This window comes from Methylobacterium longum (assembly GCF_022179385.1).
GTDB lineage: Bacteria > Pseudomonadota > Alphaproteobacteria > Rhizobiales > Beijerinckiaceae > Methylobacterium > Methylobacterium longum.
Genome location: NZ_BPQS01000005.1, coordinates 109,597 through 164,992, shown reverse-complemented (window position 1 = coordinate 164,992; position 55,396 = coordinate 109,597). Strand labels below are relative to the sequence as shown.

General features: G+C 72.1%; 52 protein-coding genes (1 of these 52 cut by a window edge). 31 read left to right on the top strand and 21 right to left on the bottom strand.

Annotated features, from left to right (window positions below; all coding sequences use genetic code 11):
- Positions 1-63: 63 nt before the first annotated feature.
- The 5 genes from MFF58_RS06755 to MFF58_RS06735 all read left to right on the top strand — a co-directional run bounded on the left by MFF58_RS06755 (position 64) and on the right by MFF58_RS06735 (position 4,682).
- Positions 64-249, top strand: a complete 186-nt coding sequence (locus tag MFF58_RS06755; RefSeq protein ID WP_238286192.1) for a hypothetical protein — start codon at positions 64-66, stop codon at positions 247-249.
- A gap of 602 nt (positions 250-851) precedes the next feature.
- Entirely contained in the window at positions 852-1,889 is a 1,038-nt protein-coding gene (locus MFF58_RS06750; protein WP_238286191.1) for a sulfate ABC transporter substrate-binding protein, read from the top strand.
- Between the two features lie 10 nt (positions 1,890-1,899).
- On the top strand, positions 1,900-2,754 hold the full coding sequence (gene cysT / locus MFF58_RS06745; RefSeq protein WP_238286190.1) for a sulfate ABC transporter permease subunit CysT: 855 nt from the start codon (positions 1,900-1,902) through the stop codon (positions 2,752-2,754).
- Positions 2,747-3,628 carry a sulfate ABC transporter permease subunit CysW gene (cysW, locus tag MFF58_RS06740; RefSeq protein ID WP_238286189.1) on the top strand — a complete coding sequence of 294 codons (882 nt, stop codon included), beginning with the start codon at positions 2,747-2,749 and terminating at the stop codon, positions 3,626-3,628. Before cysT ends, cysW begins: the two co-directional genes overlap by 8 nt.
- 7 nt (positions 3,629-3,635) lie before the next feature.
- A complete protein-coding gene (locus MFF58_RS06735; RefSeq protein WP_279603312.1) occupies positions 3,636-4,682 on the top strand; it encodes a sulfate/molybdate ABC transporter ATP-binding protein in 1,047 nt (348 codons plus the stop codon).
- A gap of 212 nt (positions 4,683-4,894) precedes the next feature.
- Here the strand turns inward: MFF58_RS06735 and MFF58_RS06730 are convergent, their stop codons facing one another.
- The 3 genes from MFF58_RS06730 to MFF58_RS06720 form a co-directional block, all read right to left on the bottom strand.
- Entirely contained in the window at positions 4,895-5,773 is an 879-nt protein-coding gene (locus MFF58_RS06730) for an amidohydrolase family protein (RefSeq protein ID WP_238286188.1), read from the bottom strand.
- A 2-nt stretch (positions 5,774-5,775) separates the two neighbouring features.
- On the bottom strand, positions 5,776-7,080 hold the full coding sequence (locus MFF58_RS06725; protein ID WP_238286186.1) for an MFS transporter: 1,305 nt from the start codon (positions 7,078-7,080) through the stop codon (positions 5,776-5,778).
- Positions 7,081-7,209: 129 nt separating this feature from the next.
- Entirely contained in the window at positions 7,210-7,710 is a 501-nt protein-coding gene (locus tag MFF58_RS06720; RefSeq protein ID WP_238286292.1) for a hypothetical protein, read from the bottom strand.
- A 200-nt stretch (positions 7,711-7,910) separates the two neighbouring features.
- Between MFF58_RS06720 and MFF58_RS06715 the strand changes: the two genes are divergently transcribed.
- Positions 7,911-8,681, top strand: a complete 771-nt coding sequence (locus MFF58_RS06715; protein WP_238286185.1) for a phosphodiester glycosidase family protein — start codon at positions 7,911-7,913, stop codon at positions 8,679-8,681.
- A gap of 155 nt (positions 8,682-8,836) precedes the next feature.
- Here the strand turns inward: MFF58_RS06715 and MFF58_RS06710 are convergent, their stop codons facing one another.
- The gene (locus MFF58_RS06710; RefSeq protein ID WP_238286184.1) at positions 8,837-9,967 is read right to left on the bottom strand and encodes an NADH:flavin oxidoreductase/NADH oxidase; all 1,131 of its coding nucleotides are present in this window, start codon (positions 9,965-9,967) and stop codon (positions 8,837-8,839) included.
- A gap of 189 nt (positions 9,968-10,156) precedes the next feature.
- Here MFF58_RS06710 and MFF58_RS06705 point away from each other — a divergent pair, with 189 nt between their 5' ends.
- Complete coding sequence (locus MFF58_RS06705; RefSeq protein ID WP_238286183.1) at positions 10,157-10,624, top strand: phospholipase A2 family protein; 468 nt, start codon at positions 10,157-10,159, stop codon at positions 10,622-10,624.
- Between the two features lie 47 nt (positions 10,625-10,671).
- Here MFF58_RS06705 and MFF58_RS06700 read toward each other — a convergent pair whose 3' ends face one another.
- The 4 genes from MFF58_RS06700 to MFF58_RS06685 all read right to left on the bottom strand — a co-directional run bounded on the left by MFF58_RS06700 (position 10,672) and on the right by MFF58_RS06685 (position 15,403).
- Positions 10,672-11,940: an extracellular catalytic domain type 1 short-chain-length polyhydroxyalkanoate depolymerase gene (locus MFF58_RS06700; RefSeq protein ID WP_238286182.1), complete on the bottom strand. Its 1,269-nt coding sequence runs from the start codon at positions 11,938-11,940 to the stop codon at positions 10,672-10,674.
- A gap of 49 nt (positions 11,941-11,989) precedes the next feature.
- Positions 11,990-12,409 carry a ribbon-helix-helix domain-containing protein gene (locus MFF58_RS06695; protein ID WP_238286181.1) on the bottom strand — a complete coding sequence of 140 codons (420 nt, stop codon included), beginning with the start codon at positions 12,407-12,409 and terminating at the stop codon, positions 11,990-11,992.
- Positions 12,410-12,924: 515 nt separating this feature from the next.
- Complete coding sequence (locus MFF58_RS06690; RefSeq protein ID WP_238286180.1) at positions 12,925-14,850, bottom strand: propionyl-CoA synthetase; 1,926 nt, start codon at positions 14,848-14,850, stop codon at positions 12,925-12,927.
- 370 nt (positions 14,851-15,220) lie between these two features.
- Positions 15,221-15,403: a YdcH family protein gene (locus MFF58_RS06685; protein WP_238286178.1), complete on the bottom strand. Its 183-nt coding sequence runs from the start codon at positions 15,401-15,403 to the stop codon at positions 15,221-15,223.
- 131 nt (positions 15,404-15,534) lie between these two features.
- Here MFF58_RS06685 and MFF58_RS06680 point away from each other — a divergent pair, with 131 nt between their 5' ends.
- The 4 genes from MFF58_RS06680 (at position 15,535) to MFF58_RS06665 (ending at position 18,699) form a co-directional block, all read left to right on the top strand.
- On the top strand, positions 15,535-15,795 hold the full coding sequence (locus MFF58_RS06680) for a YdcH family protein (RefSeq protein ID WP_238286177.1): 261 nt from the start codon (positions 15,535-15,537) through the stop codon (positions 15,793-15,795).
- Positions 15,796-15,873: 78 nt separating this feature from the next.
- Positions 15,874-16,371 carry a 5-(carboxyamino)imidazole ribonucleotide mutase gene (gene purE / locus MFF58_RS06675; protein WP_238286176.1) on the top strand — a complete coding sequence of 166 codons (498 nt, stop codon included), beginning with the start codon at positions 15,874-15,876 and terminating at the stop codon, positions 16,369-16,371.
- Between the two features lie 16 nt (positions 16,372-16,387).
- A complete protein-coding gene (locus MFF58_RS06670) occupies positions 16,388-17,485 on the top strand; it encodes a 5-(carboxyamino)imidazole ribonucleotide synthase (RefSeq protein WP_238286175.1) in 1,098 nt (365 codons plus the stop codon).
- A 341-nt stretch (positions 17,486-17,826) separates the two neighbouring features.
- The gene (locus tag MFF58_RS06665) at positions 17,827-18,699 is read left to right on the top strand and encodes a tetratricopeptide repeat protein (protein ID WP_238286174.1); all 873 of its coding nucleotides are present in this window, start codon (positions 17,827-17,829) and stop codon (positions 18,697-18,699) included.
- Positions 18,700-18,891: 192 nt separating this feature from the next.
- On the opposite strand, the gene MFF58_RS06660 is transcribed toward MFF58_RS06665, so the two are convergent.
- From MFF58_RS06660 to MFF58_RS06645, 4 genes are all read right to left on the bottom strand, one after another.
- Positions 18,892-20,046 (bottom strand): acyl-CoA dehydrogenase family protein, encoded by a 1,155-nt coding sequence (locus MFF58_RS06660; protein WP_238286173.1) that lies wholly within the window; start codon positions 20,044-20,046, stop codon positions 18,892-18,894.
- 190 nt (positions 20,047-20,236) lie between these two features.
- Positions 20,237-21,433 carry an acyl-CoA dehydrogenase family protein gene (locus tag MFF58_RS06655; protein WP_238286172.1) on the bottom strand — a complete coding sequence of 399 codons (1,197 nt, stop codon included), beginning with the start codon at positions 21,431-21,433 and terminating at the stop codon, positions 20,237-20,239.
- Positions 21,434-21,437: 4 nt separating this feature from the next.
- Positions 21,438-22,625 (bottom strand): acetyl-CoA C-acyltransferase, encoded by a 1,188-nt coding sequence (locus MFF58_RS06650; RefSeq protein ID WP_238286171.1) that lies wholly within the window; start codon positions 22,623-22,625, stop codon positions 21,438-21,440.
- Positions 22,626-22,640: 15 nt separating this feature from the next.
- Complete coding sequence (locus MFF58_RS06645) at positions 22,641-24,710, bottom strand: 3-hydroxyacyl-CoA dehydrogenase NAD-binding domain-containing protein (protein WP_238286170.1); 2,070 nt, start codon at positions 24,708-24,710, stop codon at positions 22,641-22,643.
- Positions 24,711-25,045: 335 nt separating this feature from the next.
- Here MFF58_RS06645 and MFF58_RS06640 point away from each other — a divergent pair, with 335 nt between their 5' ends.
- The 4 genes from MFF58_RS06640 (at position 25,046) to MFF58_RS06625 (ending at position 28,928) form a co-directional block, all read left to right on the top strand.
- Positions 25,046-26,074: an NAD(P)H-dependent flavin oxidoreductase gene (locus MFF58_RS06640; RefSeq protein WP_238286169.1), complete on the top strand. Its 1,029-nt coding sequence runs from the start codon at positions 25,046-25,048 to the stop codon at positions 26,072-26,074.
- On the top strand, positions 26,071-26,808 hold the full coding sequence (locus MFF58_RS06635; RefSeq protein WP_238286168.1) for an enoyl-CoA hydratase-related protein: 738 nt from the start codon (positions 26,071-26,073) through the stop codon (positions 26,806-26,808). Before MFF58_RS06640 ends, MFF58_RS06635 begins: the two co-directional genes overlap by 4 nt.
- Positions 26,805-27,623 (top strand): IclR family transcriptional regulator, encoded by an 819-nt coding sequence (locus MFF58_RS06630; protein WP_238286166.1) that lies wholly within the window; start codon positions 26,805-26,807, stop codon positions 27,621-27,623. Before MFF58_RS06635 ends, MFF58_RS06630 begins: the two co-directional genes overlap by 4 nt.
- 105 nt (positions 27,624-27,728) lie before the next feature.
- Positions 27,729-28,928 (top strand): CaiB/BaiF CoA transferase family protein, encoded by a 1,200-nt coding sequence (locus tag MFF58_RS06625; RefSeq protein WP_238286165.1) that lies wholly within the window; start codon positions 27,729-27,731, stop codon positions 28,926-28,928.
- 271 nt (positions 28,929-29,199) lie between these two features.
- On the opposite strand, the gene MFF58_RS06620 is transcribed toward MFF58_RS06625, so the two are convergent.
- Together MFF58_RS06620 and MFF58_RS06615 are read right to left on the bottom strand one after the other, a co-directional pair.
- Positions 29,200-30,165 (bottom strand): GDP-mannose 4,6-dehydratase, encoded by a 966-nt coding sequence (locus MFF58_RS06620; protein ID WP_238286164.1) that lies wholly within the window; start codon positions 30,163-30,165, stop codon positions 29,200-29,202.
- Positions 30,166-30,230: 65 nt separating this feature from the next.
- Positions 30,231-31,451, bottom strand: coding sequence for a complex I NDUFA9 subunit family protein (locus MFF58_RS06615; RefSeq protein WP_238286163.1), 1,221 nt, complete (start codon positions 31,449-31,451; stop codon positions 30,231-30,233).
- A 183-nt stretch (positions 31,452-31,634) separates the two neighbouring features.
- On the opposite strand from MFF58_RS06615, the gene MFF58_RS06610 reads away from it, so the two are divergent.
- Positions 31,635-31,841, top strand: a complete 207-nt coding sequence (locus MFF58_RS06610; RefSeq protein ID WP_238286162.1) for a hypothetical protein — start codon at positions 31,635-31,637, stop codon at positions 31,839-31,841.
- 24 nt (positions 31,842-31,865) lie between these two features.
- Here the strand turns inward: MFF58_RS06610 and MFF58_RS06605 are convergent, their stop codons facing one another.
- The 3 genes from MFF58_RS06605 to MFF58_RS06595 all read right to left on the bottom strand — a co-directional run bounded on the left by MFF58_RS06605 (position 31,866) and on the right by MFF58_RS06595 (position 37,048).
- Positions 31,866-32,807, bottom strand: a complete 942-nt coding sequence (locus MFF58_RS06605) for an MBL fold metallo-hydrolase (protein WP_238286161.1) — start codon at positions 32,805-32,807, stop codon at positions 31,866-31,868.
- 205 nt (positions 32,808-33,012) lie between these two features.
- Positions 33,013-34,236, bottom strand: coding sequence for a L,D-transpeptidase family protein (locus MFF58_RS06600; protein WP_238286160.1), 1,224 nt, complete (start codon positions 34,234-34,236; stop codon positions 33,013-33,015).
- Positions 34,237-34,462: 226 nt separating this feature from the next.
- Positions 34,463-37,048: an ABC transporter ATP-binding protein gene (locus tag MFF58_RS06595; RefSeq protein ID WP_238286158.1), complete on the bottom strand. Its 2,586-nt coding sequence runs from the start codon at positions 37,046-37,048 to the stop codon at positions 34,463-34,465.
- 379 nt (positions 37,049-37,427) lie between these two features.
- On the opposite strand from MFF58_RS06595, the gene MFF58_RS06590 reads away from it, so the two are divergent.
- The 14 genes from MFF58_RS06590 (at position 37,428) to MFF58_RS06520 (ending at position 51,605) form a co-directional block, all read left to right on the top strand.
- On the top strand, positions 37,428-38,087 hold the full coding sequence (locus MFF58_RS06590) for a cytochrome c3 family protein (RefSeq protein ID WP_238286157.1): 660 nt from the start codon (positions 37,428-37,430) through the stop codon (positions 38,085-38,087).
- Positions 38,084-41,047, top strand: a complete 2,964-nt coding sequence (locus MFF58_RS06585; protein WP_238286156.1) for a TAT-variant-translocated molybdopterin oxidoreductase — start codon at positions 38,084-38,086, stop codon at positions 41,045-41,047. The genes MFF58_RS06590 and MFF58_RS06585 overlap by 4 nt, the downstream gene beginning before the upstream one ends.
- A gap of 2 nt (positions 41,048-41,049) precedes the next feature.
- Positions 41,050-43,047 carry a quinol:electron acceptor oxidoreductase subunit ActD gene (locus MFF58_RS32225; protein WP_279603313.1) on the top strand — a complete coding sequence of 666 codons (1,998 nt, stop codon included), beginning with the start codon at positions 41,050-41,052 and terminating at the stop codon, positions 43,045-43,047.
- Entirely contained in the window at positions 43,044-43,589 is a 546-nt protein-coding gene (locus MFF58_RS06570; protein ID WP_238286155.1) for a c-type cytochrome, read from the top strand. Before MFF58_RS32225 ends, MFF58_RS06570 begins: the two co-directional genes overlap by 4 nt.
- Entirely contained in the window at positions 43,586-44,647 is a 1,062-nt protein-coding gene (locus tag MFF58_RS06565; RefSeq protein WP_238286154.1) for a hypothetical protein, read from the top strand. Before MFF58_RS06570 ends, MFF58_RS06565 begins: the two co-directional genes overlap by 4 nt.
- Positions 44,644-45,132, top strand: a complete 489-nt coding sequence (locus tag MFF58_RS06560) for a hypothetical protein (protein WP_238286153.1) — start codon at positions 44,644-44,646, stop codon at positions 45,130-45,132. The genes MFF58_RS06565 and MFF58_RS06560 overlap by 4 nt, the downstream gene beginning before the upstream one ends.
- Positions 45,129-46,094: a cytochrome c oxidase subunit II gene (gene coxB / locus MFF58_RS06555; protein WP_238286152.1), complete on the top strand. Its 966-nt coding sequence runs from the start codon at positions 45,129-45,131 to the stop codon at positions 46,092-46,094. The genes MFF58_RS06560 and coxB overlap by 4 nt, the downstream gene beginning before the upstream one ends.
- Positions 46,095-46,239: 145 nt before the next feature.
- On the top strand, positions 46,240-47,916 hold the full coding sequence (locus tag MFF58_RS06550) for a cytochrome c oxidase subunit I (protein ID WP_238286151.1): 1,677 nt from the start codon (positions 46,240-46,242) through the stop codon (positions 47,914-47,916).
- On the top strand, positions 47,913-48,572 hold the full coding sequence (locus tag MFF58_RS06545) for a cytochrome c oxidase subunit 3 (RefSeq protein WP_238286150.1): 660 nt from the start codon (positions 47,913-47,915) through the stop codon (positions 48,570-48,572). The genes MFF58_RS06550 and MFF58_RS06545 overlap by 4 nt, the downstream gene beginning before the upstream one ends.
- Position 48,573: 1 nt before the next feature.
- Positions 48,574-48,885: a cytochrome C oxidase subunit IV family protein gene (locus MFF58_RS06540; protein ID WP_238286148.1), complete on the top strand. Its 312-nt coding sequence runs from the start codon at positions 48,574-48,576 to the stop codon at positions 48,883-48,885.
- A 79-nt stretch (positions 48,886-48,964) separates the two neighbouring features.
- Entirely contained in the window at positions 48,965-49,750 is a 786-nt protein-coding gene (locus MFF58_RS06535; RefSeq protein WP_238286146.1) for a class II glutamine amidotransferase, read from the top strand.
- 163 nt (positions 49,751-49,913) lie between these two features.
- Complete coding sequence (locus tag MFF58_RS06530) at positions 49,914-50,654, top strand: NepR family anti-sigma factor (protein WP_238286144.1); 741 nt, start codon at positions 49,914-49,916, stop codon at positions 50,652-50,654.
- A 125-nt stretch (positions 50,655-50,779) separates the two neighbouring features.
- Positions 50,780-51,193, top strand: a complete 414-nt coding sequence (locus MFF58_RS06525; RefSeq protein WP_238286142.1) for a DUF1236 domain-containing protein — start codon at positions 50,780-50,782, stop codon at positions 51,191-51,193.
- Positions 51,194-51,329: 136 nt separating this feature from the next.
- Positions 51,330-51,605 carry a hypothetical protein gene (locus MFF58_RS06520; protein ID WP_238286140.1) on the top strand — a complete coding sequence of 92 codons (276 nt, stop codon included), beginning with the start codon at positions 51,330-51,332 and terminating at the stop codon, positions 51,603-51,605.
- A 3-nt stretch (positions 51,606-51,608) separates the two neighbouring features.
- On the opposite strand, the gene mscL is transcribed toward MFF58_RS06520, so the two are convergent.
- The 3 genes from mscL to MFF58_RS06505 all read right to left on the bottom strand — a co-directional run bounded on the left by mscL (position 51,609) and on the right by MFF58_RS06505 (position 53,866).
- Positions 51,609-52,028 (bottom strand): large conductance mechanosensitive channel protein MscL, encoded by a 420-nt coding sequence (mscL, locus tag MFF58_RS06515; protein WP_238286138.1) that lies wholly within the window; start codon positions 52,026-52,028, stop codon positions 51,609-51,611.
- Between the two features lie 274 nt (positions 52,029-52,302).
- Positions 52,303-53,148, bottom strand: a complete 846-nt coding sequence (locus MFF58_RS06510) for a CDP-alcohol phosphatidyltransferase family protein (protein ID WP_238286136.1) — start codon at positions 53,146-53,148, stop codon at positions 52,303-52,305.
- Positions 53,149-53,155: 7 nt separating this feature from the next.
- The gene (locus MFF58_RS06505) at positions 53,156-53,866 is read right to left on the bottom strand and encodes a phosphatidylserine decarboxylase (RefSeq protein ID WP_238286134.1); all 711 of its coding nucleotides are present in this window, start codon (positions 53,864-53,866) and stop codon (positions 53,156-53,158) included.
- A 272-nt stretch (positions 53,867-54,138) separates the two neighbouring features.
- Here MFF58_RS06505 and MFF58_RS06500 point away from each other — a divergent pair, with 272 nt between their 5' ends.
- The gene (locus tag MFF58_RS06500; RefSeq protein ID WP_238286132.1) at positions 54,139-55,053 is read left to right on the top strand and encodes an NAD(P)-dependent oxidoreductase; all 915 of its coding nucleotides are present in this window, start codon (positions 54,139-54,141) and stop codon (positions 55,051-55,053) included.
- A 29-nt stretch (positions 55,054-55,082) separates the two neighbouring features.
- Here the strand turns inward: MFF58_RS06500 and MFF58_RS06495 are convergent, their stop codons facing one another.
- Positions 55,083-55,396 carry the 3' end of an ABCB family ABC transporter ATP-binding protein/permease gene (locus MFF58_RS06495; protein WP_238286130.1) on the bottom strand. The gene runs 1,669 nt beyond the window's last position, so 314 of the gene's 1,983 nt are visible here — the last part of the coding sequence; the start codon falls outside the window, past its right edge — the gene reads right to left on this strand; its stop codon occupies positions 55,083-55,085.

The window sequence follows — 55,396 nt, the reverse complement described above, 5'->3', positions numbered from 1 at the left end:
GGTCACGGGTCCTTAACCAAGCTTGAGCATTCTGACGGGCAGCAGGCGCGGAGAACCCGGACGATGTCGAAGCCGAATCCGGAGCGACCCGCCGATATCCGAGCGGACACGAACGCCGCGCCCCTGACGCCCGGGGTCCGCCGTCATCTCGGCCAGAACCTGCGCGTCCTCTTCGCGGATACGCTGGAGGCACCGCCGACCCAGCGCCTCGAGGCGCTGCTCGCGCAGCTCGCCAAGGCGAAGCGCTGAGCCCGGGGCGGGTCTGGGACCGCCGGACGTCCACGTCCATCGCGCAATCGATCACGACATCCAGCGCGCCGGCCTCCAACGGGTTCGGGGCGGTCCCTCCGGGGTGCTGAAGACGTACCCGGATCGCAAGATCGCCGCCGGTGCCGGGACCCGCACGTTCAGGCGGGACGGCACCGTCCTGCCGGACGAGCGCGTCTCCCCGCCCCACAGCCCTCCGGTGGCGTGGTCGCGGCGCCCGGCCCGCGCCATCCCGCATCGCCCGGGTCGGCTGCCGCCGACCCCCGGCGCCAAGCCTTCGCGATGCCGCGTGGCGTGTCAGACCGCGTGCGCCGGCGCACATGAGACCGTTCGTTCTATAAAACCCGATGCGAGGCTGAATTTCTTCCATGGCGCAACGGCCTGGGAGAAGATCCATGTCTTCTCGCGAGCTAGCGCCCTGGAATGGCTTGCATTCTGATCGGGACGGACAATCTTGGTCGCGGCGCACGATCCGGCGTCCGCGAGTTCATGCCTTGACTTTGTTCGTTAAAAAGAACGATCTTCACGGTCATGGGGGCGGTCTGCCCCTGCGTGGCGGCCGCCAGGGACGGGGATCGGACGTGATGAAGAACGCTGTGAGCCGGGCCCTAGTGGCCCGGGCAATCGGTCTGTCCCTGCTGGCCGGTACCGGCCTGTGGACCGGCACGCTGCCGGCGGCGGCGCAGACCGCCCTCCTCAACGTCTCGTACGATCCGACCCGGGAACTCTACCGCGACATCAACGCCGCCTTCGCGGAGGCGTGGAAGACCGAGACTGGCGAGGCGATCACGGTGCGGGCGTCGCATGGCGGTTCGGGCGCGCAGGCGCGCACGGTGATCGACGGCGTCGATGCCGACGTGGTCACCCTCGGCATCCCCTCGGACATCGACGCCATCGCCAGGCTGACCCGCAAGATCCCGGAGGACTGGCGCAGCAAGCTGCCCAACACCGCGACGCCCTACACGTCGACGGTGGTGTTCCTCGTCCGCAAAGGCAACCCGAAGGGCGTCAAGGACTGGGCCGACTTGGTCAAGCCCGACGTCAAGGTGATCACCCCGAATCCGAAGACCTCGGCCGGCGGGCGCTGGAACTTCCTCGCCGCTTGGGGCTACGCCTACAACCAGGACAAGAACGCCGAGAAGGCGGACGCCTTCGTGGGCCAGATCTACAAGAACGTGCCGGTGCTCGACACCGGCGCCCGCGGCTCGACGGTGACCTTCGCGCAGCGCGGCCTCGGCGACGTGCTGCCCACCTGGGAGAACGAGGCCTACCTCGTGCTCCAGGAATTCGGCGCCGACAAGTTCGACATCGTCTCGCCGCCCACCTCGATCTACGCCGAGCCGCCGGTGGCCCTCGTGGCGGTCAATGCCGAGCGCAAGGGGACGACGAAGGCCGCGCAGGCCTATCTCGACTTCCTCTACACCGATCGCGCGCAGGCGATCTTCGCCAAGCACCATTACCGGCCGATCCGCCGGGAGGCGGCCGCCCAGGCCGACCTCGCGCAGCTCCCCGAGATCAAGCTGTTCAAGATCGAGGACCTGCAGGGCTCCTGGGACGAGATCCAGAAGCGGAACTTCGACGCCGGCGGGCTGTTCGATCGTCTGAGCCGGGCCGGCCGCTGAGGCGGACATCATGGTCGAGACGCCGCGCCCCAGACGAACCTTCCGCCGTCCGAGCGTGATCCCGGGCTTCGGGATCAGCTTCGGCTACACGCTGACCTGCCTCGGCCTGATCGTCCTGCTGCCGCTGGCCGGGCTGGTGGTGAAGGCCTCGGGACTCGGCCTCTCCGGGATCTGGGAGGTCGCCACCGATCCGCGGGTGGCGAGCGCCCTGCGGATCAGCTTCGGCGTCTCGGCGGTCGCCGCCCTCGTCGCCTCCGTGTTCGGCTTCCTCGTGGCCTGGGTGCTGACGCGCTACCGCTTCCCGGGCCGCAAGCTCGTCGACGCCGCCGTCGACCTGCCCTTCGCGTTGCCCACCGCGGTCGCCGGCATCGCGCTGGCCTCGCTCTACGCCCCGGACGGGCTGCTGGGTGCGCCGCTCGCGCGCCTCGGGATCCAGGCGGCCTACACGCCGGTGGGCATCTTCATCGCCATGGTGTTCATCGGTCTGCCCTTCGCGGTGCGGACCGTGCAGCCGCTGATCGCCGAGATCGACAGGGAGATCGAGGAGGCCTCCGCCACCCTCGGGGCGACGCGCCGCGTCACGCTCACCAGGGTGGTGCTGCCGCCGCTGATCCCCGCCGTGCTCACGGGCTTCGCCCTCGCCTTCGCCCGGGGCGTCGGCGAGTACGGCTCGATCATCTTCATCGCCGGCAACCTGCCCTACGTGTCGGAGATCGCGCCGCTTCTGATCGTGATCAAGCTCTCCGAGTTCGACTACGGCGGCGCGGCCGCCATCGCCACGATCATGCTCGGGATCTCGTTCCTGACGCTGCTCGCCATCAACCTCATCCAGGCCTGGTCACGGCGGCGGTTCGGCTATGTCTGAGATCTTCTCCCCCGCCTTCGTGCCGTCCGCCAAGCCAGCCCCGGTCGCCTCAGAAGGCGCCGGCACCCGCGCGGTGCTGATCGGGATCGCGGTGACGTTCCTGGCGCTGTTCCTGGTGCTGCCGCTGATCGCGGTGTTCACCCAGGCTTTCTCGAAGGGGATCGCCGCGTTCCTGGACGCCTTCCGGGAGCCCGACGCCTGGAGCGCGATCCGCCTGACGCTGACGGTGGCGGCGATCGCGGTGCCGTTCAACGTGGTGTTCGGCCTCGCGGCCTCCTGGGCGATCGCCAAGTTCGAGTTCCCCGGCAAGTCGCTGCTGATCACCCTGATCGACCTGCCCTTCTCGGTCTCGCCCGTGGTTTCCGGGATGATCTACGTGCTGCTGTTCGGGTCCCAGGGCCTGTTCGGCAGCTGGCTCATCGATCACGGCGTCCAGATCCTGTTCGCCCTGCCGGGCATCGTGCTGGCGACGGTGTTCGTGACCTTCCCGTTCGTGGCCCGCGAACTGATCCCGCTGATGCAGGAGCAGGGCACCGCCGAGGAGGAGGCGGCGCTGACGCTCGGCGCCTCGGGCCTGCACGCGTTCCGGACGGTGACGCTGCCCAACATCCGCTGGGGCCTGCTCTACAGCGTGCTCCTCTGCAATGCCCGGGCGATGGGCGAGTTCGGCGCGGTGTCGGTGGTGTCGGGCCACATCCGCGGCCTGACCAACACCATCCCACTCCACGTGGAGATCCTCTACAATGAGTACAACTTCGTCGCCGCATTCGCCGTCGCTTCGCTCCTCGCTGCCCTTGCCCTCATCACCCTCGTCCTCAAGTCCGTCCTCGAATGGCGCTTCGCCGGCGAGCTCGCGGGCGGGCGGGCGCACTGACGGGCCCTTGGACCGCCCCTCCACGGCGATCCGGATCGAGGCCGTCTCGAAGACCTTCGACACGGCGGCGGTGCTGCACGATCTCTCCCTCGACGTGCGGGCGGGCGAGCTGATCGGACTGCTCGGCCCCTCGGGCTCGGGCAAGACGACGCTGCTCCGGATCATCGCCGGGCTCGACGCGCCGGACCGGGGCCGCATCCTGTTCGGCGGCGACGACGCCACCGGCCTGCCCGTCCAGGAGCGGGCGGTGGGCTTCGTGTTCCAGCACTACGCCCTGTTCAAGCACATGAGCGTGGCCGACAACATCGCGTACGGGCTGAGCGCGCGTCGCCGGGCCGACCGCCCGGCCAAGGCCGAGGTCAAGCGCCGGGTCGGCGACCTGCTCGACCTGATCCGCCTCTCGGGCTTCGGCGACCGCTACCCGTCACAGCTCTCGGGCGGCCAGCGCCAGCGGGTGGCACTCGCCCGGGCGCTCGCCGTCGAGCCGCGGGTGCTGCTGCTCGACGAGCCCTTCGGCGCCCTCGACGCCCAGGTGCGCAAGGACCTGCGCCGCTGGCTGCGGGAGATCCACGACCGCACCGGGCAGACCACGATCTTCGTGACCCACGACCAGGACGAGGCTCTGGAGCTGTCGGACCGCGTCGCCGTCCTCGACCGGGGCCGGCTGGAGCAGGTCGGCACCCCCGACGAGGTGCAGGAGAACCCGGCCTCCGCCACGGTGATGAAGTTCCTGGGCGATTCCGTCGAGGTCGAGGCGATCGCCGAGGGCGGCCGGGTGCGGGTGCGCGGCCGGGAGACACCGGTGGCGGCGCCGCCCGGGGTGATCGGCCCGGTCAAGCTCTACGTCCGGCCGTGGCAGCTGCAGCTCGCCGAGCCGGACGCCGCGCATCTCTCCGGCACCGTGCGCAGCTCCTACCGGACGCAGGGACGCCAGCGGATCGAGGTGGTGGACGCCGAGGGGCGGGTGCTTGCCGTGGAAAATTTCGATGGCGTCCGCTACGCCGCGGGTCACCCGGTCGGCCTGCGGATCAACGGCGGCCACGTGTTCGGGTGAGGCACGTCCGCAGTGCAGGAGACGCTTCCGGCTCTGCGGCCTGCCCCGGCCGCCAAATCGGGGCAGCGGCGGCTTCACTTGGAAATCGGCCTCGATCAAATGCAAGTTGAATTGCGATGTCGAGAGCACCGTGAGAGCGTCGGAAAGACGGCGGGATCGATCCCCGACTTCGTCGACCTGTCGGGACGATCAGTCGCCATGCCCGTACGCCTTCACGCACCAGCCCCGAATCCGTAGAGCCGCCGCGGGTTGTCGACGAAGACCAACCTGCGCCGGTCCGCGTCCGGCACCCAATCGGCCATCAGGTCGAGGAGCATCGTGGTCCGGGGCGGCCCGTCCCAGGCGGCCACGTGCGGCCAGTCCGAGCCCCAGAGGCAGCGCTCGGGCGCGGCGTCGTTGAGGGCGCGGGCGAAGGGAATCGTGTCGGCGTAAGGCGGTCCGGTCACCGAGTCCCGGAAGGCGCCGGACAGCTTCACCCAGTTGCCGTCGGCGACGAGGCCGAGGAGCGCCTGGAAACCCGGGTGGTCGACGCCCGCGGAGGTCGGCATGTGGCCCATATGGTCGAAGACCAGCGGCACCGGCAGCCGCGCGAGGCGGCCGGCGATGGGCGGCAGATCCCGGGCGTCGAGCAGGAACTGGAGGTGCCAGCCCATCTCGCGGGCGAGCGCCCCGTAGGCCTCGACCGCATCCAGCCCGACCCCGCCGCCGAACAGCACGTTGAGGCGCAGGCCGACCACCCCGGCCTCCTTGAGGGCGGCGAGCTCCGCGTCGGGCAGGCCCAGCGGGATCACCGCGATGCCGCGCAGGCGCTGCCGGTTGGCGCGCAAGGTCTCCACCATCAGCCGGTTGTCGGTGCCGTGGACGCTGACCTGGACCAGCACGCCGTTGGCCATGCCGGTCCCGTCGAGCATCGCGAGATAGCGCTCGGCCGGGGCCGCCGGGGGCGTGTAGCTGCGGTCCGGCACCAGCGGGTAGTCGGGCGGCAGGCCGATCACGTGGGCGTGGGTGTCGACCGCGCCGGCCGGTACGGCGTAGCGGGTCGGGCCGCCCGGATGTGGGTCCGGGGCGGGGCAGTCGCGGATCTCGGGCATGATCAGGTGTCCGCGTGCAGGACCCGGCCGCGGGTCTCCGGCAGCGCGAAGGCCGCCACGAAGAAGATCCCGTAGGCGAGGGCCGCGAAGATCGCGATGGCCGAGGCGAGGCCGGCGCGCTCCGCGAGGTAGCCGACCAGGGCGGGGAACAGGGCGCCGATGCCGCGGCCGAAATTGTAGCAGAATCCCTGCCCCGAGCCGCGCAGGCGCGTTGGGTACAGTTCAGTCAGGAACGCGCCCATCCCGGAGAAATAGCCGGAGGCGAAGAAGCCGAGCGGGAAGCCCAGCACCCACAGCACGCCGTTCGAGAGCGGGATCTGCGTGTAGGCGATGACCACCGCGATGGCGCCCAGCGAGAAGATCAGGAACAGCGGCCGCCGCCCGAGGCGATCGGCGAGCCAGGCGCCCACGAGGTAGCCGGCGAACGAGCCGACGATCAGCGCCGCGAGGTAGCCGGTCGAGGAGACGATCGACAGGTGGCGCTCGGTGGTGAGGAAGCGGGGCACCCAGGTGGTGATCGCGTAGTAGCCGCCCTGGCAGCCCGCCGCCGCCAGGGAGGCCAGCAGCGTGGTCTTCAGGATCGGCCCGGAGAAGATCTCCCAGATCTGCGGCCGGTCGCCCGTGGCGGCGGCGCGCGCCCGGGTCTCGGCGGCGACCTGCGGCTCCTCGACGTAGCGGCGCAGGTAGAAGATCAGCAGGGCCGGGAGCGCGCCCACCGCGAACATCCAGCGCCACGCCGTCTCGGGCGGCAGGATCGAGAACAGCACCGCCTGCGACAGGACCGCGAGCCCCCAGCCGATCGCCCAGCCGGACTGGACGGAGCCGACCGCCCGGCCGCGATACTCCGCCCGGATGGTCTCGCCGATCAGCACGGCGCCGGCCGCCCACTCGCCGCCGAAGCCGAGGCCCAGGATCGCCCGCGCGACGAGGAGCTGCTCGAAATTCTGCACGAAGGCGCAGAGCAGGGAGAACACTGAGAACCACAGGATGGTGATCTGCAGGGTCAGCACCCGGCCGATGCGGTCGGCGATGAAGCCCGCGAGCCAGCCGCCGAGCGCGGAGGCCAGCAGCGTCACCGTGGCGGCGAGCCCGGCCGTGCCGGAATCCACGTGCCAGAGGGCCATGATCGTCCCGATCACCAGCGGGTAGATCATGAAGTCCATGCCGTCGAGGCACCAGCCGGCGGCGCAGGCCCAGAAGGTGTGCCGCTCCGGCGGCGTCATGGAGCGGTAGAACGCCGCGAGGCTGGCGTCGCGGATCTCGACCGCCTCCACACCAGGGGTCCCCTGCCCGGTTGCCGTACTCATAGCCGTCTCCCGCCGTTCGATACCGGTATCAGCGTCCTAGACAGTGCTATCGGACGCTGCGGGAACGCAGGCAAGGAAAAGGCCGCCCGAAGGCGGCCTGTCCCGATCTTTTCGTTGCGCCGTCGCGGCTCAGTAGCAGCGCTCGACCAACACGCGGCGGTAGCCGTAGGGGGTCCAGCGCACCCGCGGGACCGTGTAGCAGCCGCCGCCGTAGCCGTAATCGGCGCCGTAGCCGTAGCCGACGGGGGCGTAGCCGCCGCCGTAGCCGTAACCGTAGCCTGGATAGCCGTAGCCGCCGTAGAGGCCGCCGGCCGCGAGACCCAGGCCGACGCCGAGGCCCAGGCCGCCGAGGCCGTAACCGTAACCGCCGCGGTAGCCGTAGCCGCGACCGTAGAAGCCGCGGCCGTAACCGAAGCCGCCGGGCCGGAAGCCGGCGCCGCGGAAGCCGCCGCCGAACCCGCCGCCGCGGAAGCCGCCGAAGCCGCCGCCCCGGAACCCGCCGAAGCCGCCCCCATGGAAACCGCCGCCGTGGAAGCCGCCGCCGCCGAAGCCGCGCGCGTCCGCGCTGGCCGGCGCCAGAACCAGGGCACCCGCCGCCAGCAGGGCCGAGCCGAGCACTGCACCCTTCATCATCGTCTCCGTGGAATACCGCCCTCTTGAATAGAAAACGCGCCAGCGGCCAAAACGGTCCAGCCTGCCGCCGCGGCGCGCCGCCGCTGACGCGGCCCGCAAGCCCCGGCACGGCCTCGGACACGAAAATCGCCGTTTTCCGGAGGGAGACGCGGCACGGCGACCGCTTCCCGGCGGATCCGCGCAGCACGAAACGAGTGATGACGATGCGTCCCGTTCACGCCCTGTTGATCGCGCTCCTCGCGCTCCTCGCGCTCCTCGCGCCGCCCCTGCCGGGCCGCGCGGCCGCCGCGCCGGCCGCTCCGGAGACCTGCCGGGCCGTCGAGGCGCAGGGCGAGACCTTCACGGTCTGCGCGGTCGATCTGCGGCGGCAGCGGCTGCGGCTGTTCTGGCTCCAGGCGGACGGGCGGCCCTACGGCTCCCTCGGGACCCTCGCGGAGACGCAGGGGGGGCGCCTGAGCTTCGCGATGAATGCCGGCATGTACGACAAGGACCAGGCGCCGGTGGGCCTCTACGTCGAGGATGGCCGCGAATTGAAGCGCGCCTCGACCGCCGACGGGCCCGGCAACTTCCACCTCAAGCCCAACGGCGTCTTCTGGGTGAAGGGCGAGACGGCGGGGGTGCTCGACACCGCCCGCTACCTGCGGGCGAAAATCCGGCCGGACTACGCCACGCAATCCGGCCCGATGCTGGTGATCGACGGCCAGATCCATCCGAAGATCTCGACGGATGGGCCGAGCCAGAAGATCCGCAACGGCGTCGGCGTGCCGGCGGACGGGCACGTGGCGATCTTCGCGATCTCCGAGCGCCCGGTGACCTTCGGCGCCTTCGCGCGGCTGTTCCGGGACGATCTCGGCTGCCGCAACGCCCTGTTCCTCGACGGCTCGGTGTCGAGCCTCTACGCGCCGGGTCTCAAGCGCTCGGACATCAGCCGGCCGCTCGGGCCGCTCGTCGGGGTGCTGCCGCGCTGAGCTTCAGCCGGCCCGGCCCCGGATCCCGGCCTCATCCTGAGATGCGCGCGAAGCCGCCTCCAAGGCGGCGTCCGCCGCCCTGCGCCGCGTCAGGATGAGGGCGCGCATGGAACGCCGCCGTCGGACGGGGACCCCGCACGCGCCCGAACCAGCCCTCACCGCTGGCCGAACGCCGTATCCTTGAACAGCGCCTTGAACTCGCGCGGCTGCGAGCGCCAGTACTGCTTGGGTGCCCGGACCGCGGCGCCGAGTTCGGCCGCCGCGTGCCAGGGCCAGCGCGGATCGTACAGCATCGCGCGGGCCAGGGAGATCGCGTCGGCCTTGCCCTCCTGCAGGATCGTCTCCGCCTGCTGCGCCTCCGTGATCAGCCCGACCGCGATGGTGGTCAGCCCGGTCTCGGCCTTGATCCGCTCGGCGTAGGGCACCTGATAGCCGGGCCCCAGGGTGATCGCCTGCTTGGGCGAGACGCCGCCCGTGGAGACGTGGAGCGCGGGCGAGCCCGCGCGCTTGAGGGCCTGGGCCAGCGCGACGGTCTCGTCGAGGTCCCAGCCGTCCTCGACCCAGTCGGTGGCCGAGACGCGCAGCCACACGGGGCTGCCCGCCGGCACGACGTCGCGCACCGCGTCGTAGATCTCCAGCGGGAAGCGCATGCGGTTCTCGAGGCTGCCCCCGTAAGCATCGGTCCGCTTGTTGGCGATCGGCGACAGGAACTGGTGGAGCAGGTAGCCGTGGGCGCCGTGCAGCTCCACGGCCTCGATCCCGAGGCGCACGGCGCGCTTGGCGGTGGCGACGAACTGGTCGCGGACGCGCTTCAGGTCGGCGGCGTCGAGGGCGTGGGGCGGGACCTCGCCCTCCCCGTGCGCCACCGCCGAGGGCGCCTCCGTGCGCCAGCCGTAGGCCTGCTCCGGCGGGATCTGGTGCCCGCCCGCCCAGGGCGCCTCGCTCGACGCCTTGCGGCCGGCATGGGCGATCTGGATGCAGATCGGCACCGGTGCGTACTCGCGCACGGCATCGAGCACGCGGCCGAGCGCCCGCTCGCAGCCGTCGTTGTAGAGGCCGAGATCCCAGGCGGTGATCCGCGCCTCCGGGGAGACCGCGGTGGCCTCCAGGGTCAGCAGGCCGGCTCCCGACATGGCGAGCTGGCCGAGATGCATCATGTGCCAGTCGGTGGCCTCGCCGTCCCGGGCCGAATACTGGCACATCGGCGCGATCAGGATGCGGTTCTCGAGGGTGAGACCATCGAGGGTCAGCGGCTCGAACAGGCGGGCGGTCTTCGGCGATGTCATGGATGGCTCCGGCGCTCTGAGACCAATCTGGCGCAGGATCGTCGCGACCGCCAGCGTGGTGCGGCAGGTCAGCCCTGCGGGCGGGGCGCGGGAACTTGCGGCGGCGACCCACCGTTTTTCGCGCTGTTGCCGCATTGCGGTAGCCGCTGCGAACCGCCTGAGGGGGCGAATTCGCCGGAGATCACCATCATGTTCCAGAGACTTGCCGCCCCGTTCCTCCTGGCCGCGGGGTGCGCCGCCCTCGCCGCACCATCCTACGCTCAGCCGGCCGCGTTCGGCGGGCCCAAGGTGCTCATCCACGGCAACTATTGCGGACCGGGCAACAACGCCCCGCTGCCGCCCATCGACGCCCTCGACGCGGCCTGTGCCCGCCACGACGCCTGCACGCCGGAGGGCGGCCTACCCTCGCCGGCCTGCAACCTCCGCCTCCAGCGGGACGCCGCGCTGATCTCCCGCGATCCGCGCCAGTCCCAGAACCTGCGCTCGCTCGCCGGCCTCGTCGCGGCCACCGCGACGCTGATCCCGTCCGAGCCCGCTCCGCGGAGCATGCCCGCGTCGGTCACGACCAGTCCGGCCCTGGGTGCCGACCTGACGGCGCCGGACCCGACAGCCTCCGCCGGCCTGGACGACGAGGGCGACGCGCCGGACGCCGACTGACGGGGTGTCGGCGCGGCGCGTCCGCCGCGCCGGCGGACGCGCCGCGGTCAGGCGCCGCGCGCCGGAGCCTGTGCCAGGAAGAACCGGATCATCTCGCGGCTGGCATCCGGGCCGCGGGGATCGGTGTAGGATCCCTCCGGGCTGCCGCCCGACCAAGCGTGGCCGGTCCCGTGCAGAACCCACTGCTCCAGCAGTGGTCGACCTGACGCGTCGCTGCGGACCGTCCGGGTGTAGGCCGTGCCGCCCGGGCTCGTGCCGCGGGTGACGGCCTCGGCGAGGCCCGGGGCCGGTGCAGCCTGCTCGGCCACCTGATCGCCGTTGACGGGGTGCACGGTCCGGTCGCCGTCACCGTGGAACACGATGGTGGGTACCGTCCGCCGGTTGCGCCCCGGCGCCGCGCCCTGCCCCTTCATGGCCGCGAAGGCGCCCGGCATGTCGCGGGCCGCTCCGCAGGCGAGCCCGGAATGGACGCCGACGGCGGCGAACAGGTCCGGATAGGTGGCGGCCAGGATCGCCGCCGCCGCGCCGCCGGCCGAGAGTCCGGCCGCGTAGACCAGACCGGGATCGGCCGAGAATTCCGCCACGACCGCCCGCGCGATGCCGGCGATCAGCGCCGGCTCGCCGCCCTCGCGGACCTGATCGCCCGCCGTGAACCAGTTCCAGCAGCGCTGGAGATTCGCCGATTGCGGCTGCTCCGGATAGGCGACCAGGAAGGTCTGTTCCTCGGCGAGCGCGTTCATCCGGGTCCCGGCGGCGAAATCGTCGGGATTCTGGGTGCAGCCGTGCAGCATCACGACGACCGGGAGGGCCTGACCGCTGTAGCCGCTCGGGACGTAGACCTTGTAGCGCCGGCTTCCGGCGGCCTCGGCGAACACGCGCTCCTCGAACCGCGCGCCGGGCGGGACGTCGACGGCGGGACCGCGGCCTGCCGGAGGGGCCTTCGGCAGGTGATCCCGCAGCGCGCGCATCATCGCCGACAGGTCCGGACCCGGCTCCGAGCCACCGGCCCGGTCCGGCGCCGTCCAGGCACCGCCGGCCGCCGTCGGCGCCTCCATGTCGAGGGTCGGCCCGTGATGGCCGGCGGCGTCGGGCCGGTCGATCATGGTGCGGCGTGCCTCAGCCCACTGCGCGGCGGCGGCCTCCTGGACGCGGCGGAACCGCGCCATCGCGTCCTGCATCCGGGCCGCCCGGTCCCCTGCCCCGCGGGCCTTGGACGTCCGCGCGGCCGCGGCCTCGAAGGCGCGGGGGTCGAATTTCGGCACCCCGAACGCGGAGAGGTCGAGTTTGGACGGGTCGAGTTTGGGGAAGCGGAACATGGGGACGATCCTTGTGCGGCGTTGGGCGGGCGGAGGGGCGTGCGGGCGGTCAGGTGGTCCGGTCGGCGAGCGCCGCCTTCACGGCGGGACTGGCCTGGAAGGCGCCCAGCACCTCCACGGAGGCGATGGCGGCCCTGGCCAGCTCGGGCGTGACGTCGGCAGCGATCGTTGCGAGCCCGAGGACCTGGATGGTGAGCGGCGTCCCCGCATCCCGGGCCGCCTCCAACGCGGCCCGCGAATAGTGCGAGAGGCCCAGGCGGAGCTGGCGCCGCGCCACCGACTGCCGAACCGCCTCGTCCTGACGGTCGAGCTGGTTGCGTACCGCCGTGCGGATGAAGTCGGCCCGGTTGGCGTAGAAGCCGTCGCGAACCATCAGGTCGACCCGCCCGAGATCGACGAAGCCGAGATTGACCGTGATCTTTTCGCTGTCCGGCACCTTCGGCCGGAGATCGTGGACGTTGTCGGTCATCGGTCAGATGCTCCAGGCCATCCGGTTGGATGGTCTGAAGATGGTATTGGGATGTTGTGACGCAAGAGGGCGGTCGTCGGATGATCGATGATCGCGCGGCCGCACCCGGCTCCCGGGCGGACCGGCTCGGGCATTTCGCGCCCTCGACCCGGTGCGGCCACGGGCGATACAGGAAGGACGTCCCGGCGTCCGAGGGGGCGAACACGATGTGAGGGGCGCCCCCGTCATGGCCCGGCGGCGAGGGAGACCCGGACCGGAAGCGGCCCGCCGGAACCAGGGGGCCGGACACGCCATCCAACCCGCCGTCCGACCCACCACGTGGCGCGTGGGCCACTCCGGTCTTCAGGTCGCGATCCAGCCTCTCGCCGTTCGTGGAGCCGAGACGTTCGACCTAAGCCCGCGGGGAGGCCTCTCCTTTCAGGAAGACCCGTCGAAGGCTCTTGTGAACGGGGCGTGGCGCCGTGGTCCTGGGCCCCGGAGACCCGTCGCCGGAGCCCGCATCGGCGGACCGGACGTCAGCCGGCGCCGATGCCCCGACCCTTGAGGCTCTCGCCGATCTCGTCGAGGGCCGCGGCGTCGTCGATCGTCGCCGGCATCGTCCAGGGCTCGTCGTCGGCGATGCGCTTCATCGTCGCCCGCAGGATCTTGCCCGAGCGGGTCTTGGGCAGCCGCGGCACGGTGAGCGCCAGCTTGAACGCCGCCACCGGCCCGATCTCGTCGCGCACCTTGGCGACGAGTTCCCGCTCGATCGCCTCGACCGGCCGGGCCACGCCGGCCTTGAGCACCACGAAGCCGCAGGGCACCTCCCCCTTCAGCGCGTCGCGGATGCCGATCACCGCGCATTCGGCCACGTCCGGGTGGCTCGCCAGCACCGCCTCCATGCCGCCCGTGGACAGGCGGTGGCCCGCGACGTTGATGATGTCGTCGGTCCGCCCCAGGACCGTGATGTAGCCGTCCGCGTCGATCACCCCGGCATCCGAGGTGTCGTAGTAGCCCGGGAAGGTGGCGAGGTAGCTCGACCGCATCCGGTCGTCCGAACCCCAGAGGGTCGGCAGGCAGCCGGGGGGCAGGGGCAGGCGGATCGCGATGGTGCCCATCGTTCCGGCCGGGACCGGCTTGCCGCCCTCGTCCAGCACCTCGACCCGGTAGCCCGGCATCGGCACGCAGGTGCTCCCGTGCTTGACCGGCAGGGCGCCGAGTCCCAGGGGGTTGCCGGCGATCGGCCAGCCGGTCTCGGTCTGCCACCAATGGTCGATGACCGGCCGGTCCAGCACCCGCTCGGCCCAGGCGACGGAGTCGGGATCGGCGCGCTCCCCGGCCAGGAACAGGCTGCGGAAGGCCGAGAGGTCGTGATCGGCGATCCGGGCGCCCGCGGAATCCTCCTTCTTGATGGCGCGCAGCGCCGTCGGCGCGGTGAACAGGCACGCCACCCCGTACTCGGCGGCGACCCGCCAGAAGGCGCCGGCATCGGGCGTGCCCACCGGCTTGCCCTCGTAGAGCACCGTGGTGCAGCCGTGCAGGAGGGGCGCGTAGACGATGTAGGAATGGCCCACCACCCAGCCGATGTCGGAGGCGCAGAAGTAGGTCTCACCCGGCTGCACGCCGTAGAGGTTCGGCATCGACCACGCGAGGGCGACGAGGTAGCCGCCCGTGTCCCGGACCACGCCCTTCGGCTTGCCCGTCGTGCCCGAGGTGTACAGGACGTAGAGCGGGTCGGTGGCGGCGACCGGGACGCAGGCCGCGCGCCGGCCCGCCGACCGGGTCGCCGCCACGGTCTCGGCCCAGTCGCGATCCCGCTCCGGCGCGAGGGTCGCGGCGCCTTGCGGGCGCTGCAGGATCAGGCACGCATCGGGCTTGTGGCGCGAGGCGGCGATGGCCGCGTCGAGGAGCGGCTTGTAGGCGACCACGCGGTTCGGTTCGATGCCGCAGGAGGCGGCGAGCACCACCTTCGGGGCCGCATCCTCGATCCGCACGGCGAGTTCGTTGGCCGCGAAGCCCCCGAACACCACGGAATGGACCGCGCCGAGCCGGGCGCAGGCCAGCATGCCGAACAGGGCCTCGGGCACCATGGGCATGTAGAGGATCACGCGGTCGCCCTGGCCGACACCGAGGTTGGCCAGCACGGCTGCCAGCACCGCCACCTCGTCGCGCAACTCCCGATAGGTGATCGCGCGCTTCGTGCCGGTGACGGGCGAATCGTAGCGGATCGCGACCTGCTCGGCCCGCGCCCCGTCGGCATGGCGGTCGACCGCGTTGTGGCAGGCGTTCAGCGTGCCGTCCGGGAACCAGCGGCCATAGGGACCGGCCTCCGGCGCGAAGGCGCGCCGCGGGGCCTGCGCCCAGTCGATCGCCCGGGCCGCGTCGAGCCAGAAGGTCTCCGGGTCGCGGCGGGCCGTCTCGTAGGTCTCGGGGTAGCGGCCCGGAAGGCTGACGGTCGTCATCGGCTCGGCGTTTCCTCGCGGACCGCTCTCCGGCGGCACCGCCAGATTACCGCATTCCTCCGCGCAGGCGAGACGGGTCTTGTGCCCGAGGGCGCTCAAACGCGTCCGCGTGGCGGCGGCGATCGCGTGGAGTGATCGCGTGGACTGAGGGTGCCGCGCTCGTTCCCCCGGCCGGGGTCCGGACGGTTCAGGGCGCGGCGCCACCGTCCCGCCGGGGGCAGGCCGTGGGGGAAGCGGATCCGGGACCCGGCACGTGGCGCGCCGCGAAGGCGGTTCCCGTCGACCCGGGGCGAACGCAAAACCGCCGCACCGGGGTCTCCGATGCGGCGGCGTGTTCATGACTATGTCAACCGTGCGGTCGTGCCAGGGCTCAGTGCAGCGTGTTGTTGCCGGCCTGCAGCCGCTTGATCTCGTCCTTGAGGAGCAGCTTCCGTCGCTTCAGTTCGGCGATGTGGAGGTCGTTCGCCGAAGGCCTGTGGATCGCGTCCTGAATCTCGCGCTCGAGGGCTTCATGCTTCCGGGCGAGTTGGCTCAGATGCGTCTGCAGCGACATGAGTCGTATCTCCTGTCATCGTTTCGACACGCTGAGACTGACACAGGATGCCACACCAGTTGAAGCCTTTTCTCCGGTCAAGCTTGGTGAATGCTTGTCGGGCCGGCTTGTCCCGCGGGAGGGCGTGACGCATGCTCTCCGGCGATGAGCGATCCTTGGTCCCGCGGGTGACGATGGCGGACGAGTCGGGCGAGAATGCGCAGGCGGACCTCCACGGTGAGCTTACCCGTCTGCGCGAGGAACATCGGGACCTCGACAGCGCCATCGAGGCGCTGGAGCACAGCGTCGCCGGCGACCAGCTGCAGATCCAGCGGCTGAAGAAGCGCAAGCTGACCCTGCGCGACCGAATCTTCCACATCGAGGACGCGCTCACCCCCGACATCATCGCCTGATGCCGGTGGACGCCGCCGGAACCCGCCTTGCCCCCGGCCCGCACCGCCTGTAAGCGCCCTCTTTTGCCGGGATCAACGATGGCGTCGCCTCCGGTCGCGATCATCATGGGCAGCCAGTCCGACTGGGCGACCATGCGGCACGCCGCCGAGACGCTGGACGCGCTCGGCGTGCCCTACGACGCGCGGATCGTGTCGGCCCACCGCACGCCCGACCGTCTGGTGGCCTTCGCCAAGGGCGCGGTCGCGGCCGGTCTCAAGGTCGTGATCGCGGGCGCGGGCGGCGCCGCGCACCTGCCCGGCATGGCGGCCGCGATGACCCGGCTGCCGGTCTTCGGGGTGCCGGTGGAGTCGAAGGCCCTGTCGGGCCAGGACAGCCTGCTCTCCATCGTCCAGATGCCGGCCGGCATTCCGGTGGGAACGCTGGCGATCGGCCGGGCCGGGGCGGTGAACGCGGCGCTGCTCGCCGCGTCGGTGCTGGCGCTCTCCGACCCGCACCTCGCCGCACGCCTCGATGCGTGGCGCGCGGCCCAGACCGCGTCGGTGGCCGAGCGGCCGGAGTCGGACGCATCATCGTGACGGACGAGTTTCTCGCGTGACGGACAGGATCCTCGGCCCCGGCTCCACCCTCGGCATCGTCGGCGGCGGGCAGCTCGGGCGCATGATCGCCCTGGCGGCGGCCAATTACGGGCTCAAGGTGCATGTCTACGCGCCCGATCGGGACAGCCCCGCCTTCGACGTCGCCGCCCGCACCACCTGCGCGGCCTACGACGATGCCGAGGCGCTCGCGGCCTTCGCCCGCAGCGTCGACGTCGTCACCTACGAGTTCGAGAACATCCCGCACGCCACCGCCGACATCCTGGCGCGCCACGCCCCCCTGCACCCGAACGCGCGGGCGCTCTCCACCACGCAGGACCGCCTGTCGGAGAAGGACTTCATCAACGGCCTCGGCATCCCCACGGCGCCGTTCCGGGCGGTGGACACGCCCGACGACCTCGACCGCGCGATCGAGGTGATCGGCCTGCCGGCGGTGCTCAAGACCCGCCGCTTCGGCTACGACGGCAAGGGCCAGCGCATCCTGCGCGCGCGGGAAGAGGGCGACCGCAACGCGCTGTTCGCCGAGTTCGGCGGCGCGCCGCTGATCCTGGAGGGCTTCGTGCCCTTCGAGCGCGAGGTCTCGGTGGTGGGCGCGCGCGCGCGCGACGGCAGCTTCGCGGCCTTCGACCTGTGCGAGAACGAACACCGCGACCACATCCTGGCGTTGACCCGGGTGCCGGCGCCGGGCCTGAGCCCGGAGACCGGCCGCGCCGCCCTCGATATCGCCAAGCGCATCGCCGACGCGCTGGACTATGTCGGCGTGCTCGCCGTCGAGATGTTCCTGGTGCGCACGGACGGGGCGGAGCACCTCGTGGTCAACGAGATCGCGCCCCGGGTCCACAATTCCGGCCACTGGACCATCGAGGGGGCGCTGACCTCGCAGTTCGCCCAGCACGTGCGCGCCGTCTGCGGCTGGCCACTGGGCGACCCGGCCCGGACCGGAGGCCTGCCGGTGGAGATGCGCAACCTAATCGGCGCTCAGGTGGAGGACTGGCCCGCGCTGCTGGCCGAGCCCGGCGCCCATCTGCACCTCTACGGCAAGGGCGAGGCCCGGCCCGGGCGCAAGATGGGGCACGTCACCCGGCTGGGGGTCTGACCGAGTCCCGTTTCTGCGGCTCGGAGAACACACCCGCGCTGCTGCGCGGGGGTCGGAGGCCTGAACCCGGCGCCGGGACGCGGGCGGGCCATACCTTCGCCACATCCCGCCGCTTCCACCGGACCCTGGTCGGTGCCGAATGCGTCCGGTCGATTCGCCCCGTCGCCGGCGTCCTGCCGGGACGAGGGACGGGCTGGCTCACGACGCGGCGCTTCTTAAGCCGGCCTTCACTGTGATGAGCGACGGTGCCCCGGATCGGGCGTGCCCGGCGCGCAGTGGGCGACTGGAATTCGGGGGCGGGGTGGGCGCGGGGCGCGCCGCGCCTCGGGGAGAGTGGGGCGATGATCGTACGCAAAGGGCTGGCACGGAAGTCTGCACTGATCGGCGCGGCGGCGCTCTCGGCCGCGGCCCTGGCCGGCTGCGAGACCGTCGGCAGCGCCGCCGGCCCGCGGCAATACGCGGTGCTTGAGACGGACACCACCGGCGCCACCAACGTCAACATCGCCTCGCTGACCGAGGTCGTGCAGCGCAACCCGAACGATGCGGCGGCCTACAACACCCGCGGCGCCGCCTATGCCCGCGCCGGCCAATTCAACGACGCCATCGCGGATTTCACCAAGGCGATCCAGATCGACGCGAACTCGGCTTCGGCGTTCAACAACCGGGCGCTCGCCAGCCGCCAGGTCGGCCGCGACGGCCCCGCGCTGCAGGACTTCACCAAGGCGATCGGCATCGATCCGAATTACGGCCCCGCGTATATCGGCCGCGCCAATGTCGAGCGCGCGCAGGGTAACCTCGATCAGGCGCTGAACGACCTCAACGTCGCAATCCGGCTGATGCCGGAATCGGCCGAGGCCTACCATGCCCGCGGCCTCGTGCGGCAGAAGCAGAGCCAGGACACCCAGGCGATCGCCGATTTCGACGCCGCCATCGACCGTGACCCCTTCAAGTCCGCACCCTACGCGGCCCGCGGCCAGAGCCTGATCGCCACGAACCAGTACTCGAAGGCGATCGAGGACTACAACGCGGCCCTCAACGTCAACAACAAGGACGCGACCTCCTGGGCGTACCGCGGCCTCGCCTACGAGAAGTCGGGCCAGCGCAAGGAGGCGCTGGAGAACTACCAGCGCGCCTCCGTAATCGATCCCAACAACTCCGTCGCCCGCGCCGGTCTCGGCCGGGTGCAGGGCGGGGTGGGCTCGCTGTTCAACTGAGCCCGGCCACCCCTCCCACGCGCCCATCCTGAGGTGCCCGCGGCAGCGGGCCTCGCAGGGGGGCGGCCGGTGATCACGACGCTGTCCGGACGCCGCCTCGGGGCTGCCTCCGACGCTGACTCCGGGGTCCCCTTCGCGGGCCCCCACCGCGCTCCGGCACCCCAGGACGGGGTCCGCGGGTGGGACGGCCCCTCAGGCCGCCAGCAGCCCGTTATCGTCCTGCGTGATCCGGCGCAGGTGGTGGGCCGTGTCGCCGAGCTGGTACTCGATCATGGCGAGCCGCTTGAAGTGGTGAGCGCCAATATATTCCAGCGTCATGCCGATCCCGCCATGGAGCTGGACGGCCTCCTGGCCGACGTAGCGGCAGGCCTTGTTGATCTGAACCTTCACGGCCGAGAGGGCCGCGGCCCGGGCCGGCGCATCCGGCGCATCGACCATCATGGCGGCGTAGAGCGCCATCGAGCGGGCCTGCTCCAGCTGGATCAGCATGTCCACCGCCCGGTGCTGCAGCGCCTGGAATGAGCCGACGCTGACGCCGAACTGCTTGCGGGTCTTGAGGTATTCCACGGTCAGCTTGTGGAGCGCGTCCATGGAGCCGACCGCCTCGGCGGCCAGCGCCGCGATCCCGTGCTCGACCACCCGCTCCAGGAGCGGCAGGCCACCCTCGGGATCGCCGAGGGCCGCGTCGCCGGGGAGCTGCACGTCCGAGAACGACACCTCCGCGGCCCGGCCGCCATCCTGGGTTGGGTAGGCCTCAACCGCGACCCCCGCGGCGTCGGCGGGGACCAGGAACAGGCCGATGCCGTGCGCGTCGCGCCGCTCCCCGGACACCCGGGCGGAGACCACCATCAGGCCGGCCGCGTCGGCGTTGGGCACGACGCTCTTGGCGCCGCTGAGCACGAAGCCGTCGCCCGAGCGCCGGGCCGTCGTGGCCACGTCCGCGAGGTCGTAGCGGGACTGGCGCTCGGTGTGGGCCAGGGTCAGGCGCAGGGTGCCGGCGACGAGGTCCGGGACCAAGCGCGCCTTCTGCGCCGCGCTGCCGCCGAGCCGCAGGGCCGTCGAGCCCAGTACGAGGCTCGCCAGAAGCGGCTCGACCACGAGGTTGCGGCCCACCGCCTCCATGACCAGCATGGTCTCGACTGGGCCGCCGCCGAGGCCGCCCTCCTCCTCGGAGAAGGGCAGGCCGGCGACGCCGAGTTCGGCGAAGGCCGCCCAGCCCTCCGCGGGGAAGCCCAGGGGCGCCTTGAGCCGCGCCTGCCGGCTCTCCAGGGACGGGTAGAGGTCGGCGGCCAGCCGCTCGACGCTGTCGCGCAGGAGCGACTGGTCCTCGTTCAGGTCGAAATCCATGGTGTTCCCTCGCGGATATCGTCGGGGGCGCCCGGCACCGGCCCTCCCACCAGATCCCTCATCCTGAGTGCCGGAGCGCGGCGGAGGCCTCGAAGGAGGCTTTCAGACCTCGCCGCGGTCTCGGGAGCCCTCCGTCGAGGCTGCTGCGCAGCACCTCAGGATGAGGACGTGGTCGGGACGAGGCGGTCGCTCACAACCCCAGAATGCCCTTGGCGATGACGTTGTGCTGGATCTCGTTCGAGCCGCCGTAGATCGAGACCTTGCGGTTGTTGAAGTAGCTGGGCGCGGCGGCGTCGACCCAGTCGAAGCCCCCGGGCAGGTTGTTGGCCCCTGCCCCGCGCGCGGGCGCCGCCAGCGCGAAGGGCCCGGCGAGCTCCACCAGCAGTTCCGTCGCCGCCTGCTGGAGCTGCGAGCCGCGGATCTTGAGGAGCGAGGAGGCCGGATCCGGTTCCACCGAATCCGCCCGGCCCTGCTTGGCGGCCACCCGCATCTGGGTGATCTCCAGCGCCTTCAGCTCGACCTCCACCTCGGCGACGCGGCCGCGGAAGGCCGGGTCGTCCCACATCGTGCCGGGCCCGGACGGCATCTCCCGCGCGAGGCGCTTGATCCGGGCGATCCGTTCCTTGGTGAGGCCGATCCGGGCGATGCCGGTGCGCTCGTTGGCGAGCAGGAATTTGGCGTAGTCCCAGCCCCTGTTCTCCTCGCCGACGAGGTTCTCCACGGGCACCCGGACGGAATCGAAGAAGACCTCGTTGACCTCGTGCCGCCCCTCGAGGGTGAGGATCGGCCGCACCGTGATGCCCGGCGTCCTCATGTCGATCAGCAGGAAGGAGATGCCGCGCTGCTTCTTGGCCTCGAAATCGGTGCGGACCAGGCAGAAGATCCAGTCGGCGTGCTGGCCGAGCGTGGTCCAGGTCTTCTGGCCGTCCACGACGTAGTGGTCGCCGTCGCGCACCGCCTTGGTCTTGAGCGAGGCGAGGTCGGAGCCGGCGCCGGGCTCGGAGAAGCCCTGGCACCACCAATCGTCGAGGTTGGCGGCGCGGGGCAGGAAGCGCGCCTTCTGGTCCTGCCGCCCGAAGGTCGCCAGCACCGGGCCGAACATGTAGCAGTTGAACTGCTGGGGCAGCGGCACCGCCGCCTGGAACAGCTCCTCGGTGTAGATGTAGCGCTGGATCGGGGTCCAATCCCGGCCGCCCCATTCCTGCGGCCAGTGCGGCACCGCCCAGCCCTTGGCGTTGAGGATCCGCTGGCTGGTGACGTAGTCCTCCTTCGAGAGGCTGCGCCCCTCCGAGACCTTCTTGCGGATCTCCGCCGGGATCTCCGTCCGGCAGAAGGTCCGGACCGCGTCGCGGAACGCGATTTCGTCGTCGGTGAAGCGCAGGTCCATCGGTTCAGCTCCGGGCGATCTCGAACAGGCCGGCGCAGCCCTGGCCGCCGGCCACGCACATGGTCACCACGGCATAGCGCGCGCCGCGGCGGCGGCCCTCCAGGAGGGCGTGGCCCACGAGCCGGGCCCCCGACATTCCGAACGGGTGGCCGACCGCGATGGCGCCGCCGTTGACGTTGACCTTGTCGGGGTCGATCCCGAGCGTGTCGCGGCAATAGACCGATTGCGACGCGAAGGCCTCGTTCAGCTCCCACAGGTCGATATCGGCGACCGTCAGCCCCTGCCGCTCCAGCAGCCGTGGCACGGCGAAGACCGGGCCGATGCCCATCTCGTCCGGCCCGCAACCCGCCGAGGCGAAGCCCCGGAAGGTGCCGAGCGGCGTGAGGCCGCGCCGCGCCGCCTCGTCGGCCGACATCAGCACGCTGGCCGAGGCCCCGTCCGAGAGCTGGCTGGCATTGCCCGCGGTGATGGAGGCGCCCTCCCCGCGCACGGGCTTGAGCTTGGCGAGACCGTCGAGCGTCGTGTCAGGCCGGTTGCCCTCGTCCTTGGCGAGCCGGGTCTCGACCTCCCGGGTCTCGCCGGTGGCCTTGTCGGTCACCGCCATGACGGCGCTCATCGGGACGATCTCGTCGTCGAAGAGCCCGCGCTCCTGTGCCGCCGCAGTGCGGCGCTGGCTCTCCAGGGCGAAACGGTCCTGCGCCTCCCGGGAGACGCCGTACCGCTCGGCCACGATGTCGGCGGTCTCAATCATCGGCATGTAGATGGCCGGCAGGTGCGCCTCCAGCCACGCGTTGCGGGTCAGCTCCCGCTGGACCTTCGGCTGGACGAGGCTGATCGACTCGACGCCGCCGGCCACCGCCACCGGCACGCCGTCGAGGATGATCCGCCGGGCCGCGCTGGCGATCGCCTCCAAGCCCGAGGCGCAGAAGCGCGAGACCGTGACGCCGGCCGAACCCACCGGGATCCCCGCCACCAGCGCCGCGTGCCGGGCGACGTTGCCGCCCGTGGCGTTTTCCGGATAGCCGCAGCCGAGCACCACCTCCTCGACCGCCTCCGGCTCCAGGCGCGCCCGGTCCAGGGCGCCGCGGATCGCGTGGGCAGCGAGGTCGGCACCGCGGGTGAGGTTCAGCGCACCGCGATGGGCCTTGCCGATCGGCGTGCGCGCGGTCGAAACGATCACCGCGTCGGTCATGATCCCCCCTCCCCCTCAGGCGTTCTTCAGGCCGGCGAAGCGGCCGCCCTCAGCGGCGAGACGCGTCAGGAGCGGCGCTGGCTCCTGGCTGTCGTCGCCGGTCTCGGACGCGAAACGCGACAGCGCCTCGGCGACGGTCTTCAGCCCGACCGTATCGGCCCAGTGCATCGGGCCGCCGCGCCAGGCGGGCCAGTTGTAGCCGTTGATCCAGATCGTATCGATGTCGCCGGGCCGGGCCGCGATGCCCTCCTCCAGGATCCGCGCGCCCTCGTTGACCATCGGGTACATGAGCCGCGCGACGATCTCGTCCGGCGTGAAGCTGCGGCGGGCGACGCCGTGCTCGGCGGCGACGCGCGCGATCAGCGCCTCGACCTCCGGGTCGCGGGTGCCGGTCCGGGCGCCGTCCGGGTAGAGGTAGAAGCCGCGCCCGGTCTTCTGGCCGAAGCGCCCCTGCTCGGCGAGCGAATCCGCGACCGGGGCCCGGCCGCCGAAATCCTTGCGCGAGCGCCAGCCGATATCGAGGCCCGCGAGGTCGCCCATGGCGAAGGGCCCCATCCGGAAGCCGAAGGCGGTGACCGCCGCGTCGATCTCGTGGGGCAGAGCGCCTTCGAGCAGCAGGCGCTCGCCGGCCCGGCTGCGGCGCTCCAGCATGCGGTTGCCGACGAAGCCGAAGCAGACGCCCACCGTCACCGGCAGCTTGTTGAGGCGCTTGCCCAGGTCGAGGGCGGTGGCGAGCACGTCCGGCGCGGTCTTCTCGGCGCGGACCACCTCCACGAGGCGCATCACGTTGGCTGGGCTGAAGAAGTGCAGGCCGAGCACGTCCTGAGGCCGGTTCGTCACCGCCGCGATGGCATTCACGTCGAGATAGGAGGTGTTGCTGGCCAGGATCGCGCCGGGCTTCGCGATCGTGTCGAGCTTCGAGAAGATCTCGCGCTTGACGCCCATATCCTCGAAGGCCGCCTCGATGACGATGTCGGCCTCCCCGGCCTGCTCCAGGCCGAGCGCGCCGGTGATCCGGCCGACCCGCTCGTCGCGCTGGGCCTCGGTGATCGAGCCGCGCTTGGCTGAGCCGGCATAGAGGCCCTTCACCCGGTCGAGGCCGCGCGCCAGGGCGCCGCCTTCCGTCTCGATCACCGTCACGGGGATGCCGGCATTGGCGAAGCACATGGCGATGCCGCCGCCCATCGTCCCGGCGCCGATCACGGCGGCCGTCCGGATGGGGCGGCGGGGCGTGTCCTTCGGCAGGCCGGGCACCCGCGCGGCCTCGCGCTCGGCGAAGAAGGCGTAGCGCAGGGCCTGCGAGCGCGGATCCTCCACCAGGGCCCGGAACTCGGCCCGCTCCGTCGCCACGGCGGTGTCGAAGTCCTGCTCCAGCCCGGCGCGCACGGCCCGCGCCAGGGCGTGGACGTTCGTGGCGTCGGGATCGCGCTTCACCGCATCGGCGGCCAGCGCCTCGAACTTCTCGCGCGCCTCCGGTGTCAGCTTGTCCGACCGGTCGCGCACCCGCGGCAGCGTGCCCGAATCGGCGATCTCCAGCGCGCGAGTGCGGGCCGCCGCCACGAGGTCACCGAGCACAACGGAATCGACGATTCCGAGCGCCGCCGCCTTCTCGGCGGAGACCGGCTCGCCGGTGACCATCATCGCGAAGGCGGCGTCGGGCCCGATCAGGCGGGGCAGGCGCTGCGTGCCCCCCGCCCCCGGGATGATCCCGAGCTTGATTTCGGGCAGCCCGATCTTGGCGGACGGAGCGGCGATCCGCCCGTGGCAGGCCATCGCCAGCTCCAGGCCGCCGCCGAGCGCCGCGCCGCCGATGGCGGCCACCACCGGCTTCGGGCTGGCATCGAGCCGCTCGAGCACATCCGGCAGGCTCGGCGGGTGCTGCGGCTTCCCGAACTCGCTGATGTCGGCGCCGCCGACGAAGACCTTGCCCTCTGCCGCCAGCACGATGGCGCGGATCGCCTGATCCGCGATGACCTGCGCCAGGGCCTCGTCGAGGGACGCCCGCAGGGCGGCGCCCAGCGCGTTGACCGGCGGGTTGGCGAGCGTGAGCACGGCCACATCGCCGTCGACCTCCTGGCGAACCACTCAGGACTCCCTCATATTCTGCAGTGCAGAACAACAGTCTGCATCTCGGCTGGATGTTGGTCTGCCGGTTCACGATCGTCAAGGATGTATCGGGAGCGCGCGCCGTGTCGGGACATCCGTTCTGCATTGCAGTTACAGCCCGGTTCGGGCGTTTGACCGGCGCCCTGGGCCCATGCCATCAAAACGGCCCCGGGCGGGACTCGGTTGCGGTGGCCGCCGGGTGACCGTGGGCCGGACCGCCGGAGGCAGGGGAGGATCACGGTGCGCGGCATCGATCGGGACCAGCGGTCCGGGAGCGCCCGTCCGGCGCGGGGTCAGGCGGCGGAGATCGCGCGATGAGCGACGGTCCCGAACGGATCCCGGCCGGGCGCCTGCCCGAGGCTCTGCGCGGCCGGCTCGCCCTGCCGGTGATCTGCGCGCCGATGTTCATCGTCTCCGGGCCGGAACTGGTGATCGCCCAATGCCTCGCCGGCGTGGTCGGCTCCTTCCCGGCCCTCAACGCGCGTCCGGCCGCGCTGCTGGACGAGTGGCTCACGCGGATCACCCGAACGCTGGCCGAGGCCCGGGCGGCGGATCCCGCGAGGAGGATCGCGCCCTTCGCGGTGAACCAGATCGTCCACGCCTCGAACGACCGCCTCGCGCAGGATGTCGAGGCCTGCGTCCGGCACCGCGTGCCGATCATCATCACCTCCCTGCGGGCGCCGGACGCGGTGATCCGCCCGGTCCACGCCTATGGCGGCGTGGTGTTCCACGACGTCACCACCGTCCGCCACGCCGAGAAGGCCCTGGAAGCCGGCGTCGACGGGCTGATCCTAGTCTGCGCCGGGGCGGGCGGGCATGCGGGGACGCTGAGCCCCTTCGCCCTCGTCGGCGAGATCCGGCGGTTCTACGACGGGCCGCTGATCCTCTCGGGGGCCATCACGTCGGGCTCGGCGATCCTGGCGGCCCAGGCCATGGGTGCCGACCTCGCCTATATGGGCACCCGGTTCATCGCCACCCGGGAGGCGAACGCCGCCCCGGCCTACAAGGACATGATCGCTGGCAGCGCGGCGGCCGACATCCTCTACACCCCCTACTTCACCGGCGTGCCGGGCAATTACCTGACGCCGAGCATCCGGGCCGCCGGGCTCGATCCCGAGGCCCTGCCGGTGCGCGACAAGACCGCGATGAACTTCGGCAGCGCCAGCGTGAAGGCGTGGCGCGACGTCTGGGGCGCCGGCCAGGGCGTCGGCACCATCGCGGATGCGCCGGCCACCGCCGACCTCGTCGCCCGGCTCGCCCGGGAATACGCGGCGGCGCGGGCGCGGGCGGCCGGCCTGTCGGCGGAATACGGTGCGGACCTCGCCGGCGAGGCCGCCCCGTGAGCATCCGCGTCGCCGATCCGGAGCCCGGGATCCGGCTCGTCACCATCGACCGGCCGGAACGGCGCAACGCCCTCGACCGGGCGTCCTATGCGGGCCTGACCGCCGCCGTCGCGGCCGCCGCCCAGGACGAGGCCGTGGGAGTCGTGGTGCTCACCGGCGCGGGCGGCTGCTTCACCGCCGGCAACGACCTCAGGGATTTCCAGGACGTCGCAGCGGGGGGCGACAGCCCCGGCCTGACCTTCCTCAAGGCCCTGCGCACCTGCCCGAAGCCGGTGGTGGCGGCCGTGGAGGGCCACGCGGTCGGCATCGGCACGACGCTGCTCCTCCATTGCGACCTCGCCTATGCGGGGGACGGCGCCCGGTTCCGCCTGCCCTTCGCCGCGCTGGGTCTCAGCCCGGAAGGCGGGTCCAGCTACCTGCTGCCCCTGGTGGCGGGCTCGAAGCGCGCCGCCGAGCTGCTGATGCTCGGCGAGCCCTTCACCGCGGAGGCCGCCGCCGCGGCCGGCCTCGTCAACGCCGCCGTCCCGGCCGGGACGGCGCTCGACACCGCGATGGCCAAGGCGCGCTCCCTCGCCGCCCTGCCCCGGGCTTCGATCGCCGCCACCAAGCGGGCCCTGCGGCGCGGCCACGAGGAGGCCGTGGCCCGCGCACTCGACGAGGAGGCGGTGGTCTTCCACGCGCTGCGCCGCGCCCCGGAGGCGCAGGCAGCCTTCGCGGCCTTCCTGCGCCGATGACCGACGCGGAGACAAGCCTCCTGCCCGGGCTCGACGCCCCCGGTCCCGGCGCCAAGGAGGACCGCCACTTCGTCACGGCCCTGGCTCGGGGGCTGGCGGTGCTCGCCTGCTTCGGGCCGGGCCGCACGAGCCTCGCCAACCACGACATCGCGGAGGCCTGCGGATTGCCGCGGTCGACCGTCTCGCGGCTCACCTACACGCTGACGAAGCTCGGCTACCTGCAGCACATGCCCGAACTCGGCCGCTACCGCCTCGGCACCGCCACCATCGCGCTCAGCTCTGCGGCTCTGGGCGGCCTCGACGTGCGCGCCATCGCCCGGCCGGTCCTGCGGGCGGTCGCGGAGGCGGCGAACGCCTCGGTGGGGCTCGGGGTGCGCGACCGGCTGAGCATGCGCTACGTCGACTGCCAGCGCGGCCCGGCGGCGATCTCGCTCAACCTCGACACCGGCTCGCGCATCTCGCTCGCGCGCAGCGCCATGGGCCGCGCCTACGTGGCGATCTGCCCGGAGCGCGAGCGCGCGGGCATCTACGAGGACCTGAAGGCGCTGGATCCCGTGGCCTGGCCCGCGCTCCGCGCCGGGCTCGATCGGGCGGTGGACGAGCACCGGGAACTCGGCTGCTGCACCTCGTTCGGCGAGTGGCAGGAGACGGTCTGCGCCATCGCGGTGGGGTTCCATCCCGGCGGCGGCCTGCCCCCGATGGCGGTCAATTGCGGGGCCCCGACCGTCATCACCGACGCCCGCTTCCTCATGGAGGTGGCGCGTCCGAAACTGATCGACGCCGTGCGCAGCCTCGACGGCGTGATGGGCGCTTAGGACTCCGCGGCTGGCCCGATCCGGGGCCCGTCGCGCCGGCGCCGCGCTCGCCGCGCACGCGTCGGGACAGGCGGTCTTGTCCGCCCCGGTATGGTGGAGAACACGATGACGACCGAACAGCCCGACCTGCCGCTCGCGGGGATCCGCGTCCTCGATCTGTCCCGGGTCCTGGCGGGGCCCTGGTGTGCGCAGGTTCTCGGCGATCTCGGCGCCGACGTGATCAAGGTCGAGCACCCGGAACGCGGCGACGACACCCGCGACTGGGGCGTGCCGACGAGCCCCGGCAACACCTCGTATTTCGACAGCGTCAACCGCAACAAGCGCTCGATCGGCGTCGACCTCGCGACGCCGGAGGGGCTGGCGATCGTGAAGGCGCTCGCCCGCGAGAGCGACGTGCTGGTCCAGAACTTCAAGACCGGCGGGGCCGAGAAGCTCGGTCTCGGCTACGGGGCGCTCTCGGCCGAGAATTCGGGGCTGATCTACTGCTCCATCGCCGGCTACAGCTCGGACGGCTCGGAGGCCGGTCGCCCCGGCTACGACCTCGTCGTCCAGGGTGAGTCCGGCGTGATGGCGCTCAACGGCGAGGCCGGCGGGCCGCCCCTGAAGTTCGGGGTCGCGGCGGTCGACCTGTTCACCGGGCAGTTCGCCGCGCAGGCCGTGCTCGCCGCCCTGTTCCAGCGGGAGCGGACCGGGCGCGGCAAGGCGATCGACCTCGCCCTGTTCGATTGCGGCGTGGCGCTGACCTCGTATTACGGCCTGGAGGCGCTGGCCCGGGGCATCGATCCGCCCCGCTACGGCAACGCCCATCCGTCGATCGTGCCCTACGGCGTGTTCGAGGCCGGCGATGGGCCGGTGGTGATCACGGTGGGCAACAACGGCCAGTACCGCCGTTTCTGCGAGCAGGTCCTCGACCGCGCGGACCTCGTCGCCGACCCGCGCTTCTCCACCAACCTCGACCGCTCCAAGAACCGCGCCGCCTTCATCCCGGTGCTGGAGGCCGAACTCGCCAAGTGGGAGCGCGCGCCGCTGATCGCGCGCCTGCGGGCCGCCGGCATCCCCTGCGGCGAGGTGATGGGCCTGCGCGAGGCGCTGACCTGCGACCGGGCCCGGGAGGCCGGGCTGGTGGTCGCTGCGCCCGAGAACGCCCACGTCATCGCCCCACCCTACCGCCTCGACGGCCGCAGGCTTCCGGTGCGCCGCATGCCGCCGGGGCTCGGGGCTTCGAGCGCGGAGATCCTGGCCCAGGAGCTGAATTATCCGGAGGCCGAGCGGGACGCGCTCACGGCCAAGGGGGTGGTGCGGTAGCGGCGACGCCATGACTTCGCGACCTGGCAGAAGCGGGGCGGAACGGGCAAGCTTCGGCGGGTCGGCGACGGTTCCGCGCGTCTTCTTCCCCCCGCGAAGGGGCGTGCGCAGGGGAAGTCTCGCCCCCCACACCTACCACCGAACGGGGATCTCAAACCCGACATGGGGATCTGCGAGCCCGCGGACGGGGAGGGCGTGCCGCGGAGCCGGTCTCCCGTTCGCGAACCGCGTTGCGTGAACGTGAGGGCCCGCACGCCATCGGGAACCCGCCTCATCCCGCGCCGTGCGAAGCCGCCAGCCGCGCGCGGGCATCGTCCAGCACCCGCGTCAGGGAGGCTTCCCACGCGATCCGCGGCTGCCAGCCGGTGGCCGCGTGCAGCCGGCCGGCGTCACCCGCGGCCAGGGGGATCTCCGCGGGCCGCACCCGCTCGGGAGCGACCCGGATTTCGAACGGCACCCGTGCCAGGGCCCGCAGGTCGTCGAGCACGCTCGCGATGGTCCGGGGCCGGCCCGAGCTGATGTTGAATACGCTACCCTCCGCCAGGGCCGCGGCCCGGCCGATGAGGTCGGCATAGGCGGCCGCCACGTCGGCCACGTCCAGGAAGTCGCGGTAGGAGGAGAGGTTGCCGACTTCCAGGCAGGGCGGCACCAGCCCGGTCTCGATCCGGGCGATCTGGCCCGCGAACGAGGCCACCACGAAGCGCTCGTCCTGGCCCGGTCCGATATGGTTGAACGGCCGCAGCACGACGAGCTTCACGCCGATCCGGGGCAGCAGGTCGCGCAGCAACTGCTCGCCGACCCATTTTGACCGGGCGTAGGTGTTGCGCGGCAGGGGTTCGGCCGCCTCCGTGAGGGCGTGCCCGGCCAGGAAGGCGCTGCCGTAGACCTCGCCGGAGCTGACGAAGAAGAACGTGCAGCCCGGCACCGCCTCCACGGCCGCCACGAGGTTCATCAGGCCGTTGACGTTCACCCGCCAGGTCTGCCCCGGCCCGCTGGTGGAATCGGCCACCGAGGCGAGGCCCGCGAGGTGGAGGATCTCGGTGGGCCGGAACCGCCCCACGAAGGCGGCGAGTGCGGTCTCGTCGAGGAGATCGATCGCCTCGTAGGTGACGCCGGCCGGCAGGGCGGGTGGCTCCCCGCGTCCGATCCCCGCCACGCGGTCGCCCGCCTCCGCCAGGAGCGGCAGGACGTGGCCGCCGACGAAGCCCGCCGCGCCGGTGACGAGGATGCGTCTCACGTCCGGTCCGCCGATCCCTGGTTTGACGGCGTGGTCAGCGCCACGCTCGGGCGAGGGGCCGGCACCTATCCCGATTTCCGGGTGCCCCAGCGCGGGGCGCCGCGGTTCGGCGAGCTGCCGGCATCGGCGCCGATCGCCGGTCCGGAGGCGGTCTGCGGCCGGTGCTGCGAGCTGGCCGCCATGGGCGTCGAGGCCAGCATGTCGGGCACCTCGGACAGGTGCTCCTCGTCCCGCTCGGTGGAGAACTGACCGGCCTTGCGGAACGTCCAGAGATAGCCCGGCACCACCGCCTCGGCGGCGGTCGGGGTGATCCCGATCCCCTCGAAGGTCCGGCCCTCGGCCCGGGCGGTCTCCGAGACGACGTTGTCGTTCTGGAGGAGGATCACTTGGTCGCGGGTCAGCTTCAGCGCGTCGGGCAGGAGACCGAAGGTCAGGGTGTCGGCGATCTCCAGGAGCCGGGCCTGGAGCTTGGCCGCCGGCAGCGGCAGGTCGACGATCGCGCGCTTGCGCCGGATCGTCTTCAGCATGTAGCGCACGAAATGCTCCAGCGTGCCCACCTCCGGGCCGCCGAGTTCGTAGACCTTGCCGCGCGCCACGGTCCCGTCCACCGCCCGGGCGATCGCCTCGGCGACGTCGCCCACGAAGGCCGGCTGGAAGCGCGACTGGCCGCCGGCCAGCGGCAGGACCGGGAGCGCCCGGGCGAGGCTGGCGAAGCGGTTGAAGAAGCTGTCGCCGGGACCGAACAGCAGCGAGGGCCGGAACACCACCGCGTCCGGGCAGGCGGCGAAGACCCGCGCCTCGCCCTCCGCCTTGGAGCGGGCGTAGAGCGAGGGCGAGGCCGGATCGGCCCCGATCGCCGAGACGTGGATCATCCGCGCGCCCTGGCTGGCCGCGGCGCGGGCGATGGCGTCGGCGCCGTCGACCTGCAGGCGCGCGAAGCTCTGCGAGCCGGTCTCCTGCAGGATGCCGACGAGGTTGATCAGCACGTCCGACCGCTCGGCGGCCCGGGTCACCGAATCCGGGTAGCGAAGGTTGGCCTGCACGGCCACGATCTGGTTGACCTTGCCCAAGGGCTGCAGGAACAGCGCGAGGTCCGGCCGCCGCACCGCGACGCGGATCCGGTAGCCGCGCTTGGCCAGCGCCCGCACCACGTGCCGGCCCAGGAAGCCTGAGCCGCCGTAGATCGTCACGAGCTGGTCCTGCGGGCGCAGCGGGCCCGGCCCGGCGACGGAAGCGGGCCCGCTGTCCTGCGTCGTCCGCGCGGTGGTGGTCTCTTGGCCGGTCATCGCCGTGGTCTCGGGTTCCTGGCGCGCACCGGGGCGCCGTACAGGCGCCTACTTAGTGCGGCGCGCGAGGGCGTTGCAATCAGGCGAGGTCCGAAGATTTCGGGTTTGACCGCGGCGCGAGGCGGGAACAGGTGCGGGACCCGCGCATTTTTTCCGGCCCTCTCGCCGCGCCGGAGCTTCACCATGATCGTTGGTATGCTGATCTCCGCGGGGATCGCCGTGTTCGGGCTCCTCGTCGCGCTGGGCCGCATCGGCCACCCGATCGATGCCCAGCTCGTCAGCACCTACGGCTGGAGCATCCTGATCATCGGCGTCGCGCTGTTCGTGCTGTTCGCGGCGGGCCGGTTCAACCGCTCGCGCAAGGCGCGGTCCGCCGCGCGCTCGGCCTGAGCGGGCCGCCGGGTCGGCCTCTGTTCAGGCGACCTTGATCCGGCGGCGCAACTCGCGCGCCACCGCGGGGCGGCCTCCGGGTCGGCGGCTCACCGACCGGGGGGCGCCGACCGTGATGCTCTGACGCTCCCGGGCGATGAAGGCGCCGGGCATCTCGGCCTGGAGGTCGGCCTCCATGTCGCGCAGGGCCGTGTCGGAATGGGCCGGGTGCAGATGGATGATGGCCAGCGCCTTGACGCCGGCCATCCGCGCCAGCTCGACGCCCTTCTGCCACGTCGAGTGACCCCAGCCCCGGCAGGTGGGATACTCGCAGTCGGTGAACATGCCGTCGTAGACCATCAGGTCGGCACCCTCGACGAACTTGGCGAGCTCCGGATCCGGCCAGGGATCGCTGTGCTCGATGTCGCTGATCAGGCACAGGCGGCGGCCGCCATGCTCGAACCGGTAGCCCACCGAGCCCTGCGGATGGTTCAGCGGGATCGTCCCGACCTGCGTCCCGTCCGGGAAGGTCAGGGTCTGGCCCGCCTCGAAGCCGTGGTGGTGGAAGGTGCAGCACAGCTTGTCGAGTGTAACCGGGAACAGCGGCGGCGCGAACAGGCGGTCGAGGGTCGGTCCGGCCGACTCGCCGCCGAGATTGCCGCAATAGGTGTTGATCACCCGGTCGGAGTCGAGGACCGCCGGCTTGAAGAAGGGGAGGCCCGCGGTGTGGTCGAGGTGCAGGTGGCTGAACAGCAGGTCCACCTCCTGCGGCAGGTCGGTCCGGTGGCCCTGTCCGAGATTGTAGATGCCCGAGCCCGCGTCGACGATGAACATCCGATCGCCGCAGCGCACCTCCAGGCAGGGCGTGCTGCCGCCGAACTCGGCGTATTGCGGGCCGCTGACGGGAGTCGAGCCGCGGACGCCCCAGAAGCGGAGGACGAGGTCCTGATCGGCCGCCGGACGAGCCGGTTTGGAACTGTTGGACATGGCGATCACGAATCTGCGGACGGGCAGTCCCGATCGGTTATGATCGAAACCCCGTCGCCGTTCCGGGAAGGGTGCTCTGAATACGGCAGGCCGACGTCGCGAAAGTATCGCTTGTCCCCTGCCGTATCATGAATTGGTGTGCCGGGGACTGCCGTGATGTGCGGCTGCGCACACGGACGGGCCTCTGCCGGGGGCCACTGCATGCCTAGAGGCTCTCGGCCGAGGCCAGAAGACTCGGGGCCAGAAGACTCGCGGCCCGGAGACCGAAGGCCGAGCCGTGAGGGTCCGTCCCGCCCGACGTTCCGCCGGCGAGATTCGCCGCCAGCCACGTGGGCAGCCCATCGCCGTAGCGCGTCAGGAATCGGGTCGTGAGGCCCCCGAACAGGTCGCGCGGGCGCTCGTAGACCGGGACGAAGCCGGCCATCCGGCGCGGCGAGAGGACGGAATCGGGGGCCGCCCAGGCCGCCCAGACGGTTTCGGGCACGGGGCGCGCGGCCCGGTGTCCGGGCACGACCACCACCTCCTGCCCGGCGAAGGCCAGGGCCTCCGGCCGGCTGATGTCGCCGACCGCCCCGCCCCGGGCCGTGTAGGCCGCCCAGAAGGCGTGCTGCCCCCCGTCCGAATAGGTGGTGCGCACGGCCGGCTCCCCCGCCTCGGCGAGCGCCGTCATCCGCGCCTCCTCCACGGCCCGGCGGGTGGTCACGGCGGCCTCGATCGCCGGGACCCGGGACGGTGCGAAGGCGTAGCGGCCCGCCGCCACCGAGACCTGGAGCTCCTCGCGGCTCGCCTCGAACCGGTCGGAGCCGGCCTTGAGCTCGCGCCAGAAGGCGATGTTGGGGTCGGTCCGGTGCCGCGCCATGGCCTCGGCGGTCATCCGGAACGGATAGGACTGGAACTGGAAGGCCGCCTGGCCGCCGTTCAGCGCATCGCGGGCGATGGCGTAGATCTCGCCGACGGTCGCGTTGGTCATGGCGAAGCAGCCCATCGACGAGCAGATGCCGTGCACCATCACGGCGGAGCCGGTGCCGCCGTGGGCCCGGTCGTAGGCGTTGGGATAGCCGACGTCGAAGGACAGGTAGTAGTGCGAGTTCGGGTTCATCTGACGCCGCGGCACCGTGTAGAACCCCTCCGGCGTCTGCCGGTCGCCGGTCTTGCGCTTGGGGCCGAGCTGTCCGGACCAGCGGCAGATCGGGTAGGTCTTGATGAAGACGTATCCGGCCGAACCCTTCTTCCAGACCTCGATCTCCGATTCCTTCTTGTAGGCCCGGAACAGCACCGGCGACGCGGCCGTGACGCCCTTCTGGGCCATCAGCGCGAGGGTCGCGGCCGGGATCGGCGCCTCGGCCTTCCCGGCCTGCGCGGCCGCCGGACCGGCGAGGGCCAGCAGCGCGAGACCGGCGGCGAGCGTTTTCAGGAGCGTTCGGGGCATGAACCGTCCGGGCTGACTCGGCCGGGCTGACACGGCGGGCTCACTCGCCGGGATGGCGCCGGACGGGCACGGTCCCCCGAGCTGACGGAATATTGCGGCGGCCGTGAGGCTGCGGTTCCGCCCCGTCCAGGGCAGAAGGGGCGGTCCGACCCATCGCGTCTGCGCGCGGCCAAGCGACCCGGAACGGCGCGACGGCATCCGGTGCGGCGCGGCCCGGCCGCCTCGCTCAACCCGCCGGGACCGCCTCCCGGGGGGCGGCCGCCGTGGCGGGCGCCACCACCGCGCTGTTCTCCACCGCGATCACCGCGTCGAACGGCTCGACCCCCTCCGGGACCCCCGTCTCGGGCAGGCAGACGATGAGGCCGCGCCCGGCCCGTACCTGCCGCAGCCGGGCGAGGCGGTCGCGCAGGCCCTCGGCCTTGCGCTCGTCGGCCGCGATGGCCACGACGAGGATGTCGGGATCGCGCGCGAGGCAGCGGCTCAGCTCGATCGCCACCCGCTCGCGGGCGTTGATCGCGCCGTCCGCGAGCGCTCCGGTGCTCGGTTGGATCTCGACCTTGCTGTCGAGCCCCAGCCCGTAGACCGCGGCTTCCAGGCCCTCGTCGGCCAGGATGCGGCGCACCAGCTCCCGCACCCGGGGCTCGGCATTGGCTTCGCCGAGGCTGATGCGGCCGAACAGCAGGTTCTCCTCCAGGCTGGCGGCGGGATTGACCCGGGTGGGATCGTGGAACTCCACCGCCCCGGCGAGGTGGGGGGGCAGCATCCGCGCGAAGGAGCGGCGCGCCTGGACCAGCCGGGCCTCGAAGGCGGCGTCGATCAGGCCGAAGCGGTGGCGGGTCTCGCTGTAGCGCAGGGACAGCCCGATCAGCCGCGTGCGGTCCCGCTGGCCCGCCGGCCCCCGGCGCAGGCGCACCGCATCGGGAAGCCGCACCACGAGATCCTCGAAGTACCCGCGCTCCGAGGCCTGGAACAGCGAGTAGGCGTCGAACAGCGGGTGGTCGTTGGGCAGGTCGGCGAAGATCTCCACCGTGCTGCGGGCCACCGACAGGCCGATCTCCGTGAGCGGGCGCACCAGCTCCTCGGCCTCCAGAACCGCCCGCAGGTAGGGGTGGCGGGCGAAGCGCAGGGGCGCGAAGGCGCCGCCCACCGGCTCGCCGAACAGGATGTTCTCGCCGACGCTCGCCTGATGATTGTAGCGTGTCGGGTCGAAGGGCTCCACGAGGCGCTCGGCCCCCTTGGCGGCGAGCGCCTGGCGCATGGTCCGGCGCGCGGTGACGATGGCGGCCGCCAGACGCGGCTGCGCCGCCGGGTCCAGCTGCCCGGTCAGCCCGCGAGCGTAGACGAAGCCGTCGAGCCCGGTGAGCCGGCTGATCCCGATCAGCGCGATATCGTCGGGGGCGCTCACCGGGTCGGTGCCGTAGAGCAGGTTCTGGCGGAGCGACCCCGCCATCAGGATCGCCTCACCGGACGCGAAGGCGATGCGGCGGGCGCGTTCGGCGGCGTCGAAGCCGCGCAGGTCCGTGCCCGCGTAGGTGACGGCGCCGGCGGTCGGCTCCACCTGGCCGGCCAGGACGGCGGCCAGCGCCCGGGCGCCGCTGCCGCGGCTGCCGGTGATCGCCACATGCCCCGGCATGGCCAGGGCCACGTCGACGCCGGTCAGGCGTTCGCCCGTCGCCGCGTCGAAGGCGCCGACGCCCTCCGTCGCCAGGATGCCCGATCGCGGCAGAGGCGAGGCGGCCCCGGTCCGGCCTGCCCGCGCCTGCCGGCCTTCGAGGGACGCGATGATGCGGGCGAGGTCGCGGAAGCGGGGGCGCACCGCCCTGCGCACCGTCCAGAGCCGCGCGCAGACGGCGGCGAGCCAGCCGGCGAGGCCGAAGGCGCCGGTCGCCGCCAGCAGCGCGGCCGGATCCACCGCCGGGACCGGTGCGGCGTCGGGCCCGGACGAGCGCCACAGGGCGGTCCCGACCGCGATCGCCGGCAGGATCACCGCGAGCGCCAGAGCCGGGGCCCGCGCGTAGGCGAGCCGCGCCTCGGCCCGCGCCACGTTGGTGCGCATCGCGGTGACGCGCGCCGCGATGCGCCCCCGCTCAAGGGCGGCGGCCCCGTGGCTGCGCACCGCCGGCAGCCGTCGGACGAGGTCGTTCAGATTCTCCTCCGCCCGCGCGCTGGAGCGCAGGCGCAGGTCCTGCCGGTCCCGCGCCCGGTCGAGCACCAGCCCGTAGGCGAGGCCGACCGCCCCGAGCCCGACGATCGCAGCCGGGACCAGTCGGGGAGCGGCGAGCGCCGCGAAGCCGAGCGCCAGGATCAGGGCCGCGAGGGTCATGGCCGGCAGCACGATGCCGGCAGCGAGGAGCCGGTCGGCCCGGGCCAGGACCTCGCCGACGATCCGGGCGAGGCTGCGCGCTTCGTCCCGCGCTCCGGCCGGCGCGTCGAGGATCGTCGCCAGGACCGCATTGCGGACCGTGTCGGCGGCCCGGTTCTGAGCCTTGAAGCAGAGGCGTGCCACGCTCCAGCCGAGTGCGGCCAGGACCACCGCGCAGGCGGCGATGCACACGAAGGCCGCGAGCTCGAGTTCGACGGGACGCATCGGCATCCCGGGGACCAGCACGACTTCGCGGCCCGGCAGCGGCACGGCGAGGCGCAGGAAGGGCAGCACCGGCGCCTCGTCCCGCGGCAGCACCGCGATCAGGTCGCGCAGGCACAGCAGCGCCAGGGCGCAGAGCGGGGCGCCGACTCCGACCGCGAGGGCCGCCGCGGCGGCGTGAAGACGCCGGGCGGCGCGCCAGGTCAGGACGAGGGGATCGGATTCCATGCGTCTCCGATGGGGATCGGGCGGGTCGGCCGCAACCTTGCGCATAGGCTTTCACGCCCGCGGCGGGAAGGGCGGTAGGATTGGCGGCGGGAAAGGCCGAGGGATGGGCGATGCGTGCGGTCCGGCCCCGTGCGACATGTCGGCCGGACTGATTCAAGTTCTGGCCCCAGTCTGGGAGCGCTCTAGGTTAGGCCCTGTGCGCGCGGCGCGGCCCCCGGTACCGTCGAGCGGTCCGGCTGCCGCGTCCGTCCGAGCCGCACTGGGCGGGCCAGCCGGCGCAGTACGTTTTCGGCCGGGATCAGAGGATGAGGCGACGCGTGCGGCGAGGGGCTGAGCAGACCGAATGCCGCCCGGCCGGCCCGATGCCCGGGGTCGCCTGATGGCGCAGCTGTTCACCCCCGGTGCCGACGCGCTCTACCGCCTGGCCCTGATGACCGGCGTGGCCTGCCTCGTCGGGCTTCCGGTCCTGGCGGCCGGGATCGTGCGCTCGAACTACGTCACGGGCGTCGGGATCGCGCCGGCCCAGCCGCTGCCGTTCAGCCACAAGCACCATTCCGGCGAACTGGGCATCCAGTGCCGCTACTGCCACACCACGGTCGACCGGGAGGCCACCGCCGGCATCCCGCCGACGCATACCTGCATGACCTGCCACTCGCAGATCTGGACCGGCTCCGAGATGCTCAAGCCGGTGCGCGACAGCTACGCGCAGGACAAGCCCCTGGAATGGGTGCGGCTGAACAAGCTGCCGCAATACGTCTACTACAACCACTCCGTCCACGTGACGAAGGGGATCGGCTGCTCGACCTGCCACGGCGACGTCACGTCGATGCAGATGACCTACCGGGCCAACGCCTTCGAGATGCAGTTCTGCCTCGATTGCCACCGGGCGCCGGAGAAGTACGTCCGCACGCCGGATCAGGTCTGGAACATGACTTGGAAGCCGCCGGCCGATCAGGCGACCCTGGGCCCGAAGCTCGTGGCGCAGTACCATATCCGCGGCGGGGAGCGGCTGACCGAATGCGGGATCTGCCACCGATGACGGCCGCTCCCGACCTTGCGGCCCTGCGCGCCAGACTGGCCGGCGGCGACGGCCCGCGCTTCTGGCGCAGCCTCGACGCCGTAGCTGACAGCGCGGAGTTCCGCGCCTACCTCGCGGCCGAGTTCCCCTCCGCGTCGCGGCTCGCCGCCGCGCCGGAGCGCCGCGGCTTCCTGAAGCTGATGGCGGCCTCCTTCGCCCTGGGCGGCCTCACCGCCTGCGGCGGGGGCGGGGGGCGCGACTACGAGGTGCCGTACGTCAACCAGCCCGAGCGGATCGTGCCGGGCACGGACCTGTCCTACGCCTCGTCGGCGCTGTTCGACGGGTTCGGCAACGGCATCCAGGTCACCACCCGCAACGGCCGCCCCCTGAAGGTCGAGGGCAATCCCGAGCATCCCTGGAGCCGCGGCGGCACCGACGTGCTGGCCCAGGCCTCGGTGCTCGGGCTCTACGACCCGTTCCGCTCCCAGGCGGTGCAGCATCTCGGGCGGCCGAGTTCCTGGGCGGCGTTCCGGTCCGACCTGCAGGGGCGGCTGCCGGGGTGGCGCCAGACCGGGGGCGAGGGCCTCGCCCTGCTCACCGGCCCGGTGACCTCGCCCAGCCTCGCGGCGCAGATCGCCCGGCTGCGGGCCGCCTATCCGGCGCTGCGCTGGTACGTCGGCGCCGGGGCCGGCCGCGACGGGATCTACGAGGGGGCCCGCCGGGCCTACGGGCGGCCGCTGGAGACCCATCCCGATTTCGGGCGCGCCCGCACCATCGTGGCGCTCGACGGTGATTTCCTGGACCTCGGCCCCGGTCAGGTCGGCCTGTCCCGGCGCTGGATCGAGGCGCGGCGCGCGGCCTACGCGGAGGGCCGTCTCCTCACCCTCCACGCGGCGGCGCCGACCCCGACGCTGACCAGCGCCAAGGCGGATCGCGGCGTCGTGGTGCCGGCCGGCCGACTCGAGGCTCTGGCCCGGGACCTCCTGGGTCTGGCCGCGGACGGCGCCGCTCCCGCGGGCGACGATCCCGTGTCCCGCTGGACGCGGGACGCCGGCGCGGCGCTCAACCAGGCCCGGGGCGCCGGCATCGTCACCGCCGGCCTGGGCGCGGGCCCGGAGTTGCAGGAGCTCGTGCACCGGCTCAACGGCGCGCTCGGCAACACCGGAACGACCCTGGTCCACACGGCGCCCGCGGCGGAGACCGGTGCCGGCACCCTGGCGGATCTCGCGGAGGCGATGGGGCGCGGCGCCGTCCGGGCCCTCATCGTGCTCGGCGCCAACCCGGTCTACGAGGCGCCCGGCGCCCTCGACTTCGCCGCCCGCATGGCGCGCGTGCCGCTCAAGATCCATGCGGGGCTCTATTACGACGAGACCGGCGCCCATGCCGACTGGCATCTGCCCGCCGCCCATCCGCTGGAATCCTGGGGCGACGTCCGGTCCCTCGACGGGACCGTGGGGCTGATCCAGCCGACGATCGCCCCCCTGTACAACGGCCGGACCCTGCCGGAGATGCTGGCCCTCCTGGCCGGCGCGGGCGGGGGCGGCGGACAGGAGGGGCTGGACCTCCTCAAGGCGCAGTGGCGGAACGCGGGCGAGGACGACGCTGCGTTCCAGGCCCGCTTCTCCGAGGCCCTGCACCGGGGCTTCTGGGTGGACAGCGCGCATCCGGCCGAGCCGGTCGCGCTGACGCAGTCCGTGCCCCCCTCCCCCTCTCCCGCGCCGCCGGCAGGAGTCGAGGTGCTGTTCCGCCCTGATCCCACCATCTGGGACGGTACCCATGCCGACCTCGCGTGGCTGCAGGAACTGCCGAAGCCCCTGACCAAGGTGGTCTGGGAGAACGTGGTCGCGGTGAGCCCGCGGCTCGCCGAGCGCGCGGGGATCGCCACGGGCGACGTGCTGCGCGTGGAGGCGGAGGGCCGTGCCGTCGAGGGCCCGGCCTGGATCCTGCCCGGCCAGGCCGACGACACCGTGACCCTCAGCCTGGGCTACGGCCGCGACGTGCCGGACCACCTCGCCCGCGGCCTCGGCTACGACGCCGCCCCCCTGCGCCCGCCGGGTTCCCCCTGGCGGCTCGCCGGCGCCAAGCTGACGAAGACCGGCGAGCGGCGCATGCCGGTCACCACCCAGCACCTCGGCACCATGGAGGGGCAGGATCTCGTGCGCGTCCAGGCGCTCGGCGCCGCGCCCGTGGGCGACCCGAAGGGCGCGCCGGCGCCGGCCTCGTTCTATCCGCCCCCGGAGAGCCAGGACCGATGGGTCGCCGCGCAATGGGGCATGGCGATCGACCTCGACGCCTGCATCGGCTGCAACGCCTGCGTCACCGCCTGTCAGGCCGAGAACAACATCCCGGTGGTCGGCCGCGAGGAAGTCGAGAAGGGCCGCTGGATGGGCTGGCTGCGGGTCGACCGCTACTACGCGGGCGAACTCGACGCGCCGAGCACGCATTTCCAGCCGGTGCCCTGCATGCATTGCGAGCAGGCGCCCTGCGAACTCGGCTGCCCCGTGGAGGCGACGCTCCACGACAGCGAGGGCCTGAACCTGCAGGTCTACAACCGCTGCGTCGGCACCCGGACCTGCCAGAGCTACTGCCCCTACAAGGTCCGCCGCTTCAACTACCTCGACTACACCGGCGGCATGACCCCGGTGGAGCAGCAGCAGCGCAACCCCGAGGTCACGGTCCGGGCCCGCGGCGTGATGGAGAAGTGCACCTACTGCATCCAGCGCATCACGGCGGCGCGGATCACCTCGGCCAAGGATGCCCACGCCCCCATCCCCGACGGCGCCGTCGAGACCGCCTGCCAGGGCGCCTGCCCGACCCGGGCGATCACCTTCGGCAACGTCGCCGACCCGGGCAGCCAGGTCTCGGCCGCCCGCCGGGACCCGCGGGAATACGCGCTGCTCGGCCACCTGAACACGCGGCCGCGCACCACCTACCTCGCCGGGCTCGCCCCCGCCGCGGCCCCGGCCGGACGGGAGGGCTGAGCATGTCCGGCGCCCTGATCCGGCCCGACGCGACCCTCCAGGGCATCGGCGGCGCGGTCGCCGCCATCCCGCTGACGCATCCCGGCAACCGGCGCTGGTGGATCGCCTTCGCGGGGTCGGCCTCGCTCCTCGGCCTGTTCGCCCTCACCCTCGCCTACCTGCTCTACGCGGGGCCCGGGATCTGGGCCAACAACAACGCCGTCGTCTGGGCGCTGGACATCGCGAGCTACGACTGGTGGATCGGCGTCGCCTCCGGCAGCCTGCTGGTCTCGGCGATCCTGCTCCTGCTCGGGGCGGAGTGGCGCGGGGCGGTGAACCGCGTCGCCGAGACCCTGGCGCTGCTCGCCACCGCGGCGGCCGGACTCTACCCGATCATCCATCTCGGGCGGCCGTGGTTCTTCTTCTGGAACCTGCCCTACCCCAACACCTACGACCTCTGGCCGCAGTTCCGCTCGCCGCTGCTCTGGGACGCGATCGACATCGTGTCGTTCCTGGTGATCTGCGTGAGCCTGTGGTTCATCGGCCTGCTGCCGGACCTCGCCACCCTGCGCGACCGGGCCTTCGCGGAGGCCATGCGCCAGGCCGACGCGAAGGCCCCGACCCGCAAGCTCGCGCTGCTGCGCGCGCAGGTCTACGGCATCGTCGCCTCGGGTTGGCGCGGGTCTGCGGCCCACTGGCAGATCTGGCTCCAGGCCTACCGGACGGTGGCGCTCCTCGGCGTGCTGCTGGTGGTCTCGGTCCAGACCGGCGCGTCGGTGATGCTGGCGGGCTCGCTGATGCCCGGCTGGCACAGCACGCTGCTGCCGGTGAGCTTCCTGGTGAACGCGGTCTATTCGGGCGTCGGCGTCACGGCGGTGATCGTGATGCTGATCCGCCTCGTCTACGGCCTCGACGGCCTGGTGACGGCCCGCCACCTCGACGTGCTCGGGCGGCTGCTGCTCTGCCTCGGCTGCGCCAGCGCCTATTGCTACGCGGCCGAGTCCTTCGACACCCTCCTCAACGGCGACGCGCAAGCGCGCGCCGTGCTGGTCCGGCGCGTGACCGGCGCCCACGCCCTGGTCTCCTGGACGGCGATCCTCTGCCTCGTCCTCCCCGCGCAGGTCCTGTGGTCGGCGCGCGCCCGCGCGGCGCCGCTCGCCATCGCGGCGGTGGGGCTCCTCGTGGCCGTCGGCGCCTACGCGGACCACGTCATGGTCCTGGTCGTCACCCTGACCCAGGACTTCCTGCCGTCCTCGAAGCTGCCCTACACGACGGATGTCTGGGGCATCGCCACCTTCGCGGGCTCCGTCGGCCTGTTCCTGACCCTGCTGCTCCTGTTCCTGCGCTACCTGCCGGCCGTCTCGATCGTCGAGAGCCGCCGCCTCGCCCTGACGGCCTCGCCGGCCGCGCAGGACGCCGCCCGCGCGGCCGCGTCCCGGGCCGCCGCGCGGCCCGAGGAGAACGCGGTCTCCGCGCCCCTGTGGGGCGTGTCCGCGACCTTCGCGAGCCAGGGCGACCTCGCCGCCGCCCTCCAGGCGGTCTCGGGCATCAGCCCGGATCACGTCCATCTCGACGGGCACGGCCCGGTGCCGATGCCCCGCACCCTTCGCGCCCTGGGTCTGGAGGGCCGCTCGATCCTGCCCTACGCCCTGGCCGGTGCGCTGCTCGGCGGCACCGGCTTCTTCGCCCTGTGCATCTACGCCACGGCCTACGACTACGTCTTCCTGATCGGCGGACGGCCGCGCCTGTCCTGGCCCTCCTTCGTGGTGCCGAGCGTCTCCTTCGCGATGATGGCGGGCTGCGGGGCGATCCACCTCGCGCTCCTGGTGCTCAACCGCCTGCCCCGCCTGAACCACCCGGCCTTCAACATCCCGGGCTTCCTGCGGGCCTCGGAGGACCGGTTCTTCCTCTCCGCGGAGGCGCGCGGCGACCGGTTCGACGCGGGCCGGATCGAGCGGCGGCTCGCGGCCCTGCCGGCCGAGGCCGGGCGTCCCCTCGAGATCCGGCGGATCCCGCGATGAGGAGCGCCGTCCTCCGCACCCTGCCGCTCGCCCTCCTCGCCCTGGCCCCCCTCGCCGCCTGCGGCGAGGCCGACATGGCCGATCAGGCCCGGGCCAAGACCTGGGACAAGAACCCGTTTTTCCCGCGGGAGATCACCATGCGCCAGCCGGTGGCCGGCACCGTGCCGCGGGTCGATCCGGCCCGCGCGGCGCCGCAGCCGGCGACGATCACCCGGGACCTGCTCGACCGGGGCCGGGAGCGCTACGGGGTGTTCTGCACGCCCTGCCACGGCCAGGACGGGCGCGGCGCCGGCATGATCGTCGCGCGGGGCTTCCCGTCCGCCGGCAACCTCACGGCCGAGCCCCTGCGCAGGGCCTCCGCGGCCGAGATCTACGACGCGATCGCGAACGGCCGGAAGGCGATGTTCGGCATGGCCCAGATGATCCCCTCCGCGGACCGCTGGGCGATCGTCGCCTACGTCCGCGCCCTCCAGCTCAGCCAGGATGCCGCCGTGGCGAGCCTGGCCGCGGAGGATCGTGCCCGCCTGGAGGCCAAGCCGTGAGCCGCCGCGCCCTCCTGGGCCTCGCCGGGCTCGGTCTGCTGGCCTGCTGCCTGACAGCGGGCGGCTGGCGCGGCGCGACGGCCTCGTATCTCGCGGCCTGGCTGGTCCTCCTCGCCCTGCCGGTCGGCGCCCTGCCGGTGGTCATCGTGGCCGAGCGGTTCGGCGCGCGCGTCCGCGCCCGCGGCGGCATCGAGATGCTGGCGGGCCTGCGCCGGCTGATGGCGCTGATGCCGGTCGCGGCCCTGCTGTCGCTGCCGGTTCTGGCCGCCGTGTCGCTGCTCTACCCGTGGGTGGCGGCCCCGGCGCGCACGCCTCTGGCCGGCCTGTGGTTCACGGTGCCGTTCTTCGCGATCCGGGTGGTCGCCTATCTCGGCACCTGGACCTGGCTGGCGCTGCGCTTCGCCCGGCCGTTCGACGCGCCCGGCGAGGGGCGGACCGTGCCGGCGGTGGGGCTGCACGCGGTCATCGGCACGCTGTTCGTCACCGACGTGGTCGCCTCCCTGGACCCGCGGCTCGATTCCACCCTCCTCGGCCTGCTCGTGATGACGGCCTGGAGCGGCCTCGCCTTCGCGGCGGCGATCCTGCTCGCCTGGGAGGAGCCGGAACCCGTGGGCCGCGGCCGGACCGCGCCCGGCCGCGGCCGGCTGGTGCCCCTGGTCGTGCTGCTCGGGCTCTGGGCCTACCTGCACTTCGTGCAGTTCCTGATCGTCTGGTCGGCGAACCTGCCGCCCGAGGTGTCGTGGTACTTCGCCCGCGGCGGCTGGCTCGGGCGGGCGCTGGCGATCGTGGCCGGCGCGGTCGTGGTGCTGGCCGGGCTCGCGACCCTCCGGCCGGGACGCCCGACCACCCGGATCCTGGCCGGCGCGGCGCTCGCGGTCCACGCCCTGGAGATGTTCTGGCTGGTCACCCCGGCCCTGCGGGACCGCTTCGTCCTCCGGCCCAGCGACGTGCTCGCCGCCTGCGCCGTGGCCTGCCTCGCCGCCGCGCTCCGGCCGGTCCTGCGGCCGAGTGCCGACCGGGCGGCCTCCGAGGCCCGCCGCGCCGGGAGGCCGGCATGAGCGCGGGCGGACCCTCCGGGCTGATCCCCGCGATCCTGGCCGGCCTGACCCTGCGCGGCAGCGGCTTCCTGGCCGGGCGGCCGCAGAAGCCCGCCGCCAACGCCCCCCGTGAGCCCGACGGGCCGGGCCACGAGACCCGCGACGTCGACGTCCGCAACACCGCCCTGGTAATGGCCGGCCTCGCGCTCGCGGTGCTGACGGTCGTCGGGACGATGATCTGGATGATGAGCACCTTCGCGGCCGGTCAGCGCCAAGCGCTGCCCGCGCTGACGCCCCAGCAGACCACGCGGCTCGTGCCGCCGCCCCCGAACCTGCAGGCCGACCCGTATGCCGACCTCAACCGCCAGCGGGCGGCGACGGAGGCGCATCTGGACGGCTACGGCTACCGGGACGAGGCCCGAACCCGCGCCCGCATCCCGATCGGACGCGCCATGGACCTGATCGTCGGCCGCCCCCTCGACGCGGCGGAGCCCGGAGACCGATGACCCCGGGCCACGATTCCCTCCAGCTCTGGCCCGCCGCGGTCTCCGCCACCGCCACCGAGACGGACGTGCTCATCCTGGCCTTCACGGTGCTGACGCTGCTGCTGACCGTGCCGGTCTTCCTGGCGATCACCTATTTCGCGGTGCGCTACCGCGAGGGTTCCGAGGCGGACCGCAGCCCGTCGGGCATCCGCTCGAACCTGATCGAGATCAGCTGGATGCTGATCCCGTTCCTGCTGACGCTGATCTTCTTCGTCTGGGGCGCGCGGCTGTACATCCACTCCAAGAACCCGCCTCCCGACGCCATGGTGGTCGAGGCGATCGGCCGGCAGTGGATGTGGAAGTTCCAGCATCCCACCGGCCAGTCCGAGATCAACGACCTGCATCTTCCGATCGGCCAGCCGATCCGCCTGCGCATCATCAGCCAGGACGTGATCCACGCCCTCTACCTCCCGGCGGTGCGCCTGCAGGTCGCCGCCCTGCCCGACCGCTACACCGACCTGTGGTTCAAGGCCGACAAGACCGGCACCTACCACCTCTACTGCTCGGAATATTGCGGCACCGACCATTCCGTGATGGGCGGCGAGGTTACCTTCATGAACCCCGGCGATTATCAGGACTGGCTGACCCATGCCGGAGCGCAGCAGGGCAAGGTCGCGGCCGGTCGGGCGCTCTACGAGGCCTTCGGCTGCGCCGGCTGCCACGAGCCCGGCTCGTCCGTGAGGGCACCGAGCCTCGCGGGCCTCTACGGTTCCTCGGTGAAGCTCGCCGACGGCCGTACCGTCACCGCCGACGAGGCATGGCTGCGCGAGAAGATCCTGAACCCGAACGGCGACCGGCTCGCCGAAGGGTACAAGCAGGTCATGCCGAGCTTCGCCGGGCGGATCCCGGAGGACGAACTGGGACGGCTGATCGATTTCCTGAAAGCCTATCCGGCTCCAAGGGCCGCGGACGCGACACGATGATGACCGGCGTCACCTCGGAGATTCAGGGGTCGGCTTGCAGGCCGCGCCGCTCTCCCTCCCCCCGCAGTGCTGGAAGGAAGACCCGCGTGATCGTCCGGCCGCTTCGCCTCCTTAGACATTCGCCAAGGCGACCGAGGGCGACACGATGAGCGCATCGGGCAGCATCGGCGGCACCGCCCGCCGCGAACCTCACACCCCGGAATCGACGATCGGCCGCAAGGCCGACTACCTGCACGCGGAATCGACCCTGCGTTCGTGGTTCCTCACCACCGACCACAAGCGCATCGCGATCCTCTACCTCGTCTCCATCACCGGCTTCTTCGTGATCGGCGCCCTGGCGGCCGGAGTGGTGCGCCTCGCGCTCGTCGTGCCGAACGGCGCGATCATGACCAACGACACCTACAACAAGGCCTTCACCATCCACGGCGTGGTGATGGTCTGGTTCTTCCTGATCCCGTCGATCCCCGCGACCTTCGGCAACTTCCTGATCCCGCTGATGATCGGGGCCAAGGACCTCGCCTTCCCGAAGCTCAACCTGACGAGCTGGTACGTGTTCATGGCGGGCGCCCTGTTCACCCTGGTCTCGGTGGTGCTCGGCGGCGTCGACACCGGCTGGACCTTCTACGCGCCGCTCTCCACCGCCTTCTCGAACACCTGGGTGCTGCCGGCGCTGATCGGCGTCACCATCGTGGGCTTCTCGTCGATCCTGACGGGCCTCAACTTCGTGGTCACGATCCACACCATGCGGGCCCCCGGCATGACGTGGTTCAAGCTGCCGATCTTCGTCTGGGCGCACTACGCCACGAGCCTGATCTTCCTGCTGGCGACGCCCGTCATCACCACGGCGCTGATCCTGCTGATCGCGGAGCGCGCCTTCCACATCGGCGTGTTCGACCCGGCCTATGGCGGTGACCCGGTGCTGTTCCAGCACCTGTTCTGGTTCTACTCGCACCCGGCCGTGTACATCATGGTCCTGCCCGGCATGGGGGTGATCTCCGAGATCGTCCCGGCCTTCGCGCAGAAGAAGCTGTTCGGCTACCGCTTCGTCGCCTACGCGTCGATCGGGCTGGCCTCGGTGACCTTCTTCGTCTGGGGCCACCACATGTTCGTCAACGGCCAGAGCGACCTGGCCTCGCTGGTCTTCTCCGCCCTGTCCTTCGCGGTGGCGGTGCCCTCGGCCGTGAAGGTCTACAACTGGACCGCCACGATCCATAAGGGCTCGCTCCGGCTCGACACGCCGATGCTCTACGCCATGGGCTATATCGGCCTGTTCGTGCTCGGCGGCCTCACCGGCCTCTACCTCGCGACGCTCGCCATCAACCAGCACATTCACGCGACCTACTTCGTGGTCGCCCACTTCCACTACATCATGGTCGGCGGCACGGTGCTGGCGTTCCTCGGCGGCCTGCACTTCTGGTGGCCGAAATTCACCGGCCGGATGTACAGCGAGCCCTGGGGCCGGGTCTCGGCGATGCTGATCTTCCTCGGCTTCAACGTGACCTTCTTCCCGCAGTTCATCCTCGGCTATCTCGGGATGCCGCGGCGCTACGCGACCTACCCGGCCGAGTTCCAGCTCCTCAACGTGCTGTCCTCGGCGGGCGCCACCATCCTGGCGGCGGGCTACATCTTCCCGATGCTCTACCTCGTCTATTCCCTGTGGTTCGGGCGGAAGGCGCCCGCCAACCCGTGGAACGCGAAGGGGCTCGAGTGGGAGACCGCCTCCCCGCCGCCGACGCACAATTTCCTCACGCCCCCGGAGGTCCCGCGCATCCCCTACGATTACCCGATCCAGGCCCAGGAATCCCGGGACCAGCACGGATGAGCCAGCCCCTGGCGGACGGCGTCGGCGTCGCGCGGGCCGAGCATTTCGAGAGCATCGCCCAGCAGCGCGCGGCGGCGACGCTCGGCATCTGGGCGTGGCTGATCACCGAGCTCCTGCTGTTCTCGGCCCTGTTCCTGGTGGCGCTGATCACCCGCATCCAGCATCCCGAGGCGACGGTCGCGGCGGCCAAGCACCTCAAGTTCTGGATCGGCGCCACCAACACCGTGGTGCTGATCTGTTCCAGCTTGACCATGTCGATGGCGATCGAGTTTTCCCGCATGGGCTGGCAGCGCGCCATGGTCCGGGCGATGCTGGCGACCGCGGCGCTGGGCGGCCTGTTCCTCGTGCTGAAGGGCTACGAGTACTACGCCGACTGGGACGAGCACATGATGCCGTTCCTGAGTAGCCGCCCCTTCGCGCTCGCCGAGACGCCGGCCGCGCGGCTGTTCGTGAACCTCTACTACGTCGCCACGCTGCTCCACGCGCTGCACCTGTTCACCGGCATCGCGCTGCTGCTCGGCATGACCTGGATGGCCGCCAAGGCCGGCTTCCTCGCCCGGCACCAGAACTGGATCGAGATCTACGGCCTGTACTGGCACTTCATCGACCTCGTCTGGATCCTGGCCTTCCCGATCCTCTACGTGGTGAACCGGTAGGATGCGCAATCCCCTCGCCGCCCTGCGTGCCGACGACCGCGCCCAGCTCCGGAAGCGCCTGCGCACCCCCGTGCTCACCTTCCTGGCGCTGCTCGCGCTGCTCGCCGTGAACGTCACGCTGGGCGCCACCCTGCCCTTCGCGCAAGTCTGGATCGTCGAGCTCGGCGTGGTCGCCGTGATGGTGGCGCTGATCCTCCTCGTCTCCATGGAGGTGATCCACGAGCCGCCGCTGATCCGGCTGTTCTCGGGGCTCGGCTTCTTCTGGGTCGCCATCCTGTTCGGGATGACCCTGACCGACTATCTCGCGCGCTGAACCGCGCGAAATCCGTTGTCCGGGCGGCCGAACACTCCTAAACGTCGCCGCTCCCCCGCCCTGCCCCGGTCGAAACCCGATGTGCGAACTGCTCGGCATGAGCGCCAACGTGCCGACCGACATCCGCTTCTCGTTCGCGGGGCTCGCCCGGCGCGGCGGCGAGACCGGACCCCACGCCGACGGCTGGGGCATCAGCTTCTACGACGGCCGCACCTGCCGCAGCTTCCACGAGCCCGAGCCGAGTTCGCGCTCCCAGCTCGCCCGGCTGCTGCGCGACATGCCGATCAAGAGCCGGATCGTCGTCGCCCACGTGCGCAAGGCCAATCGTGGGCGGGTCAGCCTGGAGAACACCCACCCGTTCGCCCGGGAATTGTGGGGCCGCCGCTGGACCTTCGCGCATAACGGCCAGCTCAAGGGCGTGAAGCGGCTGCCGCTCGGCGGCTTCATGCCGATCGGCTCCACCGACAGCGAACACGCCTTCTGCTGGATGCTCGGTCGCCTCCAGGCCCGGTACAAGGCCCTGCCCCGGCCCGAGACCCTCGACCGGGCCGTGGCCGACCTCGCGGGCGAGCTGCACGCGCTGGGCGTGTTCAACATGCTGCTCACCGACAGCCGCACCCTCTACGCCCATTGCGGCAAGCGGCTCTGCTACCTCACCCGCTGCGCGCCCTTCGGTAAGGCCACCCTGATCGACGAAGACTGGCAGGTCGATTTCGCGCAGGAGACCACCGAGCACGACGTGGTGACGGTGATCGCCACCCAGGCGCTGACCCGGGACGAGTGCTGGACCGACCTCGCCCGCGGCGACGTTCTGACCCTCCGGGACGGAGCGGTGCGCCTGTTGCGACCGGCAAACTTAGCTTAAGTGTAGTTTGCCCGAGGGTGCATGCCCGCCGCCGATGCGCTAGAACGCCCGTAACAGGAGCGCATCGAACGGGCCTTCCCCTTGGTTCGGGCCGGTAAGCGATCCGCCTCGACCCATTCGGGACCACTGGTCGAGCCACGATGAGTTGACGAGCGCGATACGCATGACCCGCGACGACACCGACACCGTCCTGTCCCAGGAGGACGGGACGCGGGATGGCCGCCCGAACCTGGCCCCCGGCATCCGCACGCATCTCGGGGAGCACCTGCGCACCGTCTACGAGCGGATCGGCGAGGAGACGCTGCCGTCCCGCTTCGCCGATCTGATCGAGAAGCTCGAGGCGGCTCTGCGCGCCCGGGGCGAGGCGATCGAGCCGGAATTCCGCAACGGCCTGCTGGCCGCGGTCCCGTCCCTGCGCGCCTTCGCGCTGTCGCTGACCTCGAACCCCGCCCGCTCGGACGACCTCGTCCAGGACACCCTGCTCAAGGGCTGGCAGCACCGCGCGCGGTTCCAGCCCGGGACCAACCTGAACGCGTGGTTGTTCACGATCCTGCGCAACATCTTCTACTCGGACCACCGCAAGCGGGTGCGCGAGGTCGAGGATCAGGACGGGTCCTACGCGGCCCGGCTCGCCACCGCCCCGCATCAGGGCGACCGACTCGACGTCGAGGACCTTCAATCGGCGCTCGCCAAGCTGCCGCCGGACCAGCGGGAGGCCCTGGTGCTGGTCGGCGCCGAGGGCGTCTCCTACGAGGAGGCCGCGGCCATCATGGGCTGCAAGGTCGGCACCGTGAAGAGCCGCGTCAGCCGCGCCCGCGGCCGGCTGGCGGAACTGCTGGGCTACGACGAGGAGGATCTCGGCTCCGACCGGTTCATCCAGTCGGCCATGCCCAAGGACGCGTAGGACGGCGCCAGCCGTCAGCCGACGCGCTGCAAAAAAGCATGCATCCGATTCCGGAGATCGGGCGTTACCGGCCCGAGCTTCGCCGCGTCCACGCGGCGGAACGTCACGGAACGGAGATGTCCTGCATGACCTTCAAGACCCTTATCGCCGCCTCGGTCCTCGCCCTGTCGCTGCCGCTGGCCGCCCAGGCCCAGGGCACGATCCCGGGTGCCGAGCGCGGCGCGGCCGCCGGTGCCGATGCGGCCGGCCCGATCGGCGGGATCGTCGGCGGCGCCGTCGGCGCGGCCACCGGCACGGTGGGCGGCATCCTCGGCGTCGACATGGCCCCGCGCTTCCGCAGCTACGTCCGCGAGCGCAACGTCCGCTCGTACGACTACGACGGCCGCGTCGCCGTCGGCACCGCCCTGCCGTCCTCGGGCGTCACCTACTACGACGTGCCGTCGGAGTACCGGGTGCAGCCCGGCTACCGCTACACCGTGGTGAACGACCGTCCGGTGCTGGTCGACCGCGGCCACCGCATCGTCGAGGTGATCGACTGATCCGACGGGCCGGCCTCGTGCCGGCCCGGCGGGCCCCGGAGCCGTGCTCCGGGGCCCTTCTGTCTCCCGCGTCCGGCGCCGGCGCAACGCTTCATCCGACCGGCCGTTGAGATGCCGTTCGACCTGTGAGGCGATCATGAGCGACAATCCCACCGAACCGAGTGCCACCCTGCCCGAGCCGGTGCGCGATCACCTCGGCCAGCAGCTCCGCGGAGTCCTGCCGGTGGAGGCCGACAAGCCTCGCTTCCTCGGCGACGATCCCGTGCCGGAGGTGTTCGAGCCGCAGATCCGCCGGCTGGAGACGCGACTGAAGACCCACGAGGAGGGGACGGGCGCCGTCGGCCAAGCCCTCGACCAGATCCTCGACGCCCTTGGCGTCAACCCCGACGAGACCGACAGGCGCGGGGGCTGAACCTCAGACCCGCGGCTTGGCCGCCAGGATGTCGCGGATTTCGGTCAGAACCTTCACGTCCGCCGGCACCTCGTCGGGCTTCTTGGCCTCGGCGGTCTGCAGGCGGTTCATCCCCCGGATCACCAGGAACAGCACGAAGGCGACGATCAGGAAGTTCAGCGTCAGGGTCAGGAACTGCCCGTAACCGATGACGGCGCCTTGCTTCTTCGCATCCACGTAGGGCAGGCCGGCCTGCACCTTCGACGAGAGCGGGATGTAGTAGTTCGAGAAGTCGAGCCCGCCGGTGACCGCGCCGATCACCGGCATGAAGACGTCCTGCACCGCGGAAGTGACGATGGCCCCGAAGGCCGCGCCGATAATCACCCCGACCGCGAGATCGACCACGTTCCCGCGCAGCGCGAACTTCTTGAATTCCTCGAGCATTCGCGAATCCCCCCGTCGAATGCTGCCAAGGTAGGGGAGGATTCGGTGACGGCCAGCGGCCTGTTGGGCGGGCCGGCTATCGTCAGCGCCGCGCCCGGTGCCCGGGCCCCGACCCGCGCCGCGTCCTGAGGCCCGTCCTGAGGCGCCGGGGCGCAGCGGAGGCCGCGCGGGAGATTTCCGGCCAGGCGCGCCATCCCGGGAGCCCTCCCTCGAGGCCCGCTGACGCGGGCATGTCCCATGAGGGCGCGGAGTCGGCTCGGCCGACGGACCGGCCCTACTCCGATCCGGCCGGCAGGCCGGCGGCGGGCCGCTCCCCCGCGACGGCCGCCTGCTCGGCCTTGAGCCGTCGGCGGTACTGGGCGGCAACCACCGGGATGGTCAGCAGGTAACCGCCGCTCACCGCCACCAGCGCCTCGAAGGGGTAGCTGATCAGGAGGCCGAAGGCCGCGACCCCGAACAGGAAGATCGGCAGGACGAGGCTGCGCGGCACCCGCTTGCCCATGGTCTTGCCCGAGTAGGTCGGCACCGTGGAGACCACCAGCAGGGCGATGGCCAGCACGTAGATCAGGACCGCGGGCGCCGCCCAGCTCTCCAGGCCGAACCCCAGGAAGTGCAGGTAGAGCGGCAGCATCGCGGTGAGCGCGCCCGCGGGCGCCGGCATGCCGACGAAGAAGTCCTTCTTCCATTCCGGCCGGTTCGGATCATCCAGCATCGCGTTGAAGCGGGCGAGCCGGAGCGCCATGGCGATGGCGAAGATGAGCGCCACGATCCAGCCCATCGACTTCAGGTGGAACAGCACGAAGCCGTAGAGGATGAGCGCCGGGGCGCAGCCGAAATTCACGAAGTCGGCGAGGGAATCGAGTTCGGCCCCGAAGCGCGAGGTGCCCTTGAGCAGGCGGGCCACCCGGCCGTCGATGCCGTCCAGCACGCCGGCCACCACCACGGCGATGACGGCGGGCTCGAACTTGCCCTCGAAGGCGAGGCGGATCGCGGTGAGCCCGAGGCAGAGTGCCATCAGGGTGATCATGTTGGGCGCGATCATCCGGAACGGCACCGGCTTGAACCGGCGCGGGCGCGGCTCGTTCGGATCGGGCGCGAAGGGCGGGAAGAGATCGTCCATGGCCGCCTCAGATCCGCTTGAAGACCCGGACCGGTCCGCCGCCGAGGTCGGCCAGGACCGTCTCGCCCGCCACCGCCTTCTGGCCGAGACCCACCAGCACGGTGGACCCCGCCGGCAGGTAGACGTCCACCCGCGAGCCGAAGCGGATCAGGCCGAACCGCTCGCCGACGCCCAGCACGTCGCCCGCCGAGACGAAGCCGACGATGCGCCGGGCCACGAGGCCCGCGATCTGGACCACGCCGACGCGCTTCGGCTGGCCGGCATGGGCGGTCTCGATGACCATGCCGTTGCGCTCGTTGTCGTCGCTGGCCTTGTCGAGTTCGGCGTTGAGGAACAGGCCCGGCGTGTAGTGGATCTGGCCGATCCGGCCCGCCACCGGCACCCGGTTCACGTGGCAGTCGAACACGTTCATGAACACCGAGACCCGCAGGGTCGGCACCTGCGGCAGGTCGAGTTCGGGCGGCGGCAGGACGGTGGCGATGAGGTTCACGCGTCCGTCGGCGGGGGAGATCACCAGCCCGTCCGCCACCGGGGTGACGCGCTCCGGATCGCGGAAGAAGTAGCAGACCCAGAGAGTGAGGATCAGGAAGATCCAGCCGAAGAACTGCGAGAAGTAGCCGGCCAGCACCGTCAGCACGATGCCGATCAGGATGAAGGGGTAGCCCTCCTTGTGGATCGGCACGAGCGTCCGGCGGATCGTCTCGATCAGGTCTGTCATGGGTTTTCGGACTCAACGGCGCCGCGACGGGCGGACAGGTCGGACGCGCGGATGGCAGCCCGCCGGGCCGGCGTCAACTTTCCGAGGGTCGCGGGCGCTCGCGCAGTCGGTTCCGGAGCGGCGCGAAACGCCTCCGCTTCACCGCCGCCGCCTCGACGAAGCGGCGGCGACGGCCTAGGGCAGACCGACCGGCCACGCCGACGCGGAGATCCCGGCTGGTTCTCCGCCCCGGCCGGGAGCGCGCGGCCGGGCGCCAGGACAGGGACACCGACATGGTCGCACGCATCGCCCTCCTCGGCCTCGGCGCCATGGGCCATCCCATCGCCCGCAACCTCGCGGCCAAGCGCGGATCCGAGGCCGAGACGATCGTCGCAGTGGATGCCGATCCGGCCCGGCTCGCCGGACTCGACGCGCCCGGCCTCGTCGCCACGGCGGATCCGGGCGCGATCGACGGCGCCGCGGTGCTGTTCCTGTGCCTGCCGAACGGCGACGTGGTCGAGGCGGCCCTGTTCGGCCCCGGCGGTGTCGCCGAGCGTCTGGCGCCCGGGGCCGTCGTGGTCGATCTCAGCACCATCGCGCACGCCAAGGCCCTGGCGATCGGCCGGGCCCTGGAGGCGGCGGGGCGGCTCTTCATCGATGCCCCCGTCTCCGGGGCGCCGGCCGGCGCGGAGGCCGGGACGCTGACCGTCATGTGCGGCGGCGACGCCGCCGCCGTCGCGCAGGTGCGCCCGCTGCTAGAGCGGATCGGCACCAGCATCCTCCACATGGGGCCGGTCGGGTCCGGACAGCTCACGAAGACGATCAACAACGTGCTCTACGACATCAACATCGCGGCGCTGGCCGAGGTGCTGCCGATGGCGGTCGCCATGGGGCTCGACCCCGACCAGGTCGCCCAGGTGGTCACCACGGGGACGAGCCGGAGCTACGCGTCGCAGTATTTCGTGCCCCGGATCCTGCAGGGGCGCTTCGAGGAGGGCTATCCGATGGGGGCCGCCTACAAGGACCTCGTCGCGGCGGCGGCGATCGCGGCGGAGAACGGCTTTCCGATGCCGGTCACGGCGGCCGCCACCGCCACCTACCAGACGGCCCTGCGCCAGGGGTACGGCGACAGGGACAAGGGCGCGATGGTGCTGCCCTTCGAGGATCTGCTCGGGGTCACGGTCCGGTCGCGGGACCGGACGTCCTGAGGACCGCCCCCGGGACGGCTTGTCCCCGCCTACTCCGCGGCCTCTGTCTCCGGCACGGCGCCGCGCCCGACCCGGGGCGGCACCACCGGCGCGTCGGCGCGCTGCAGCACCTCCAGGGCGGCGTCGGCCTCCCGCTGGCGGTCCCAGAGCGCCGCGTAGACGCCGCCGGCCTCCAAGAGCGCGGCATGGGTGCCGCGCTCGACGATGCGGCCGTGGTCGAGCACCAGGATCGCGTCGGCGTTGACCACCGTGGACAGCCGGTGGGCGATCACCAGGGTGGTGCGGCCTCGGCTGACCCGGTCCAGGGCCGACTGGATCTCGGCCTCCGTGAAGGAATCGAGCG

Coding starts and splice junctions, on each gene's coding strand:
- coxB (WP_238286152.1), top strand. CDS start 45,129: ATGACCCCGGGCCACGATTCCCTCCAGCTCTGGCCCGCCGCGGTCTCC.
- MFF58_RS06630 (WP_238286166.1), top strand. CDS start 26,805: ATGACCGACGCGGAGACAAGCCTCCTGCCCGGGCTCGACGCCCCCGGT.
- MFF58_RS06655 (WP_238286172.1), bottom strand. CDS start 21,433: ATGGACCTGCGCTTCACCGACGACGAAATCGCGTTCCGCGACGCGGTC.
- MFF58_RS06625 (WP_238286165.1), top strand. CDS start 27,729: ATGACGACCGAACAGCCCGACCTGCCGCTCGCGGGGATCCGCGTCCTC.
- MFF58_RS06695 (WP_238286181.1), bottom strand. CDS start 12,409: ATGACCGACAACGTCCACGATCTCCGGCCGAAGGTGCCGGACAGCGAA.
- MFF58_RS06720 (WP_238286292.1), bottom strand. CDS start 7,710: ATGAAGGGTGCAGTGCTCGGCTCGGCCCTGCTGGCGGCGGGTGCCCTG.
- MFF58_RS06585 (WP_238286156.1), top strand. CDS start 38,084: ATGACGGCCGCTCCCGACCTTGCGGCCCTGCGCGCCAGACTGGCCGGC.
- purE (WP_238286176.1), top strand. CDS start 15,874: ATGGCGTCGCCTCCGGTCGCGATCATCATGGGCAGCCAGTCCGACTGG.
- cysT (WP_238286190.1), top strand. CDS start 1,900: ATGGTCGAGACGCCGCGCCCCAGACGAACCTTCCGCCGTCCGAGCGTG.
- MFF58_RS06590 (WP_238286157.1), top strand. CDS start 37,428: ATGGCGCAGCTGTTCACCCCCGGTGCCGACGCGCTCTACCGCCTGGCC.
- MFF58_RS06650 (WP_238286171.1), bottom strand. CDS start 22,625: ATGACCGACGCGGTGATCGTTTCGACCGCGCGCACGCCGATCGGCAAG.
- cysW (WP_238286189.1), top strand. CDS start 2,747: ATGTCTGAGATCTTCTCCCCCGCCTTCGTGCCGTCCGCCAAGCCAGCC.
- MFF58_RS06540 (WP_238286148.1), top strand. CDS start 48,574: ATGCGCAATCCCCTCGCCGCCCTGCGTGCCGACGACCGCGCCCAGCTC.
- MFF58_RS06725 (WP_238286186.1), bottom strand. CDS start 7,080: ATGAGTACGGCAACCGGGCAGGGGACCCCTGGTGTGGAGGCGGTCGAG.
- MFF58_RS06685 (WP_238286178.1), bottom strand. CDS start 15,403: ATGTCGCTGCAGACGCATCTGAGCCAACTCGCCCGGAAGCATGAAGCC.
- MFF58_RS06605 (WP_238286161.1), bottom strand. CDS start 32,807: ATGTCCAACAGTTCCAAACCGGCTCGTCCGGCGGCCGATCAGGACCTC.
- MFF58_RS06595 (WP_238286158.1), bottom strand. CDS start 37,048: ATGGAATCCGATCCCCTCGTCCTGACCTGGCGCGCCGCCCGGCGTCTT.
- MFF58_RS06690 (WP_238286180.1), bottom strand. CDS start 14,850: ATGACGACCGTCAGCCTTCCGGGCCGCTACCCCGAGACCTACGAGACG.
- MFF58_RS06640 (WP_238286169.1), top strand. CDS start 25,046: ATGAGCGACGGTCCCGAACGGATCCCGGCCGGGCGCCTGCCCGAGGCT.
- MFF58_RS06680 (WP_238286177.1), top strand. CDS start 15,535: ATGCTCTCCGGCGATGAGCGATCCTTGGTCCCGCGGGTGACGATGGCG.
- MFF58_RS06570 (WP_238286155.1), top strand. CDS start 43,044: ATGAGGAGCGCCGTCCTCCGCACCCTGCCGCTCGCCCTCCTCGCCCTG.
- MFF58_RS06700 (WP_238286182.1), bottom strand. CDS start 11,940: ATGTTCCGCTTCCCCAAACTCGACCCGTCCAAACTCGACCTCTCCGCG.
- MFF58_RS06525 (WP_238286142.1), top strand. CDS start 50,780: ATGACCTTCAAGACCCTTATCGCCGCCTCGGTCCTCGCCCTGTCGCTG.
- MFF58_RS06550 (WP_238286151.1), top strand. CDS start 46,240: ATGAGCGCATCGGGCAGCATCGGCGGCACCGCCCGCCGCGAACCTCAC.
- MFF58_RS06510 (WP_238286136.1), bottom strand. CDS start 53,148: ATGGACGATCTCTTCCCGCCCTTCGCGCCCGATCCGAACGAGCCGCGC.
- MFF58_RS06600 (WP_238286160.1), bottom strand. CDS start 34,236: ATGCCCCGAACGCTCCTGAAAACGCTCGCCGCCGGTCTCGCGCTGCTG.
- MFF58_RS06755 (WP_238286192.1), top strand. CDS start 64: ATGTCGAAGCCGAATCCGGAGCGACCCGCCGATATCCGAGCGGACACG.
- MFF58_RS06530 (WP_238286144.1), top strand. CDS start 49,914: ATGACCCGCGACGACACCGACACCGTCCTGTCCCAGGAGGACGGGACG.
- MFF58_RS06750 (WP_238286191.1), top strand. CDS start 852: ATGAAGAACGCTGTGAGCCGGGCCCTAGTGGCCCGGGCAATCGGTCTG.
- MFF58_RS06710 (WP_238286184.1), bottom strand. CDS start 9,967: ATGACATCGCCGAAGACCGCCCGCCTGTTCGAGCCGCTGACCCTCGAT.
- MFF58_RS06615 (WP_238286163.1), bottom strand. CDS start 31,451: ATGACCGGCCAAGAGACCACCACCGCGCGGACGACGCAGGACAGCGGG.
- MFF58_RS06665 (WP_238286174.1), top strand. CDS start 17,827: ATGATCGTACGCAAAGGGCTGGCACGGAAGTCTGCACTGATCGGCGCG.
- MFF58_RS06715 (WP_238286185.1), top strand. CDS start 7,911: ATGACGATGCGTCCCGTTCACGCCCTGTTGATCGCGCTCCTCGCGCTC.
- MFF58_RS06505 (WP_238286134.1), bottom strand. CDS start 53,866: ATGACAGACCTGATCGAGACGATCCGCCGGACGCTCGTGCCGATCCAC.
- MFF58_RS06500 (WP_238286132.1), top strand. CDS start 54,139: ATGGTCGCACGCATCGCCCTCCTCGGCCTCGGCGCCATGGGCCATCCC.
- mscL (WP_238286138.1), bottom strand. CDS start 52,028: ATGCTCGAGGAATTCAAGAAGTTCGCGCTGCGCGGGAACGTGGTCGAT.
- MFF58_RS06705 (WP_238286183.1), top strand. CDS start 10,157: ATGTTCCAGAGACTTGCCGCCCCGTTCCTCCTGGCCGCGGGGTGCGCC.
- MFF58_RS06730 (WP_238286188.1), bottom strand. CDS start 5,773: ATGCCCGAGATCCGCGACTGCCCCGCCCCGGACCCACATCCGGGCGGC.
- MFF58_RS06545 (WP_238286150.1), top strand. CDS start 47,913: ATGAGCCAGCCCCTGGCGGACGGCGTCGGCGTCGCGCGGGCCGAGCAT.
- MFF58_RS06520 (WP_238286140.1), top strand. CDS start 51,330: ATGAGCGACAATCCCACCGAACCGAGTGCCACCCTGCCCGAGCCGGTG.
- MFF58_RS06535 (WP_238286146.1), top strand. CDS start 48,965: ATGTGCGAACTGCTCGGCATGAGCGCCAACGTGCCGACCGACATCCGC.
- MFF58_RS06660 (WP_238286173.1), bottom strand. CDS start 20,046: ATGGATTTCGACCTGAACGAGGACCAGTCGCTCCTGCGCGACAGCGTC.
- MFF58_RS06610 (WP_238286162.1), top strand. CDS start 31,635: ATGATCGTTGGTATGCTGATCTCCGCGGGGATCGCCGTGTTCGGGCTC.
- MFF58_RS32225 (WP_279603313.1), top strand. CDS start 41,050: ATGTCCGGCGCCCTGATCCGGCCCGACGCGACCCTCCAGGGCATCGGC.
- MFF58_RS06560 (WP_238286153.1), top strand. CDS start 44,644: ATGAGCGCGGGCGGACCCTCCGGGCTGATCCCCGCGATCCTGGCCGGC.